Genomic DNA, 42185 nt, shown 5'->3' with positions numbered 1-42185 from the left:
ATAATAGCAAAGAAAAGCAAACAATCACTCAGCAGTAGTCTTAGGATAATTGGCCCATATCTCTCCCTTATGCGCTTTAGCGCTTAGGGAGAGAAGCTAACGCACAAGAGCTTCTAAACGCTAACGCGTAAAGAAGCTCTATATAGCCAATTAATGCTAGGACTGTTGTTGCTTTAGCAACTTACAGCCCCAGTATGCAACGCACCGGAAGAGCCGTGGCTCTGAAGGCGATCCACTACAGCTGAGTGATTGTTTGCTTTTCGAAGCTTTTATTATAATTATTGCAACTTATCTGATAGCCTCTGATACTAGTAATAAACAATAACCGGTGTTCCAATATCCACCTGATCATAGATAACAGATACCGCATCGTAAGGGGTATTAATGCACCCCAAGGATCCTGCGTAAGCCCAAACGTCACCACCGAAAGCACCCTGCCATGAAGCATCATGGATGCCTTGCGCTTGATCATCAAAACGAATCCAATAGGATACAGGGGTTGAATAGCTTACATTATAGAACTGATTGAAGCCTGTTAGGTTAGTGTTAGTCAACATCTCATTAACCGCATTGGCACCTGGCACTGTCTCAGCCCCTGGCTGTCCGGATACGATATCAGTGGAAACAATAACCTCTCCATCTACATAAAGCCACATCATTTGGTGGGTTAAGTCAATTTCAACGTAAGTATCACCAATTTCATTAGCCGTTCCATTTACATTGCCTGTAGAATAAATGGCAGGCTCATGATTTTCAATACTTTTAGCTGATTCTAAGGCAGAAGCAACCACTTCGGTCTCTTCTTCAACGTCTATACCCCAACCTAGAATTCCCGGTTGGACATCGACTGTTCCTTGTAAAGTTGAATCGAACTTGCGAACTTTATCAAAGGTTGAATATTGCTCATTCACTTCCTGTAAATAAGTGGCAACTCCTTCCCGATCGATAACAAGCTGATTAGCATCATCAAAATGAATCCATTCCTGAATACGGTCGGCTGGGATTGTCACCGAATCGCCACTAAGATTCATCGTAATTTTGGTGTTTTTTGTTTGATCGACCTGATCCATCACTTCTTTAATAGCATCGGAATTTTCATTGATAGTGGGTTGTTGGTATGAAGTTTCAAGGGGCAGACTGGTTTCATTATCCTGAATTGCCTGAATAAGATGATTATTTAAGACTTCATAATCAATCTTGCTACCTTCTTGACCTTTCTCAACATAATAACCAACTTGGTCACTATATTCCACACTTGCATCCACAGGATCTTGGCGGTCGCTGTTATCAACTCCTTGCTTTTGCAAGAGTGAGGCTAGTTTATCTTCACTGAGATCAATTTCTTGAGCCAACACTCGTTCATATTGACTGGGCTGGAAGAAACTGACAAACCACTTTGAGGGATCTTGACGATTATAAGCAGTCTGTAAACCATCTTTGGTATCAAAAGTTGCCCCAAGATCTTTAATATTAATGGAAGCAATCGGTTGATTGTTTTCAGTGATTGTAATCTCTTGATTATTTATAGTGTCTTCAAGTTTCTTTTGAGCTTCTTGAAGACTCAACTGACTGATATTAATCGGTCCATATTGACTATTGGCCTGAAATTTACCTGCATAATAAGCATAGCCACCAAAATAAATAATAGCTAATAAAAGAATAAACAAGCCAATAATTCTTACTGCTTTCTTCAATCGTTTCGCCTTCCTTTACTTTAATAATGATCTTTTCTAGGATACCATAACACAAATAAATTGCTAGTCTTTGGAAGCGAATTTTACTTTATAATCCCATTAAAAAACACAGGCTCTTTCGAACCTGTGCTTGTAATAAATTAACGTTTGGCTAGTGCTTCCATTAATAATTTATTAACCACTTGAGGATTGGCTTGCCCCTTGGTTTGCTTCATTATTTGTCCAACAAAGAATCCAACGGCTCTATCTTTACCATTCTTAAAGTCTTCTATCGATTCAGGATTATTATCAAGAACTTCATCAATCATAGGCTGTAATTTAGCAGGATCAGATATTTGAGCCATGCCTTCTTTTTCTACTACTTCATTAGCGTCGCCACCCTTAGTGACTAGGATTTGGAAGAGCTTCTTGGCAATCTTAGAAGAAATGGTTCCATCTGAGATGAGTTGGATCATTTGAGCCAAATTACTTGGTGTGAGTTGGGTATCAGCCAGTTCTATTTGCTCCTTGTTTAAGTAAGCAGATAATTCACCCATCAACCAGTTAGATGCTTGCTTAGGATCCGCTCCTTCAGCAACCGTCTCATCAAAGAAATCAGACATTTCTCTGGTTTGTGTTAGAACCATAGCATCATAGTCTGGTAAATCAAATTCCTGGGTATATCGTTCACGTCTGGCTGTTGGCATTTCTGGTAATCGCTCAGCAACTTGATCAATCCACTCTTGCGATACAGTCATTGGTGGTACATCTGGATCTGGGAAGTAGCGATAATCGGCAGCACCTTCCTTGGAACGCATAGCAAAGGTTTGATTCTTGATATCGTCATAGCGACGTGTTTCTTGGCTAACCTTGCCTCCAGAGCGCAAGATATTGGCTTGACGAACTTCTTCATACTCCAGACCCTTGCGCACAAAGTTGAAACTATTCAAGTTCTTCAACTCAGCTTTAGTTCCAAATTCCTCTTGACCGTAAGGTCTTAATGATACGTTAGCATCACAACGAAGCGAACCTTCTTCCATTCGAACGTCTGATACACCAGTATATAGAATCGTTTCTCTTAATTTTTCTAAGAAGGCATAAGCTTCAGCAGGGGAACGTAAATCTGCTTCAGTTACAATTTCAATCAATGGCGTTCCTTGACGGTTCAAGTCAACATAAGAGAAGCCGTCAGTTCCGTGAGTATTCTTACCAGCATCCTCTTCCAAATGAACACGATTAATTCGTATACGACGTATTTCTCCTTCTACTTCGATATCTAGGTAACCATTTCGACCTACCGGTTGGAAGTTTTGGGTAATTTGGTAGGCTGATGGATTATCAGGATAGAAGTAAAACTTACGATCAAAGCTCATCTCACGTGCAATCTCACAGTTCAAAGCTAAGGATGCGAGCATCCCATACTCCATAGCCCCTTTGTTAGCAACAGGTAGCGCACCTGGATAAGCCCAATCTTTCTCATTCGTATTAGCATTGGGTGAAGCGCCAAAGTGAGCTGGCGAACTAGAGAAGATCTTGGAATCCGTCTTTAATTCCACGTGAACTTCTAATCCAATAACGGTTTCAAAATTCATAATTGCTTTCCTCCTATAATTCTGGTGCTTGATAGGCGTCACTATGAGCATGTTCATATGCTGCAGCTGCTTGATAGATAACGGCTTCGCCACGAGCTGGTCCCATAATTTGTAGACCAATTGGCATGTCTTCACTGTTAAATCCTGCAGGTATAGAGATTGCTGGTAATCCGGCAATATTAGCTGGAACCGTCAATAAGTCAGCCACATACATTTCCACCGGATCTTGCTTGGATCCAAACTCAAAAGCAACAGATGTCGTCGTTGGGCCAATAATTAAATCATAGTCAGCAAAAACTTGTGAGAAATCTTCTTTAGTTAAGGTTCTAACCTTAGCCGCTTGTAAGTAGATATCTTCATAGACTTCTTCACCTAGGCAATAAGTACCGATCATAATCCGTCTCTTCACTTCATCACCAAGGCCTTCTGACCGGCTCATCACATAAATATCGTCTAAGTCACGTGCATTTGGCGAACGGTAACCATAACGAATACCGTCGAACCGTTGTAGGTTAGAAGCTCCTTCAGCTGACGAAACAGCATAATAGACAGAAATTCCTAAGCGAATATGTTCTAGAGACACCTCTTCAACGATCGCTCCTTGTAAACGGAAGAACTCAACTGCCTCATCAACAGCTGCCTTGATCTCAGGATCAATCTTGTCAGATTGGAATTCTACAGGATAGGCTATCTTAAGCCCTTCTAGAGATTGGCCAATCTTAGCTGAGAAATTAGTATCTAGATCTGGGAGAGTGGTCATATCGGCTGGATCAGTACCAGCTATAGCTTCCAATAACAAGGCATTATCTTCAACAGTGGTTGTAATAGGCCCCACTTGATCCAAACTTGATCCAAAAGCAATCGCTCCAAAGCGAGAGACCGTTCCATAAGTAGGCTTCATTCCTACAACCCCATTATAAGCAGCTGGATTACGAACACTACCTCCTGTATCCGTTCCCAAGGCTCCGGGAACCTGACGGCTAGCAACCACTGCGCCAGAACCACCGGAAGAACCACCAGGCACCCGGTCTAGGTTCCAAGGATTATGAGTTTCATGGAAGTAGGAAGTTTCACTGGACCCACCCATGGCAAATTCATCCATATTGACTTTACCAATGATGACAGCACCAGCTTCTTTCAGCTTTCTGATAACGGTCGCATCATAAGTTGGAATAAAGTTTTCTAGCATCTTACTAGCTGCTGTAGTCTTTAAACCATCTGTTAAGATATTATCCTTTATTGCAATAGGGATACCGTTTAATAGCGGGGCATCCTCGCCGTACCCTCTTTGATCTGCCGCTTCGGCTTCTTTAAGCGCTTCTTCCTTATTCAAAGTTAAGAAACCTTTTATTTTACTATCTCTTTCTTCGATTAATTGATAGACATGATCAGTCAATTGAACAGCTGTAAATTCGCCGGCTTTGAGTCCTTGCTTCATTGCTGTAATAGTAGTTGGAAATTGAGTCATCTTAAGCCTCCTCTGTTTCTAAGATTACTGGAACACGGATGTAACCTTCATCACTATCGGGTGCATTAGCTAATAAGCGATCACGTTTACCGCTATCAACCGCTTTATCTTCGCGGTAAACGTCATGATTAGCATTACCATAAAATGTGGGTTGAACACCTTCAGTATCAACTTCCTTTAAATTCTGGATCAATTCGATGGTTGCATTGATATCTTCGTACATCATATCTAAATCATCATCAGAAAAATCAAATTTTGCTACTTGCGCAATTTGCTTTAATTCCTCTTTTGTAATCAAGTTAATTCCTTCTTTCTGTCTGTCGTTCGTCCAAGCTAGCTTGGCTACGGTCTATCTTAAATTTTATACTAAGTCCCTTTATTTGCAAAGCTATTCTATTTAAGTGACTTAATAGAATATGTGACTAGCAAATTCCGTCTCTCCTGGCTTACGTCCAATAAAAGCTTCGATACCATTGGTTGAGACGATATTTATTTCGATATCAATTCCTTCAGGCAGATGGCGTTTAGCAGCATCTGTAACATATTGAGCTAGAGCTGTAATCTCCGTATATTGATAAAACTGGCTAACGATTTCGATTCTTAGGGTCTCTAGGGTATCATTAATGTAGAGAGCTTCACCTGAAATACCATTGAGATTAGGGAAGAAGTCGCGTACCTGGTCGCTAAATTGATCAAAATAAATAAATTGATCATTACTTTGACCGGCTTCGACGATCGGTAATGCTACCCGATATTCATTACGTTCCGTCCAATCAGTAACGGAATTACCCTCTCGAGAAATACCATCGACTAAATAAGTTCCACCAACAACTTCGTTATTAGGGGCAACCCGATATAAACCTACAACAATAGGAATGGAACGTAGTTCAGCTGTATTTCTTAGTCTACCGACAATTATATTAGCATACTGCTTACCGCGTTCTCGCATCTCACCTACTGAAATCTCCTGTTGGTGAACCGTTCCTTCACTATCCGTATATTCATAAACACTATTCATCGCTAAGCCAATGACAATCCCACTTAATGCATAACCATCTTCAGTTTCTACCATAATGTCTTTTTCCATAATTTGGGATAAGTAGATTGGAGTCGCATCATTGTTAACAATAACCTGGTTATTGGATTCTTGATTTTCCTGCTCTGGATTTTCTGGATTATCAGCTGGATCCGTTGATTCACTACTTGATGCTTCTGCTTCTTGTTGAGCTTGTTCTTCCTTAGATAAGGCAGGATTCAATCCTTCTGGATTCGTTTCTGATTCTCTAGCTGTCCAGGAGGTCAAAGCTTCAGAATCAATTAATTGGCCTTCTTGTAAGTAATATTGGTCCGTTGGGAATACCTCCCGGCTAATGCGCAGTAATCCCGCCTCAAAAGCCTGACTATTTCCAGCTGAACTAAGGGTAGAATCCACGCTAGCAGAAGCACCCAGTTGATACTGACCGTCTACAATAACCGCCCGGTAAAAGTCGTCACTTAATTGATGACCGGTCGTTTGAACGGAAGCTTGATCTGGACCTAACTCCCCATTGTTAGCATTGTCTTGGTTAACGTTATTTAAGCACCCTGTCAATAATAGAAAAGGCAGGAGACTTACCCCTAATTTAAAACCTTTATTCATCATTTTCTCCCTCATTAATCATCTCTATAAAATCCTCTTCGCTGATAATAGTAATCCCTAAATTTTCAGCCTTCGTTAGTTTACTGCCAGCGGCTTCCCCAGCTAATAAATAGTCAGTTTTTTTGGATACGCTACCGGTTACTTTGGCTCCCATGGATTCTAAAATTTCCTTAGCCTGAGAGCGCGTATAATGGCTGAGTGTACCTGTTAATACGAACGTTTTGTCCAATAAGAAGGATGTGGCCTCAGAAGAAATCACGGATTCACTGACTTGTTCCATATTCACTTCTGCCTGTTTTAAGCGTTGAATAAGATCTAAATTGGCCTCGACTTCAAAAAAGTCCACAACTGATTGACTAATCATCGGCCCAATTCCCTCAATGGTTTCAATTTCTTCAGGCGTTGCCTTTATAATCTTGTCCAAATGGCCGAAATGATCAGCCATTAATTCAGCAGCGGATACACCGACATGTCGAATTCCCAAACCAAAAAGTAAGCGTGACAACGAATTGTCTTTAGAATATTGAATAGCATCAATATATTTATTGGCGGATTTTTCCTTAACATGGTCTAATGTTAGAAAATCTTCGACCGTCAAATAATACAAGTCAGCTGGATCCTTGATCAAGTTCTCAGAAAGTAACTTGGCAAGCACTTTCTCACCGATTCCCATAATATTCATGGCATTTCTTGAACAGAAATGACTTAGGCCGGCTAATTGTTGGGCCGGGCAGGTCGCATTCACACATCTCAGGGCCACTTCTCCTTCAATGCGAGTCAGTTCACTCTGGCATTCCGGGCAAGTCGTCGGCAGATCTAAAGGTTCGCTGGAGGCAGGCCGTTGATCTAGGTCGACGCTGACAATTTCAGGAATGATATCTCCCGCCTTTTGTAGGTAAACATGATCGCCAATACGTACATCCAAGGCTTGAATAATATCAATGTTATGCAAACTAGCGCGTTGGACCGTTGTACCAGCCAACTGCACTGGCTCCATCACTGCTGTAGGAGTGACAACTCCCGTTCTTCCAACAGTCCATTCAACTTGAATTAATCGCGTTTGGGCAATTTCTGCTTTAAATTTGTAAGCAATGGCCCAACGAGGAGCCTTAACGGTGTAACCTAATTTTTCTTGTTGATCAATCTGGTTGACCTTGATAACTACTCCATCAATATCATAAGATAAATGATTTCGCTTTTGATCAATCTCATCGATAAAGGCCATCACTTCGTCCAAATTATGGCATAGACGGTTCAAAGAGTTAACCCGCAAACCCAAGTCTTGTAACTGTCTAAATAAGTCGGCCTGACTTACTGGTTGAAAATCATCTTGAACCACAGCTCCATATAAGAATAAATTCAAGTGACGTTTGGCTGCTTGACGGGGGTCAATTTGTCTTAAACTACCGGCCGCAGCATTCCTTGGGTTAGCAAAGGGAGCCTTCCCCTGTGCCTCTCGATCTTCATTTAGAGCTTGAAAGCTAGCCTTAGGCATATAAGCTTCACCACGAACCTCTAAGCTAAGCGGTGAGCGTAACTTCAAGGGTAGAGCTTGGATGGTCTTCAAGTTGCTAGTTATATCTTCACCAACCCGCCCGTCCCCACGGGTTGCTCCCTGGATAAAATAACCATCCTGGTAGCTTAAAGAAATGGCCAAGCCATCGATCTTACATTCACACATAAATGACACAGGCTCGTCAAGTTGTGACTCCACTCGCTTAATAAAGTCAGCCACTTCAGCTTGATTAAAAGCATTGGCTAAACTATACATTTGAGTTTGATGAGTGACCTTAGTAAAACCATCTAATAGAGTGTCACCAATTCGTTGAGTAGGAGAATCAGGCCGAATCCATTCCGGGTGTTCCTGTTCCATGACTTCTAGCTGTCTATATAACCGATCATACTCTTGATCCGTTACTTCTGGCTGATCTAAGACGTAATAAGAATAAGCATATTGATTTAATTGATCTTTCAGTTTCTCAATATCTTCAAAAGTCATTAATGCTTGACACCCCTCTTTAATCTATCTCAGTCATTATAGCATGATTTTTCTTCTCTAGCATTGCTTTCCATCATTCTCTTTAAAGTTTACGAATAGGAGCAAAGCTAGCTAGTAATTCTTTGATGCCTTGATCTGGAAAGGCGATTGATAAGGTCTGGTTGTCTCCCTCTCCAGAAACTTGAACGATCGTCCCTTCACCCCAGGCCTTGTGGTCTACTTTATCACCTACAGTCCACGATTCAGCGTTGGCCGTTTTATTCTTAGACAAAGTGATTGTGGATGCGTTCGGCCGTTGCCCTTGGAGATTGACTCGTTTGCCCGACTGTCGCTTATAGGGATTTTTGGAACCAATCTTAATCGCTGATTGAAAAGCCGGTCGCATCCCCTGGATGAGCTTAGAATCAATTTCATCAATAAAGCGGCTTGGTAAATTACGCTGGTAGCGACCATAGAGCAGACGATTGTTACTAGCTGATAAGAAGAGCTCTTCCTCCGCTCGAGTCATACCAACATAGGCCAAGCGTCGCTCTTCTTCTAACTCTTCTTCTTGTTCCATGGCACGACTCAATGGAAACAATCCTTCCTCCATACCGACTATAAATACATAAGGGAATTCTAATCCTTTAGCAGCATGCATCGTCATCAGTGTGACTTGAGCTCTTTCCTGATCTTCCTCTTGGTCGGTCACCAAAGATAAATCTGTTAAAAACACGGTTAAAGGACGCAGAGCTTGACTTTCCTGACTTTCCTCATTGTCTTGGGCTTGAAAATCAGGGTCTGTCTCAACTTGCTCATGATCCTCTTGGTCGAATTGCTTGGTAACAGAAGCAAATTCTTCCAAGTTCTCAATTCTGTTAGCCGATTCTAAGCTGGCTTCTTCTCTTAGCGCTTGAATATAGTTTGTCTGCTCCCAGATAGCTTCTGTTAGATCTGTCACCGGCAAGAATTCAGCTTGCTGACGCAAGCGATTCATTAACTGACCAAAATCTTCTAATTTATTTCGAGCGGCACCGGTAATATTGGAGTGGGCTAGCTCTTCAACGGCTTCAGAATAGGATAGACCTAAACTATTGGCAAATTCAACCAACTTATTAACAGTCGCTTGACCAATTCCCCGCTTAGGAACATTGATGATTCGGTTAAAAGAGATATTATCCGTAGGATTATCAATCAAACGTAAATAGGCTAAGGTATCCTGAATTTCCTTACGCGAGTAGAACTTGAGACCGCCGACGACGCGGTAAGGAACATTAGCTTTGAGTAATTGCTCTTCCAAACTTCGAGACTGCGCTTGCGTCCGGTATAAAATAGCAAAATCATTATAGGATTTGTTTCGATCTTCTTTTATTTCAAGGATTTTCTGAATGACAAAGCGCGCCTCTTCTTGATCTGTTTCAGCTTGGTAATAAGTGATTAATTCTCCGTCACCCTTATCTGACCAAAGTTCCTTTGCCTTACGGTTGGTATTATTTCTAATCACACTATTAGCTGCCTTCAAGATCGTCTGAGTCGAGCGATAATTTTGTTCTAATAAAATTGTTTTGGCGTTTGGATAGTCATTTTCAAAGTTTAAAATATTTTCCATGTTGGCTCCTCGCCATCCATAGATACTTTGATCAGCATCCCCCACAACACAAATATTTTCATGGAGACCCGCCAAAATCTTAACCAATTGGTATTGAATTTCATTGGTATCTTGATATTCATCAACATGAATGTATTGAAATTTATTTTGATAGAATCGCCGAACCTCATCATTCTCTTCCAATAACTGAACGGTCAAGAGCAACAAGTCATTAAAATCCATAGCGTTACTGGCTACTAACTTAGCCTGATAAGTTCGGTAGATTTTCTCTTGAATATCCCCAATAAAGCTAGCTTCTTGCGAACTATAATTTTCGGCTGTTATCCCCTCATTTTTGGCGGAATCAATCATTCCTAACATCGCCTTGTAATTAAACTGATTACTATCTAAATTCAAGTCTTTGAGAACTTGCTTCATCAAGGTTTGTTGTTCACTTTGATCAATGATCGAGAAGTTGGAGTCATAACCAACGGCACTTGCCTCCCGTCTCAATATTCGAGCGCACATGGAATGGAAGGTTGCCACCCAAATACTATCAGCCTCCGAAGCCACTAGTGCCTGGACCCGTTCTTTCATTTCATTGGCTGCCTTGTTAGTAAAGGTTATGGCTAGTATATTCCAGGGATTGACGCCACACTCCTGCACCAAATAGGCAATTCGGTGTGTTAACACCCGGGTCTTACCACTACCTGCTCCAGCAGCAATTAAAACGGGGCCCTGGGTTGTTAAGACTGCCTCTTTTTGTTTATCGTTTAACTGATCAATTTGTTTAAGTAACTGAGACATCGGATGACCTCCTATATTGAATTAAACATACTGTTTCATTATATCAATGGCTATTCTAGATGTAAATTTTTTCTCTTTACCTTCTTTTTATTACGCCATTCTCCTTACAAAAAACCACAGTAAGTTATAACTTACTGTGGTTCTCTTGAATTTCTCAATACCTGTTATAAATCACCAAACATTACTTGGCTAGAAGATTAGTGATTTCAACTTGTCGCTCACACGATTCAATGCTATCCCCTGTCACAATCACTTGGCCAGTCAAATGGAGTTCACTGGCTCCTGTTGAATTAAATAAGGCGAAGCCCCAATCTGTCCGAAGCATCAACTGGGTCATCACTGCCTCTAGATCCAAAATCGATAAGGGGTAAGCAATCGCTGCCTTGGTTGAAATCCTTAGCTCCGGAAGTGGAAGTCCCATAATTGCTCGCACGCTAGCTTCGAAATGCGAAAGCGAAGTAGAGCCAATGGTAAACATTGCTTCCTGAGAAAGGCCCGTACTCACTCCGGCTACATAGACAACCGAAGCCGAAGTAATTAAAAAATTAACCGTAATAGCCCCAGAAAGGCCGACTAAATCAGCAATTGATTCACTGATTCGAATCATCTCTCCTTCAACTACGGGATGGATATTAGCCGGATACCGAACCTGAACAATATCATCATCCAAGGCCAACTTTTCAAACACTGGATAGGTTAACCGCTCCCCACGCTCATTGCGAACTATCGTAACCGAAGCCACCTTCTCACTGGGAATCCAAGCTTCCAACAAACAGGCTCCTCGTTCCAACTTTGCTTCAGCATCAGGAAAGTCTTCTGGTCCATAAATCATCAGATGATCTTGGGCATCGCTAACATGGCGCTGGGTGGTCTTCAAGATAGCAGGAAAACCGATTATTTCCACAGCCTCTTCCAGGTCTCTACGATTTGTAATCAAAGAGAAAGGAGCCACCAAGAATTTATTACGATCCAAGAATGCTTTCTCAATCAAGCGGTCTGTCGTCATGGCCATTAAATTCTCAGATAAAGCTAGGTCCGTGAGGGACTCCAGTAGCTGTAGATCTAAGTTATTTAATAAGCCCACTTCTGCAGTCACAACATCTATTCTTCCACCAAAAAACTTAAGCGCTTGTTCATCATACTGGTCAACCACTGTCTGCCAACTAGCAAACTGGCGCACAGGATTATCAGGATGGGTCACCAAACTGGCCACTCGGTAGCCTAATTTGCCAGCTGATTGAGCAAGCAAAGCAGAAGCAACCGAAGAGCCAATTATACCCAGCGTTTCACCAGGATAGTGTCTCTGAGACATTTGCTCACTCCTCTTCTATGATACTTGTGAATGCGTCTATTCTATCATAATTTATAAATGCTGGCGACAAAATTTATTTAACCGGCTGATCATATTGATCCAAGGACCAAGCTTCAATCATTTCAACAATCTTATTAGCGTAGGTAGGATCGGTTGCATAACCAGCTTCCTGCAAGCCGGAAGCCTGCTCTTGATAGGTCTTTCCATCCTTAACTAATTGGTAGTAATTAGGGTCCCAACTGGTTCCATAATGAATCAACTCAGCATGTTGAGCCATTGAAGCCTGCCAACTTGGATAGACTTTGAAGTAATCCGTTATTTCAATCCATTCTCCATCGACAAATTCCATGGTATTAAAGGCCACCTTATCTGGGTCATCAGCATCAGTCTTAACGCCATACAAATTATAATAATCACTCGCTAATTCACTTCTTCCAAAGTCTGATTCAAGTGCCGCCTGAGCCAGCGAAATACTCGCTAAGACACCGTATTGTCTTTGAAGACTTTGAGCTGTAGGAGCTAATTCTTCAATAAAACCTTGCTTGGCCTCTAGTTCGACACGGTCTTGATAAGCCTCTTGACCGTACTGCCAAAATTTGAATACTAGAAAAGATAGTAGAGCAATAAATATCAGCAAAAACAAGGAGACAAGCCCAAGCCTCTGCAAGAAACGGGGTTTAAACTTTTGCCACCATTTAACCCATTTATTTTTCTTTTTTGACTTCTTTTTCTTAACCATTTGCCCCCCACTGTCTTAAAAAATTCTTCTCAGTCCTATGATAAGCTTTATCAGTTTTTAGTCAAGCAGGAGACAAGCTATCAATAGTCATTGTTATTATGTTGTAACTTTCCTGTCTCATCATCAAACCACTGGAGCAGGCGTACTTGGTCATGACCAATCTCTTGTTGAATAACTCCTGGCAAGCGAAATTCGATCACATCACTGTATCCCCAGAAGTTATAATCAGCTACTAGGCGAAGAACAACGTGGTTAGATTTCCGAAGGCTATCTTCTTCATTAGCATCGGTTTTAACCCACTCAACGTAAGCAACTCCATTATTCATCCATTTACGAGCAATTTGATATTTTAAATAAGCATACTCAGAGATAGGATTAGCCATAATATTTGAAATAAATTCAGCATTACGAACAACCTTTTGCACCAACATCCACTCATAGTCCGTAAACAAAGTAGAGAGTTTTTGAATATTTTCAAATTTTAATCCTTGTTCTCCCTTTTTCCAACGGTCCCAACTCTGAGCGGAAATCCCTAAGGTTTCAGAATAGAACGCTTTCTCACTGATATAACGTTCGTTAATAGCATGTAAAATAAGTTCTCTAAATGCTTCATTCATTTTAATCACCCTTTATGTGTATTTTAATTACATTTTACACCTTATGGGTTAATTATACAAGTCGAACCTCTATGCTTAGCACAGCGATAGATACTAAAAGACAGACCCTCACAATCATTCATTGATGAAAGAGTCTGTCTAATAATGTCATATCTGATAATTAGTAATACTTGTAGGTGTTTGATGGTTGATCAAAGAACCAAGTAGCTGGACGCTCTTGACCCGTATTAGGATCGACAATTGGCCCAACATTCGGTAAGTAAACCTGACCCTCTTGGCCTTGAACATCTTGCATCGAATAACCATTATTTCCAGGAGTTCCAGCCTGACCGTATTGCCCTTGCTGCCCTTGGTAACCAGCTTCTGGAGCTTGAGGTTGCTCATAACTTGGAGTTGGAGCGGGTGCAGGTGCCGGTTCGGGAGCAACTGGTTGTTCAACGGGAGCTTCCACTTGAGAAGAGGAGGCTTCCTGACTTTCCTGACTAGATGATTCCACGGTTACCTCTGGGGCTTGACCTGTTATTTGATAACTTAGAATTTCATGCAGGGATTCTGCTATTGACGGCACAATGGCTTCAGGATCTGGGTAGTTGCTAGCTAGGATAACAATAATATAATCTTGGTCTGCTGTTGAAATGATACCAGAGTAGTATTGATGACTAGCATTAGAATCCGAAGTAGCGACTTCAGCTCTTGATTCTACGGCTTCAACTGCTTGATTTGGATACTTGGCCGTCTCTGGGGTTTGACCGGCTAATTCCTTAAATCTTTGATCAAGCTCTGGTGACACTAATTGATCACTAGCTAGCTGAGTCAGTAGGTAGGCCAAATCTTGCGCACTAGTTGTCGCTCCTTCAACTTCTCCTGTCTCATTAAGACTAAGAGGCTCAGTAATTCTAGTAGCAAAATATTTCGATTCGTTTAACCATAGGTTAAATTGATTTGGACCCCCAACAGTTTGAATTAAATGATTCAATGCAGATGGGTCTTGTTGAGTAATCGCTTGCTCAATTAAATATTGAACAGTTACTTCCTCGCCCTCGGTCATTGAAGCAAGTTCTCCTTCATCCCCCGTGGCTTTAAGTCCGTCAGTAACTGATATAGGCGATTCCAGCGTCAACTCATCGGCTTCAACTGCTTCTAAGACCCGAGTCACGACAAACCAAGAAATAAGATTATCACTGGCAACCGATTGATCATTGTAAACAATTGGTGATGTTGAACCTGCCCGAGTCACGACAGCAGACAGGTCAGCCTGTTCATCTATTTTGCTGTTCAACGATTCATTAACTTGCTTGACCAATTCCTCATCTAGAGAACTTGCTGGCAATTTATAGCTGACTTGATGGCTAAATTGGCTATCTTTATCCTTAATAGAAAGGACTTGTTCCTGTTCTTTTGCACTTACAAGATCAGCAGCCGGATTATTATAAGTCAAGATTAGCTTATTGTTCTCTTTAACCAATGAATAATCTTGGCCAAACGAAGACTGAGTACCTTCAGTTTCAAGGTCAAACTGGAAGGTCTCACGGTCAACTTCATCTAAGTCCTTATTAAAGGTTAATTCAACCGTGATTCTTGGGAAATCATCTAAGTTAACTTGTTGATCCGTCACTTGAAGAGACGTGGAATCAGCTTCCTCACTTGATACATCAGATGAGTCTTCAGATAAAACTGAACTATTTCCTTCTTGTTCACTGTCAGAAGGAACAAGTGACTGATCAGAAGCTGGAGCTTGAGTTTCTTGATTGTTAGATTGGAATGACCCCGTTAAATTCTTAATGAGTCGTGGCCCATAGAAGAATGCTAGAAAAACTAAAATGATCGCTAACACTAACTTAATAATCCCCCATAAAATAGAGGCAAAACTTGAACGTTTTTTAGGGCGATCTTGATAAATTCGCTCAGACTGCACTTCCGGTCTAGGTGATGACGATACCGGCGGGGTCTCTATCGGATCAATTTTGAATTCTTTAACATCTTCTTGATCAAATTTATACCCACAATGGGCACATTGATTCTTACTTCTGACATGACGACCGCAATTTGGACACTTCATACTTATCCAGCCTCCTCGAATTTAAAAATTATCATATAAATAGGTTAAATCTTTTATCAAAATGGATGAGTCTTTAAGACATTGTAGCACATTATAAACTTCTTTGACAGTCTCTATGCGTTTTGGCAGTCATCATTCTACGGCCTTTAAGGCTTCGACCATGTCTACATTTTTTAGTTTAAAATGCATCAAGATCATAACAATTAACGAAAAAATAAGTGTAATGACAAAAGATAGCCCATAACTTGCAAGATCTACTCTTGGATAAAAGAGCAGATCATTAATCTGCATAGTTTTCATAATGTAGTGATTTAACCCTGTTCCAACAATCAGACCCAGGCAAGCACCTAAAATAGTCAGCACAAGAATCTCATTATAAATATATAAACTGACCTCCCAATCATAGAAGCCAAGAACCTTAATTGTGGATAGTTCGCGTATCCGCTCAGCAATATTAATATTAGTCAGATTATATAAGACGATAAAAGCTAAGCCAGCTGCTGAAATAATTAAAACTAGGGTAATCAATTCCAAACTGGACATCGCTTGATTAGCTGTTTGACTAGCTGTGGATGTATTAGCAAGTAAATAAACTGACTCTATATCAGTAATCGACGCTTCAAGCTCACTCGTATTCTGATCATCTTCATAATTTATGTAATATGCGTTAAGCTCAGGATCCTCCCCAAAATAATCTCGGTATTGGTCTGCTGTTAAGTAGATATAGTGCCCAAGATAATTTTCAATGATCCGATTCAAATCGATCGCATATGTTTTATTGTCTGATGCCTCTAATTCTCTTGTCCCTGCTTGTTGCAAATCCAGATGCTCGGCCAAGCGTTCGGTTACAACAGGCCCTTCTTGAGCTAAGTTTATTTCTTCATGATCTCCGCGCTGATGGATAGATTGTACCCATTTAAAATCATCCTTATCAGTCATCGGCACTACCAACTGAACTGTTTGTTGCGGATCTGTTTGCGTAAGATAAGGGATGCTTGCTACTGGCACTGCACGCTTGACACCATCCATGGCCTCTAATTGCTCTCTTAGATCCGCTCCTTCTTCAACATAAGCCACACTGTCATACAATTGAATATCATTAAATTGTTTAGGGACAATATCACTAATCGTATCACTGATACCAAATCCTGTAACGATCAGCATCGTACATCCGGCAACACCAATAAGGGTCATCAAGTTGCGAGCCTTATATCTTAATAAATTACGAATTGTCATCTTAGCTTTAAAGCCAATCCGACGCCAAATAAAGTCAATTTGTTCAATCAATGTCTTCTTACCCGAACGAGGTGGCTCAGGTCTAAGTAATTGAGCCGGGGCCACTTGCAGGGTTTGAAGCGGATGACTAATAGCTGGTATTAGAGCGGTCGATAAGGCAACAAGGGCCGTAATCACATTCCATAGTGGTAAGTTGACAATTTGAGCTTGGTCAAAGTAATAAAGGTTGTTATAGGCATTAATAATGACACCTGGGAAGATCAGATAACCAGTCACTAATCCTAAACCAATCCCTAAACATGCTGATAAGCCAGCATACAAGATAAACTTACTTAATATGGTGGAGTCTGGATAGCCTAATTGTCTCATGGTTCCCATATAATTTCGCTGTTCACTGACCATTCGGTAAATGGTTGAATAAGTTACCAAAATGGCAATAGCAAAAAATAAAACAGGAAAAATATTACTGATAACAACTAGCTGGTCCGCATTCTCTTGAACACTCTTATAAGAAGCATTATCCTGACTCAGGTTAATTTGAAAATCAACCGACTCCAAATCGGTTAATTGTTGTTCAGCCTGGTCTAAATCTGATTCTGCTTGACTTAAATCCTCTAAATGGCTGGCCTTTTCTTCATTAAATTGCTGGGACTGTTCCTTGATACGAATCTCATTAACCATCAACTGATGATAAGATTGATGCAATTGCTGGCTAGCAGCGTGTAATTCTTGACCACTCCCCATCACTAGGCTAGGATCCATGCCCGCTTCTAAGTATTGATTTCTTATTGATTTTGACTGTTGGACCCTAGCTTCTAATTCTTCCAAGCCTTCTTGATAAGAACGGTAGCCTTCGCGTAACTGATCAGAAGCTTGATTTAATTGCGATTCTGCTGATTCAAGGTTGTCATAACCCGACTCAACTTCTGATCGTCCAGTGCGGATTTGCTCTTGTAAATCTGTCTTCAGATCCGCTCTTTTGTCCTGGTTACGATCGTCCAATAGACCTTCAAGCTTTGATTCTATTTGCTCAAGCTGTTGATTATAAGAATCACTATAGAATAACTCATGATCAGCACTCCGGTCCCAGAAATAGGCTTCTGATACATCCATTTCCTTAGCCACTGATTCATCAACAATGGCAAAGACGGTTGCCCCACTTAACCCGCGATCACTTCGTTCAAAATACAGGGGACTCGTTGCAAAGCCAACAACCTCGAATTTCCTTTGGCCACTGGGCCAATCGGCTTTATCACCGGTCTGATCTTGAGAGAGGTCTAGAACAATCTCGTCTCCTAATTCAATCGGGTCATCCAACAAGTGATTGACGCTATCAATGTACTTATAATCTAAGACAATTTCGCTACTATTTTGCGGCAAGTGTCCTTCCCTCACATCAAAGAAGTTATTTTCAGCTTTTAAGTTCCTAGGCAAGGCATATACTTGGGCTAGTTCCTGACTGGGGTTCACTCTCGCTTGAAAGTTTCGCATGAAGAGCCAATCCAATCCTTCAGCCGATTGCAATAAATCTTGATCAGCCGCATCCAAGCCTGCTGGGTGACTAACGACACCATCAGGCAAATGATAGGTTTGGTAATAATGACGAGCTGTTTGGATCATGGAGGGACCGGCAGCCCGAATCCCAATAAAGAAGGCTACTCCTAAGGCAATAATCAATAAAATTGATATAAATCTTGGAAATGACCGTTTAATCTCACGTAAATTATCCTTTAAAACGACTGATTTCATTGCCCTTCCTTTCTACCATTCAATTTGCCAGACGTCTTTTGGCTGATCATTTAAATACATGTCCTCTACTTTACCGTTGCGAATATGAATGACACGGTCAGCCATCTGAGCGATCGTCCGATTATGGGTGATAACAATAACTGTGGTATCTAACTGATTACACGCTTCTTGAAGTAAGTGAAGAATCTGTTTACCCGTTTCATCATCCAAGGCACCTGTCGGTTCATCAGCCAACAACAGTTTGGGTTGACTAGCTAAAGCTCTAGCAATAGAGACTCTCTGCTGTTCCCCTCCTGATAGCTGAGCGGGGAAATTATCTGCCCGTTCTTTTAGACCACATAAGTCTAGGACATCCATCGCCTTTTGCCCACTTTTAGATATTTGAATGGCCAGTTCTACATTCTCCTTAGCAGTTAGATTAGGAACTAAATTGTAATTTTGAAAGACAAAACCAATATTATTACGACGAAAAGTGGTTAACTCCTTCTCAGAAAAATCCGCAATATCCACACCCCCTACAATGACTTGACCAGAGGTCGCATGATCCATTCCCCCAAGAATGTTCAATGTCGTAGACTTCCCAGCACCTGATGGGCCTAATATAACGGCAAACTCCCCAGCTTCTACTTGAAAATTAACCCCGTCATTAGCTCTCACACTCGTTTCACCAGTGTGATACTCCTTGACCACATCTTTAAAATCAATATAAGCCACACTTACACTTCCTTTTCATGACGATAATAAATCAATACTTTTAAATATTCGCTCGTTTCATCTTGACTGGTCGGAAAATCTCCAGGTAGACCAAAAGAGTGAACCAAACTTGCTTGAAAAGCCTCAGCTATTTGATTCATATCCTTTTGAAACTTAGCTTTTGAATAGCCGCTATGGTTGGTTGATAGGACAGTGTAACCCCCCGCTTTGGTCATAGCAAATAAGTTTTTAGCTAGTGACTGATAGTCGTTGGCCGCCGAAAAGGTGTATTTCTTGGTACGAGCAAAACTAGGCGGATCACAAACTACCCAGTCAAATTGTAATTGGTGTCTTTTAGCATATTTTATATAGTCAAATACGTCCATGACCCGAATCTCTTGATCCTGACTCTCGACCAGACCATTAACTTCAAAGTTTTCTCTGGTTCGTTCCAAACTTCGGTTAGCAACATCTACACTAACCGTTTCTTTCACTTGCCCTACTAGAGCTGCTACAGAAAAAGCACCTGTATAACTAAATAAATTTAATAACCGGCCTGAAGCTTGTTGGTTGATAAATTGTCGGACCTCTCTTTGGTCTAGAAAGATCCCAGTCATCCATTCTTGCCCCAGATAAACAAGATAATTGATACCATTCTCTTTAATCATTAGCGGTTGTGGGGCATCTTGACCCCATACCAATCGAATGGCCAAGTCCTGCTTCTTCAAGAAGCGACAGGTCTCATAAATACCTGCTATCGAATCCAATAATTCAAGAAGAATTTCTAAGATACTCTTCTGCCATTTATAAATACCAGCAGAATACCAATTGATTTGTAGGTAACCAGCATAATAGTCAACCGTTAAGCCCCCCAGCTGATCCCCTTCTCCATTAATGAGCCGGAAGGCGGTAGTATCCGGGTTGTCAAAGAAATCTGACCTCTGTTGCAGACTATTAGCAATCGCTTGCTGCAAAAAGCTATGATCCCAATGAACGGACGGATCCTGTGTAAAAACCCAAGCTAAACCCTTATTTTGACGACCAACCAATGCCCGGGCCATAAATTTACCCTGAGCGTTAACTAGGTCAATCTCTTGTCCCTCTTCTAATGAGGTAATTTGTTTGGGCTGGACTAAATCTTTCTCAGTTAATAGTCGCTCGCCCACATTTAAACGGTGTCCCGCTTGATTACGAATTTGAATTTTCATTGTCTAATACTTCCAATCTGATAATCTATCTTTACTCCATTTATAGTAACACCTACAGGCATTTAGTGCCAAAGATTCCAATTAAATAACCAGCAAGTTTTAAACTTACTGGTTAAACTATTTCTAGTGATTGATTAATTCTGTCAATAGGTAATCAAATTCCCTATTAGTCAACACTTGCTGATCCGCAATTTCAGGGATGGTCTGTTGGCTAGGTGTAACTGATAACTCCAAGCAGTACTTGGCAGAATCAATCGAAGCCGTGCCCCGGTTAAATATATTTAAATGGATAAATTCTGCAATGCCTTCCAAGTCTGCTTGATAGGTTTTGAGTGCAGAGTCAAAGACCAAATCAACTTTAGTTAACTTACGGGTCACATCTTGCGAATTGAATTCAAAGTTAACATCATAAGCAAAACTCGTGGCATCTGCTTCCACCGACCCACCTGAATCAAGATCCTGGTCTTCCTCGACCGGACGCAGTTGTTCAACAAAATTTGAATCCAAACGCTGACCGGCCTTAACCCCTAACTGGAGGTGACCTGCATCCTCCTTAACTTGAAAACGATGACTAGTCTTTACTTCCCATGGATAAGCTGGATGATCCGCCGGTTGAATACTCAACTCTACATCCAAATTCATCAATAGCCCTAATGCTTGTTTAAACATGTCTCCAGGGATATCGATACGTTCTGCTAGAATATGAGTTTCTGGTCCAAGTGTCTTGAGAAAATTATCCGTCAAATGCTGAACACTTGATTCTTGGGGGAACAGTGGCAGGCTAGCCAATAACCTAGACGAGAGTTTCACTTTATCAAGTTCCCATGGATCGACCAAGGTCATCGTCTGTCGATAGTCATTTATTTGATTTCTAAGCGCATCATTAAAAATAGCTTGATCAAAAAATCCCGTGGACCAGAGAAAATCTACTTGATTAAAATAAACTAAATCAAAGTAACGGTAAGTTAAAAAGCGGATCCGATGTTTATGGCTAACTGGCGGAAGTTCATTTTGCTTACTAGGCTCAGGTTCCTGATAACTATAGAATTCTAGATCAAAATCTGCATCCCCCCGCAAATTATCAACCAAAATATCTCCTTGAACTACCACCTGTTTGGAATCCAGATTACTTAATCGTATTTGAATGTTTGCCTTGTTTAAACGACTAATCTGGTCCATCAGACGAATCACTTGCTCACCGTCACCCTCACCGGCCGAAACGCTAGGAGTATCCTCACTTGCTAAGACGGGCTCACTAATCGACACTAGCATCCCTAAACAGATAAAGGAAAAGATGAAATAATACAAGAATTTCTTCACTATGTCCTCCTTTTTTACTTATCTTAGCATCTTCCCTTGGATAGAACAATCTAGAGTTTTCTCTGGTTTAAGGTAAGAAGAGATGACCATTTGTGAGAGCCATAATTGCCTTGATTGCATGCATCCGATTCTCTCCTTGTTGAAATTGTCGGGCTTGATCGGATAAGAAGACATCATCCGTCACTTCCATTTCAGCTAGTTGATATTTGCTTTGAATTTCTTTTCCCATTACTGTTTGATTATCATGGAAGGCCGGTAGACAATGCATAAAGATATAGTCGCTTCCAATCATGTCTACCATTTCTTGGTTGACTTGATAAGGAAGCAAGGACTGAATACGTTCTTCGAACTTATCTTCTTCACCCATGGAGGCCCAAACATCTGTGTAAATGACATTAGCTGTTTGAACTGCCTCTTTAATTTGATCAGTCAACTTGATTTTTGCTCCCGTTTCCTTGGCGATGGATTGAGCGAGTCTTACAACTTGTGGATCAGATGCCAAGTCCTTAGGTGATAGAATGGTCACATTCACGCCAAGCTGACTGCCTGCCACCAAGGTTGTATGAGCGACATTATTTCGCCCATCCCCTACAAAGACAAGATTCAATCCCTTTAAGGATCCGAAAACTTCTTTTATGGTCATGTAATCAGCAATAGCCTGAGTGGGATGCCACTCATCAGTCATCCCATTCCAAATTGGAACCCCAGCATATTGGATAAAGCCTTCCACAACAGCCTGATCGGATACCCGTAATTGAATCCCATCAAACATCGATCCGAGAATTTTTGCCGTATCAGCTACCGATTCTTTCTTACCAAACTGGATATCATTTGCACCCATATACTCAACTTGAGCGCCTAAATCGTTAGCAGCAACGGTGAAGGCGGCTCTTGTACGAGTTGAACTCTTATCAAAAAGCAAGGCAATATTTTGTCCCATTAAGTAAGGATGAGGGATCCGCTTGGCCTTTAATTTCTTTAAATGAATGGCAAAATCGATTAAATACTCTAATTCTTGGCTGGTAAAATCATGGGTTAAATTAAAATGCTTCAAATCTTTAAACATCATGGACTCCTTTTATTGTTCTTCGTTTGTTTCTTCCGCTAATTGGCTAAACTCCTCGATCCATTGGTCTAATTGACCGCTTTCTTTTAATTCATTGATCGCTTCATTGATAGCTTTCAGTAATTCAGGTTGCCCCTTTTGGATAGCTACAGCAAAACCGCCTTCTTCTTCAATTTGGACTCCTTCAACCAGGGCGAGTTGGCCCTCATTTGACGCCATAAACTCATCAATCACAATATCGTTCATCAAGACCGCGTCTACGCGCCCCGATTTAAGAGATTCGATTAAGGCACCATTTTGGTTAATAACTACCATTTCAACTTCAGGCAATTCTTGTCTAACATAGGTTTCCTGACTTGACCCCTTGAGGACTCCTACTTTTTTACCATGAAAATCTTCAAGTGCCTGGTAATTTTTCGCTTGCTCTGAAGAGACCAAAAACTCAGCATAAGACTGATAGTAAAGTTCAGAAAAATCAAATTGCTTGGCCCGTTCTTCTGTCCGAGTAAGCCCGGCAATTACCATGTCCACTTTACCTGCTTTTAAGCTCGGAATCAAGGCATCAAAGACGCGTACATCTTCAACTAGTTGAACTTTTAATTTATCAGCAATATACTTGCCTAGTTCTACGTCAATCCCCACAAGAGACTCCTTGCCATCTTCAATCACAATCCATTCAAAGGGGGGGTACTGATTTTCAGTTCCCATTATGATCTCACCCGCCTCTTGAATACCAGCTAATTCCTTGGCTTGAACAAGGGGATGAAAACCCAATCCACACACAATTCCTGATAAAACAACTAACTTCTTGTACTTTTCCATCTTCTATTCCTCCTATCATAGACAAAACCCGCCCCTATGCCATAGGCATAGAGACGGGTTCATTGACTCGCGGTACCACTCTAATTAGTAAGCATACACTTACTCACTCTTCTTGTTATCGCCAAGTTACGCAATTAGCTAATTCAAATTCACCAATTGATCTCCAGAGGCGATTCAGTAACAGCTCTAAGTAGGCTTCCACTCTACCCTACCTCGCTAATAGTTGAGTTACTTACTAGCTCCTTCTTCGAAGATTTATCGAATTGCTTGTAGTTTACAGGTCGAAATATTAAAGGTCAATGATAAAATTCATCTTTTTATCATTTTTATTCCTGGTATCTATTTAATATTTAATTATACTTGACACTTTATCGAGCTTCAGATAAAATATGCCTAATCAAATATTAGATTTCAATGAAAAAGCTAGTAGGTAAAGATACTTAAAGCGAGCTAGGAATGGTGGAAGCCTGGCAGTCCCTCTGATCTGAATCGCACTTTGGAGAAATAAGTGATCTCTCACTTACGTGAAGACGTTAATCTTTCAAGCGGATAGGGTGACCCTATCAAGCAGAGTGGTACCGCGTGTTTTTAACTCGTCTCTTGCATCAAGCAAGAGACTTTTTTTATTGAAAATTTTACTGAAGAAAGAGGATGACTATGAACAAGAAAAAAATTGTACTCGCCTATTCCGGTGGACTGGACACTTCGATTACTATTCCCTGGTTAAAAGAAAATTATGATGCTGAAATCATTGCTGTTTGCATCGACTTAGGTATTGATGAAGATTGGCAAGCCATTGAAGCCAAGGCATTAAAATCTGGTGCCAGTAAATTCTATAATCCTCACGTAAAGGAAGAATTCGCTAGTGAATTTATCTTCCCAGCCGTTCAAGGAAACTTAAAATACCAAGGGACCTACTTATTAGGAACTGCCCTCGCTCGTCCACTCATTGCCAAATACTTGGTAGACATTGCTCATCTGGAAGGGGCCGAGGCGATTTGTCACGGGTGTACTGGTAAAGGGAATGATCAAGTCCGTTTCGAGATGGGAATTGCAGCTTTTGATGCAACTATGACGATTATTGCTCCTTGGCGTATTTGGGATATTAAGTCTCGCGAGCAAGCAATTGATTATGCCCATTCAAAAGGTGTACCAGTGACTTCTACCAAAGAAAAGATATATTCAGAAGATGAAAACCTCATGCACATCTCCCACGAAGGAGGAGATATTGAAAGTCCGGCCAATGAAGTTTCATATAGTCAGATTTTGCATAACGTCAATTCACCCCAAGAAGCACCTGATCAGGCTGAATATGTGACTATCGACTTCAAGGAGGGGCGCGCAACGGCAGTCAATGGTCAAGAAATGTCCCCTGCTGAAATCATTGAGTGCTTAAATAAAATTGGTGGTACCCACGCAATCGGAATCCTAGATTGGATTGAAGATCGAATTATCGGTATGAAGTCTCGGGGAATCTATGAAACACCCGGTGTCACACTATTGATGGAAGCCCACCAACGATTAGAAAGTCTTACTCTAACAAAAGAAACCATTAAAATTAAGCAAGACCTCTCTTCTCAATGGGCAGAGCTAGTCTATAATGGTCAATGGTATTCGATGGCTAATAATGCTATTCGTGCTTTCGTTGATAAGACTCAAGAGACTGTAACCGGTCAAGTTAAGCTTAAGCTCTACAAGGGGAACATGACTCCAGCTGGTTTGACTAGTCCTTATGCACTCTTTGATGAGGATGTCTCAGGCTTTGGGGAAGATGATCTATTTGATCACCACGATGCCGAAGGCTTTATCAATGTCACTACCCTACCAACAAAAATACAAAAGAAAAAAGGACTGATTTAATGGCAGACTTATGGGGCGGACGGTTTCAATCTGAAACTGCCGAGTTAATGAAACAATTTAATGAATCCTTTAGTCTAGATAAAAGACTCTGGTATGAAGATATTACCGCGTCAATTGCCCATGTCACGATGTTGGGTGATCAGGAGATCTTGACTCAAGCAGAAAGTCAAGACCTTCAAAGAGAACTCACTCAACTAAGAGAAGAGATTCAGGCCAATCCAGACCTACTACAAGGAGATTATGAGGATATCCATAGTTTTGTAGAAGCCCAAATGATCAAGCGCTTGGGTGATACCGGCAAGAAAATGCATACCGCTAGAAGTCGAAATGACCAAGTAACCGTTGACATGAAGCTCTACGTGAAGCGTAGCTTAAAGGAGCTAGAAGCTGCGATCAAGACGCTGATTCAGGCCTTTATTGACAAAGGACAGACCCTTAATTGTTTAAGTCCTGCATACACACACTTACAAAGGGCTCAAATTGTTCCCTTCTCGTATATTTTAGAAGCCTATGTCGCGATGTTCGAACGTGATGTTCAAAAAGTCAATGATACCATTCAACTCTTAGACGAATCTCCCTTAGGCGCAGGAGCCTTAGCAGGAACTACCTTTTCAATCAATCGCCAACAAACCGCAGATTTACTTGGCTTTGCTAGGGTGCAAGAAAATACGCTTGACGCTGTGTCGAATCGAGACTTTATCTTGGATAGCCTGCAATGTTTTAGCTCCTTGATGGTTCATATGAGTCGGTTTGCTGAAGATTTTATTATTTACTCTAGTCAGGAATTCGGCTTTGTTGAGTCTTCCGATTCTTATGCTACCGGATCCAGCATGATGCCTCAGAAGAAGAACCCGGATGCCCTCGAACTCATCCGTGGCAAATCTGGAAAGATTATCGGCCTAATGAACGCCATGTATACTATTATGAAAGGACTTCCTCTATCCTATAATAAGGACATGCAAGAAGACAAAGCTATTTATTTTGAAGCCTATGATACAAGCTTGGCTTGTATTCAAATATTAACCGGCTTCATACAAGAATTAGTGGTCAATGAAGATCGATTAAATGAAACGGTCCACGAGGGCTATTTGAACGCCACGGAACTGGCCGATTACTTGGTTAAGAAAGGACTGCCTTTCCGCCAAGCCCATGGAATTGTCGGAGCAGCCGTTGTCTATGGCATTGATAATCACAAGCAATTACACGAGCTGACTTTAGAAGAACTACAAGCATTCTCTACGATTATCGACGAAGATGTTTACCAATATCTGGAGCCAGCAGAAATCATGAAGCAAGGGATTAAGACACAAATGAAGCCAGATAAATTCTAACTGATGGACTCTTCAAAACAGTTAAATAGCTGATTTCATCAAGCTTCGTTGTAATCTATTTAAGATCAATAAAACGATCATTTCACTGGAATATTCGGGTCTAAACCCAATATCCAGGCGAAATGATCGTTTTTAATTACTCGATAATATTAAAAGACTAAGCTTTTTTCTTTTTTTGTGCAGCTAAATCCAGGGCTTCTTGGTAGTATTTACGATACTTCATGCCCACGCCCTCTATGCTTCGAGCCTGCGCCTCCACTCGACCGCAGGCACCGGTATAAGCCAAATCATCATCTAAATACATTTGGATCAACTTCTGAAATCCGTCATTATCCCGAGCCTTGTAAGTGATGTGCTGATCTTGATAAACGTCAAAAATGGGAATATCTCGAATAATCGTCTGCGTTCCACTTGCTAGAGCTTCCAACAAGACAATTCCTTCAGTTTCCTCATAAGTTAAGAATAGAAAAATATCAGCCACTTGATAAGCCACTCTTAAGACATCCCGATCCACATAACCGGCAAACAATAAGTTATCAGGCTTAGAATGAATCGCCCGCTTAACCTCACTAGTCTGAATATTAGAATTGGTATGACCAAACCAAATAAACTGACATTCAGGCATCCATCTAGCTAAATCAATAAAATCCAATATTCCCTTACGTTTAATTAACATCCCAACCCCGATAATTAAAGGGCGACCAGGTTCTAATTGATAATCTTGACGGAAGGCATCGACTTCCACCCGATTAGCCTGCCAGTAGCTCATATCAATACCATTTGAGATAACTTCAATCGGAGGCTTTAAATGGTAATTCTCCAACAAATTCTTGGAATATTCAGTAGGTGTCAATATCAAATCTGCTTGCTGGTAACAAGTCACAAGCCATTTTTTGAAATACTTAGAGAGTTGATTGGATAAGATAAAGGAATCACGAAAATCTTCTTCCGTCGAATGAGCATGATAAATAATAGCCTTCCCTTGATGCTTGGCCTTAAGCACATGGTAAAGTGATTGAGGGAAGACAGTATTGATATGTAAGATATCATAGTCATCCCCATCCAAGACATATTTAATGCCAGCCGCTTCTAGGGCCTTCATCTGGTGAATTCGCGCACTTCCTATACCACTTTGCTCAATTAGTTGAGCAAAATCATTTTGAATGCGTACTGTAAAAGTCAACCCTATCCCCCCATCCACTTAAACAAATAAGTCATCAACCAACTAGTTCCTATCGTATAGACAAACAAGGTCCATGGTTTAGACAAAATAATGGTCCAAAAGAAAAATTTGAATTGTACATTAGATAAACCAGCTATATAACATAACAAGTCATCAGGGGCCACCGGAAAAACCATTGCAGAAGCAAATGCCCACTTAAAATTATCCTTATATAGCCAAGCAAGCCCCTTAGCAAACTGCCGATCTCCGACAATAGAGCGAACCACCGTCGTTCCGTATTTTCTGGCAAGAAGAAAGTTGACCAGAGATCCTAAGCAAATAGAAGAATAATTTAGAAAGAAGCCCAAACGAGCCCCAAATAATATGGCTCCAACCGGGATCGTTAAAGCACCCGGGATTATAGGGAGCACTACTTGGACGAAACTAATCATGAAGAAGACGAGGGGGGCTGCCATACCTAAACTGCTCATATATGACTCGAGTTTTTCTTGAGAGGTAAAAATACCCATCCGATAAAAATGAATACAGGCCCAGATAGTTACCACAATACCAACCAGCGTGAGAATGTTGACTAGTCTAGATAGCGTATTTTTCATAGCTATTCCCTCATTTCTTTTGAGAAGCTTCAATAGTTGTTCTTATTATAGCAGTTATTTGACTAACTACCATTAATAAAAGATAAAGATTTCAGCCAATTACTTGGAAATGGTTTGAGATATTTAATTTTTACGGTAAAAGAAAAAAAACAGCAACTCTTCACAGAGTTGCTGTCATCATTAGAAATTATTCTTGACTGGCGTTGCGTCCAGCAATCCGACCGAAAGTAAAGATATCCGCAAGTGCATTACCACCTAATCGGTTACCTCCATGAATACCTCCGGATACTTCTCCAGCTGCGTATAGCCCCGGAATAACTTGTCCCTCAGTATTAATCACTCGAGCTTGAGTATCAATCTTCAAACCACCCATCGTATGATGGACCGCAGGTTGACGTGGAGTTGCATAGAATGGGGCTACCTCAACTTTTAAGTTGAAGGCTCCCTTATGGAATTCAGGGTCTACACCTGCATCCACATAAGAATTGTACTTATTCACTGTATCCACTAGAACTTCCGGATCCATATCAACTTGTTGAGCTAATTCTTCAAGGGTGTCCGCTCTAAATAACGTTCCCGCTTCCACTTGTTGATCAATCGATTCTTGAGTGGTATTCATTGCTGTCTCTTTGATCTTATCATCAGCAATTAGGTAGAATAAGGTTCCATTAGCAATCGCTGCTTGGGAAATCTCATCACGGGTCCCAAATTCGTTGACAAACCGGCGACCTTCTTTATTAACCATCACAAAGTTCTCTGGTGGAACTTGTAGCCCTGTAAATAACGCGCCGGTCTTAGGATCACAAGTTGGTAACAGTTGGATCATCCCCATGTCTACCAATTCAGCATCCACTTGTTGACCCAAACGAATACCGTCTCCAGTAATAGCAGGTGAGTTAGAGGTAGCAATGTCATCAGCGATTTCTTCCCAATAAGTATTAAACTCCTGTAACATCTTGGTATTAGAACCGAAACCTCCAGAAGCTAAGACGACGGCGTTCGCTTTGACAGTCACTAAACGACCCCGATTATCTCTACCCTGTACTCCGATCACACGACCTTCTTCAACAAGTAGTTTTTCAACGGGTGTATCAGTAATAATTTGACCCCCCTTATCTTTGATATAGGCTTCAAGTGCTTGGATATAAGCATAGCCTTCATTTGCTAGTGGCTTATGTCCCCGGCGCCACATCGCACCTACTGGCATCTCCGGTTGACGCCAATCAAATTCAACCCCAATATCTTCTAACCAGTGAACAGATTCTAAGACATTATCTGTTAAGGTCTTAACTAAATCATAAGCACCGTAAACATAAGTTCCTTGAAGATCTGTTCGGCGTCCTCCTAAGTAAGTCTGAATACGGTGAAGGAGGGTGGAATCGAATAGATAAGGTTCAGGTTTGTCTTGTTCTTGGTCAAGGTAAGCTTGAATTTGTTTTCTCAATTCTTTGAAGTCATCTAGGTACTCCGCATCAATTTCTACTTCAGGCGTAGCGATGATTTCCTCTAGACTATGGTCTTCACCAGGAAGAGCAGGGATTGTTTTTTGCCAATCTGGATCCGCTGCATTCATCGGCCCCCCAGTTCTGACTGTGTTACCGCCAATTGCTGGGAATTTCTCGACAACAATAACTTCCTTACCTTCTTGAAGAACGGAAGCTGCAGCAGATAATCCTGCCCCTCCTCCTCCAACAACTACGACGTCAGTTTGGTATTCAACTTCTTCAGCTGGCGCTTGGTCTGCTAATTTAGGTCTCTTCTTCAAAATTTCTGGATCAGCTCCAGCTAACTTAACAGCATTTGCCACACCGTCGATTAATCCATTAAAGGTGACGGAAGCTCCAGCTACCGTATCAACATTTAATGTTTGTCCTTGAATGATTTCTTCAGGAACTCGCGTAAAGACAACATCAGCTATACCAGCTGATTCACCTTGAGTGTCAATATCAATGGATTCAATCCGATTATTAGAGAAGGTAACAGACATCGGTAGGTCTCCATTATGACCGACAGCATTAACTTGGTAAGTACCAGGCTCGTATTCGATTTCCTCAGGAATATTAAGTAAATTAGCCACTTGAGTGAACCGCATAAATTTCTTTAAGCAAGATTCTAAGAAGTCGATGGTTCCTTGGGCGATCAACTGATCATTCTCATCAAATGCTTCGTGAACGCGTCCCAATAAGAATTCACTACCTGGCATCACGGTGGCATTAACGCCCGGCGCATCTAAAATTTGACGAAGGTGCAACTGTGACCGAGAAGATCCCTGAACATCGTATGAAGCTCCAACAATCATCACAGGCTTGCCATCGAATGGATGAAGATTAAAGGATAACCACTCTAAGACACTCTTCAAAGCAGATGGTACCGAATGATTATGTTCAGGAGTGGCAATAATAACCCCATCTGCTTGAATAATCTTCTCATTTAATTTTTGAATGACTGGGTGGTCTGACTGGTCTTCCGTTTCGTTGAACATCGGTGCACCCTTGATCTCAAGGACTTCGATATCGACAAGATCTGCAAAGTGCTGACTCATATAATTTAGTAATTTACGGTTGTAGGAGAATTCTGCATTAGTTCCAACAATTCCGACTAGTTTCATCGTGTCATCCCTTTCTATTGCTTGTAGTTATAATCTGCTTGCTGTGCCTTACGACCAGCGTGGGCCTGTACGACCTGATTGGTAATTTCTACGAAGGTCATAAACTCAGCAAAGTCTTCTTCTAGTTCCTGGACCTTATCTTCATAGATTAGCTGACCTTCTTCATCGAAAGCTTGCCCCGATCTGCCCAATAAGAATTCAGTTCCTGGCATAATACGAGCCTTCAGTTCTGGCGCATCTAAGATTTGCCGTAAATGGGCCTGAGCTCTTGAAGAACCAAGGCTACCCAATGAGGCTCCAACAATCATAACAGGCTTGTCAACGAAAGGCTGAACACTATAAGACAGCCACTCTAAAACACTCTTCAAAGCTGCTGGAATCGCATGGTCATATTCCGGTGTAGCAATGATTACACCGTCGGCTGCTTGAATCTTTTCTGCTAAGTCTAAGGCTGCCTGGGGAGCTTGTTTATCAGCGGGTTCATCGAAAGCATCTATGTTATCAATTTCACACACTTCAATGTCTGCACGATCTGCAAAATGCTTGGCCATAAAATGTAACAAGATCCGGTTAGTAGATCGCTTGGAATTGGTTCCAACAATAGCTATTAACTTCATAGTCATAACTCCTTTAAATTTATACTTTCATCAATGATAAGTTTATTATATTTGAAAACGCTTCGATTGTGAAATATTTGTTTTTCTATAAGTTAATAAGTAATTTGTTATAATGAATGAGGAGGTGTCCTATGTTTTCCATCGATATTAATAAGCAACTGCAATACATCGAAGTCTTGCTTAAACACAGTAACTTTACCCGGGCAGCTAAAGAACTCTTCATCTCACAACCCTACCTCAGCCAATCCATTCAAAAAATCGAAGAAGAGATTGGTGCCACCTTAGTTGAACGACAAAGCCAACCTTATCAATTAACCGACGCGGGAAAAATCTATTATGATTACTTAAATAAGTTAGAACTAGACCACCACCACTTACTACAGACCATTCACCAACAAGACCACCAACAAGAGCATTTAACGATTGGAATACTAACAGCCTTAGGTAACTATCTATTACCGCTTATTCTGCCCGCATTTATGACTGAATTTCCCCAAATCCAAATTCAACTAATTGAAGACATTCCCAGTCGTAACGAAGAAAGGGCACTGCAAGGAGATATTGATTTTTTCATTGGGCAAAATCCGGAAACCGTCAATTCTAAGCTAACGACCATTACGAGCAAGGAGGAGACATATTATGCGATCATTCCCAGCTCCTCTCCCTACTATCAAGCAAACCAAAAATATTTGGATGAACATAGCCTGACTCTCAAGCAAATCTTAAGCCAACCCCTCGTCTTAACCGCTCCCGGATCGGCTATTCGTCGACAAATGGACCGCTTATTTATGACCTACCATATCCAAGCACAAATTCGCTTAGAAACTCGCTCCATTCATACAGCCATCCAATTAGCTAAAGCAGGCTTGGGTATCACACTTGCGCCCGAGTCGATTTTAAATGATGATTTTAGCTCGTACCACTATAACTTATTAGCTATCAAAGCAGACCATGCCCAGTTAAATTACTTTCTAGCCTATAATGCCAAGAAGACGCTCAACTCTTTGGAAAGTAACTTTATCAAACATTTCCAATCTGCATTTAACTAAGTTAAGGCCTGATAAGAATAAAACCACCTGCCTAATTGATGAAGAATCATCTAGACAGGTGGTTTAACTTTGTTTGATTTATCATTTAACCTTTAATCTCAAAGGTATATTTATGTCCTTGGGTCAAGCTATGATAGAAGCCTTCCCCCTTATACATTTGAAAAACTTGCATAGTGTTGTGCATGCCATCATCGGGATAAACTTGATGCACATAAGGATTATTAGCTAATAATTCGGCTAACATATCCTTTGACACGGGGCGAACTTCCCCTTCCAAGCGAATCACTTGAATTAGATACTCTTCTTCTTTCATAGCGGTGATCGCTACTTGTGGATTGGCCATCAATTGCTGATAAAACTTCGTCGTCGGACTGGTCATAAAGAAAACGCCTTGCTCATTAGCCACACCGACATGAGCGTGACGGGCATGCGGTTTGCCTTCCTGATCGACAGTGGCAAAGACCGCAACTTTCATCTCGTTTTGAAGAATTTCCATGATTATTTCAACATTCATTCCTGTTTCCTCCTTTAATAATAAAATTTAAAAATGATCTCTTTGATCTCTTAAATGCTTAAAAGTTTCCCAATCACTGGCTTGTAAGAATAGGTTTACTTTTAATTCTTGGCCAATGGTTGAAGGCAGACTAGCTTGCCCTTGCTCCAAACGCTTGTTGACTTCTTCTAGTAGACTTTGAGCCTCACGTAAGTCCGGCTCTATAGATAGGGTAAACTTAAGATTGGTTTGACTATATTCATGGCCTGCATAGACTTTAACTTCGGGAGCTAAGTTCTTTAACTTCATCAATCCACTATAAGCTGCCTGATAATCACCGGTAAATACTCGGCCACATCCCGCTAAAAATAGGGCATCTCCACAGAATAAATGATCATCTGCTAGATAAGAAACATGCTCAGCTGTATGCCCCGCGGTCTTGATCACTTGGAAAGTCTGATCCCAAATTTGAAAGCTATCCCCTTCAGAAACAACTTGGCTAGCTAAATTTTCCACTTCAATAGGGCCGTATACCGGACAATCACGGTAGCAAGACAAGAGCTGCTTGACGCCACCAATATGATCATCATGCTTGTGAGTTAAGAGAATCGCCTTTAAATCCAATTGCTCTGCTTCTAAATAGTCTAGAACGGGTTGGGCTTGTCCCGGATCAACAATTACTGCCTCCTGGCCTGACTCAAGCACCCAGATATAATTATCATCAAAAGCCTTAATCCAGTTAATTTTCATCCTATAACCTCCTTGTAAATCTTGCACCATTAATCGCTTCAATTATAGCATGAAAATATCTAATAAGTAGACAGAAGTGACTGGGCTTATTTATCCCTCGGGTTCGATCTTGATTTCAAGGAAACGATCATTATATTCGATTAATTTCTCTTGACCTAAATTCCGATAAACTTCCAAATGGGCTAAGGTTTCTTGATCCGGATAGAATTGAGGATCAGAGATAATTTCTGGATCCATCAACTTCATCGCCGCCTCACTCGGCGTAGCATAGCCAATATACTCTGCGTTACGAGCTGCAATATCAGGTCGCATCAAGAAGTTAATCAAGGCATGAGCTCCTTTGGGGTTTTTAGAATTTTTGGGAATGGCTAAATTATCTAACCACAAATTAGAACCGGACGCGGGAACATGATAAATAAGATTGGGATTGTTTTCCATGGCCATGGCTGCTTCACCAGAGAAGGTAATTCCGATGGGCGCTTCTCTATTGGATAAAAACATTTTCATTTCATCAGCTACAATCGCTAATACATTCGGCATTAAGGCTTTCATCTTATCTGTCGCTAAATTAATATGATTGGAATCTTCGTCATTCAAGGAGTAGCCAAGACTTTGCAAGCCTATACCTATCACCTCGCGAGCGCCATCAATAAGAAGGATTTGTCCGCGATAATTTGGATTCCACAAATCTTCCCATTCATTAATAGACCCTTCAGCAATTCGACTGGTATCATAGACAATTCCCAAGGTCCCCCAGAAATAAGGAACTGAATATTGGTTTTCAGAATCAAAAGCTAGATTCAAGAAGCGGGGATTCATAGTATCCAGATTCGTTAGTTGGCTCTTATCTAGGGGCAATAGTAAGTCAGACTCCTTCATCACTTCAACCATATATTCACTAGGGCCAATAACATCATAAGCAGTGCCACCTTGTTGAACCTTAGTCAACATGGCTTCGTTTGAATCAAAAGTTTCATAAATAACTTCATAACCCGTCTCTTCTTCAAATTGCTTAATCAAGTCCGGATCTATATAATCGCCCCAATTATAAAAGTTAATGAGATGGTTATTACCGCCCTGACCACTGCTATTCAAGGAATACCTTAAGACAAATAAGATAACAATAACAAGTACAATGACAGAGAAAAATCGTTTCATCGCTGACCTCCTCGCATCCCCTTGCGACGAGCTTCACTTCTTTGAAGATAGTAGTAACCTAAAGCTAAGCTCAACGACACTAGAAACATCAAGGTAGATAAGGCATTAATCTCCAGACTAATTCCTCGTCTCACCCGGGAATAGACCTCCACTGAAATAGTCGAAAAGCCATTACCTGTGACAAAGAAGGTCACTGCAAAATCATCTAAAGAATAAGTAAAAGCCATAAAAAAGGCCGAAATAATTCCTTGGCCAATACTAGGCAAAACCACCTTAGATAGAATTTGCCAATCACTCGCCCCTAAATCTTGGGCGGCCGTTACCAGGTTAGGATTCATTTCATAGAGCCTTGGCAACACCATCAAAACAACAATCGGTATTGAAAAAGCCACATGAGCAGATAGGACCGTCCAAAATCCTAATTGAAGCGGGAGTAGGCTCGAAAATAAGATCAAGAAGATCGCCCCAATCATGACATCCGGTGTAACCATCAAAATATTATTAAGATTCAGTAATGTTGATTGCTGACGGCTTCCCCTCATTTGATGGATGGTCAAGGCACCCATCGTTCCTATAACTGTCGCTAACAAAGCAGATAGAAGAGCGACTAGAAAGGTATTAATGATAAAGGTCAGTAAACGTTTGTCACTAATCACACTTACATAATGATCGAGCGTAAAGCCCGTAAATTCACTCATATCTCCCCCCGCATTAAAGGAAAAGATAATCAAATACATAATCGGCAGGTAGAGAATGACAAACATGACGAATAGATAAAGTTTGGAAAGCTTAGAAGTTTGATTAAGCATCTGCACTGCCTCCCTTCTCTCGCGTCAAATACATCACCAATATCATCACTGCCATCAGGATAACCCCAATAGTCGCACCCATTCCCCAATTCTGAGTAACAAGAAAGTGTTGCTCAACTGCCGTTCCCAGGGTAATGACCCGGTTACCTCCGATTAGACGAGTCAGCATGAATAAAGATAGTGAAGGAATAAAGACGGTCTGGACCCCACTACGGATCCCTTCACGACTCATCGGCAGGATAACCCTAAGCAAAGTCTGTAGGCGACTAGCTCCCAAATCTGAGCTTGCCTCTTCCATCGAAGAAGGAATCTCAGTAATGGAATTATAAATAGGCAAGACCATAAATGGTAACTCTAAATAAACTGCCACCAAAATAAAAGCAAAATTGGTAAATAATAGTTGAGGCTGCCCCCACCCAAGGTGGGCTAACAAGCTGATAATGGGGCCATTTTGCGCTAATAAGCCTATAAACACATAAATCTTCAACAATAAATTCATCCAAGTCGGAAGAATAACCATAAATAAAAATAAGTAATCCCGGTGATTGGAGCGAGCCAAGACATAGGCTAGCGGATAAGCCAAAATAAAACTAAACAATGTAATTAAAGCCGCTACCACAAATGAGGAAATAGTCATAATTAGATAGTCTATCGATGTAAAATACTGTAAATAATTAGCTAGAGTCAATTGGCCCTCAATATCAAAAAAGGACTGATAAATTAACAAAAATAAAGGCGCAATAACGAAAATCACTAGCCAGAGATAATAGGGAATACCCATATACTTTGAAAATCTCATCAGCTCCCTCCTTACACTTCATATTGCTCAAGGCGGGCATCGAAATCTTCTTCTGATTCATTGAAGCGCATAACATGAATGTCATTTGGCTGAATCGATAGATTAATAATTTGTCCATCTTTGATAGCTTTGGTTGTATGAATCATCCATTCATTACCTTCATAGTCTTTAGCGATGATTTCGTTGAAGACCCCTCTAAACACTTGCTGAGCAACTTCGGCTTCAATCTGACCTAAACCCGGTTCAACTAATTGGATATCCTCAGGCCTAATCACTACCTCAACCGCTTCACCAGCAGGAATCCCAGCATCCTCACAATCAAATTCATAACCGACAAAGGATACACGGTAATCAGCAATCATAGTAGCTGGAATAATATTACTTTCACCGATAAAGTCAGCTACGTAATGGTTGATTGGCTCATCATAAATATCCTTAGGGGTTCCTGACTGAACAATCTCCCCTTGATCCATCACAAAAATCCAATCGGACATTGCTAAAGCTTCTTCTTGATCATGGGTAACAAAGACAAAAGTAATGCCTAATCGTTGCTGGAGCGCTCTTAATTCATACTGCATCTGAGTCCGTAACTTTAAATCCAAAGCGGAAAGTGGTTCGTCCAATAGCAATACTTCAGGCTCATTGGCTAGAGCCCGAGCGATGGCTACCCGTTGTCTTTGACCACCAGATAGAGCACTGATCTCACGGTGAGCATAGTCTGAAAGTTGAACTAGCTGCAGCATTTCCTTAACCTTGGCATCTATTTGCTCTTTGGCAACGCCCTTAACTTGGAGGCCAAAGGCTACATTCTCGTAGACATTCATATGAGGGAATAAGGCATAATCCTGAAAAACTGTATTGACCTTGCGCTGATTTGGCGGAATTTGACTAACGTCCTTACCAGCCAGAATAACTTGACCTGAATCAGCTTGAGTAAAACCTGCAATAATCCGCAAAAGGGTTGTTTTACCACACCCAGAAGGCCCCAACAAGGTATAGAATTGACCTTTTTCAAGTTCCATGTCAATTGTTTTTAAGACGCTTGTCTGTTGAAAAGATTTTGAGACATTTTTTAAGCTAACAATGTATTGATTCATATCCATCTCCTGATTCTGTTTTCTTATGATTTCATCTCCTTAATGACGAATAATCTCGCCAGTTAATTATAATTCATCTAATTACAAAGAGAAAGCGATTGAAAATAAAAAATCAGCGAAATCATCGAAATCGCTGATTGTCTTCTTTTCTAAATTAGCGCCATAAATCTTTGAGACGCGCTTTCTTAACATCTTCAATAGTCTGAGTGCCAGCTAATTGCATGACACGCTTTAAGTCTCGTTCAAAATATTCAAAGACAGACTGAACACCTTGCCAACCACCAAGAGCTAGTGAGAATAAGACCGGACGGCCTAAGGCCACAATATCGGCGCCAGAGGCCAGAGCTTTGAAGATATGCTCTCCACGACGAATACCAGAGTCGAAGACGATCGGAACTTGACCGGCCACTGCTTGAGCAATCTCTTCCAAAACTTCAAAAGATCCTGGCGCTCCATCTAATTGGCGGCCTCCATGGTTGGATACCCAAATGCCATCTGCCCCTGCTCCAATCGCTGCCAGAGCATCTTCAGGAGATTGGACCCCCTTCAAAAAGACAGGAAGACCAGAATACTCTTTGATGAAACGAATATCATCCAAGTTAATTTTTTGCTTGGATTGACTATAAATATTATTTAAAGACATATTCGCTCCCGTTCCTGTCAGATAACGCGAAACAATCGGCATTCCAAATGGATAGACAAATTCATTTTTATCATCGCGGTCCCGATTACCAGATATAGTAGCATCAGCCGTCAAGATAATGGCTGAGGCCCCGTCGGCTTTTGCTTCATCTAAGATATTACGGTTAAAGTCATCATCTTTTGACATATATATTTGAAACCAGCGCGGTGTATCTTGAAGTCCCGCTGAAATCTCTTCAAAGCTTGCTCCTGAATAAGCGGAGATCGACATCAAGGAGCCACCAAATTCATGGATACCTCGAGCTGTCCCTGCCTCTTTGGATTCATGAGCTAAGCCATGAGCGGCGATAGGCGCCATAATAAACGGAACCTTTAGATGATGGTCAAATATCTTAGTATCTGTTTCTGGGAACTCCACATCTGCTGCCATCCGTGGAAGAATCCCTTTAAAATTAAAGCTTTCCACATTCCGTCTTAAAGTAAATTCATCCCCTGAACCACCGGCCATATAGTTGAAGCCGCCGTGTGGAACAATTTCACTGGCCATATCTTCCAGTTCAATGGTATTGATTATTCTAAGCGGCTTTACCTCGCTAGGTGCTAAATATTTATCTTGTGTCATCACTATACCCTCCATCTATTTGATACAGAAATTCTAGCACATTGGCAACAGCTTGTCAGCTTTTTTGTTTGCGCTTCCAATATTATCCCGATAATCTTTAAAGCGTTTTAATTTTTGGGTGGAACAGAATAAATATCTGTTACCATAGCGAGGATTATTCATTAAATCGAAAATAAAAAAACACCAGTAATAACTGGTGCTGGATCATCAAGATAAAGGTTTATGATTTACAAAAGTAATCGCTATGGCTACGGCTAATAAGACCATGGCCATTAAGACAATCGGTTGAGAACCACCGTTGGCTAATAGCATACCGCCTACTGTCGATCCAATCATAATGGATAAGTTGAAGGCAGCTGATTGTAAGGAAGTAGCAACCGCTGCACCTTCACTGACTTGTCGCGTAACTGCTGTCTGGAAGAGGGTAACCAAGGCTCCAAATCCAATTCCCCATAAGATAAAAGCTAAGTGGTGGATCAAGGTAAGATCAGTAAAGTAATAACAAGCCATAGCTAAGAGAGTTGAAGCCAACATCCCTAGGCAAACTTGCTGAAGATGCTCATCAATAAAACGACCAGCAATAATAACGGATAAGATGGAACCAATACCAAAGAAAATTTGCGCTAAGGCAATACCTGGATAGTTGAGATCAGTAACTAAGTTAGTGATATATGTATAAACCCCATAGTTAGCTACGACCGCTAATAAGGTTAGGATAATTACCAGAACCACTCCCCGGTTAGCTAGCATAGTCAATGGCGAATTAGACTTACTTCTCTTTTCACCAGATACATGTGGTAAATAAAGATAGCAAAGAACGGAGATAAACAAAATAAAAATTCCCATTACGATAAATTCAACTTTATATCCGTAGCTAGTTCCAATCCAAGTCATGAGCGGAAGACCAATTGACATCCCAACTGTAGTTCCTGACATGATTACCGCAACTGCCTTACCATGCTCTTCTTCTGGCACCAGACTCATTCCGTAAGCAGAAATCATTGGCCATAAAGCTCCCGCACAAATACCTCCTAGAATACGAGCGGCTACAGCTAGCCAGTACGATGTAACCAGTCCTACTGATAGGTTTGCCAGGGCAAAGCCAGCTAGGAGAATCATTAATAATTTGCGTCGATCCCACTCTACAGTAGCTGAAATAATCGGAATCCCACAAAGAGCTGAAGCAATTGCATACTGACCTACAAATCCCCCGGCTTGCGCTTCACTAATATTGAACCCTTCTGCCATTAATTGTAAAACACCCGATGGCATTAATTCACTCAAGATTGCCATAAAGGTAATACTAGCCATCAAAATAAAGAGTGGCCACATGAAACCTGTGGATTCATTTTTACTCATTTTTATCCTTCTTTCTACTTTATACTTGCCCTTTATTATAAGATATTGACTCTCGATTATCTGTTAGGTTTATAACTTGTTTCACCTCAGGAATAGTTATAGAATGGGGATATAAACTTATAGGAGGTTAATCATATGAGCAAAAAATTTGTGAATGCTGTTGTCTATAAACATGAGGATGCTTCTGAAATTCTCGTAGAAGACGGTAAATTTGCTAAAATTGGTAATAATTTAGGTGACGCCGATGAAGTCATCGATTTAGGTGGACGGTTAGTCATTCCCCCTTATGTAGATTCTCACCTACACTTAGACTATTACTTTACAGGCCAAGACGACAAGGTAAAAAATGAATCCGGAACCTTGTTTGAAGCGATTGACCTATGGAACGACTACAAAAAAGGTACTACAAAAGAAGAAATGAAAGAGCGCATCCGTCAAGCAGTTAAGGATGTGGCTTCATACGGGACTCAATATATCCGTGCTCAAACAGACTGTACCGATCCTAACTTAACAGGTATCAAGGCTGCTCTTGAAGTGCGTGACGAATTAAAAGACAACATTACTATTCAAGTGGTTGCCTTCCCACAGAACGGTATGTATTCTTACAAAGAAGAAGGAAAAACTGGCCGTGATCTAGTAGAGGAAGCCCTTCAATTAGGAGCTGACTGTGTCGGAGGAATCCCGCACAATGAATGGTCGCGTGATGATGGTAATGAATCTATCCGTGAAATCGTACGGTTAGCTATCAAGTATGACAAGCTAATTGATGTTCACTGTGATGAAACCGATGATGACCAAGCACGTTTCTTGGAATTATTGAATGCTGAAGCTATGAAGCAAGGTTATGGTAAATTAACAACCGCTTCTCACACTTGTTCATTTGGCTCTGTCAATGATGCCTATGCCTTCCGTATGATGGGCTTATTCCGTCAATCTGGTATCAACTTCGTCTCTTGTCCAACAGAAAACTTATTCCTTCAAGGCCGTCAAGACACCTATCCAAAACGTCGAGGTCTCACACGTGTCAAAGAATTCGTGGATAACGATATCAACGTAGCCTTTGGTCAAGACTCAATTGTCGACTTATGGTATCCAGCTGGTTCTGGTAATATGATGAATATCCTTGATAACGGTATCCATACTACTCAGTTGATGCGTGAAGAAGACTTTGATCGTAACTTCGACCTTGTTACTTATAATGGAGCTAAGCTCATGCAATTAGAGGATGTCTATGGATTAGATGAAGGCAAACCTGCCAACTTTATCGTATTAGACGGTGAGTCTCCATATGATGCCCAACGTCGTCGGGTTGAATGTATGGCTTCTGTTCGTAACGGTGAATTTCTATTCCAAAAAGAACCACGCACTTACTCTACTGAATTAGACATTGACCGTAAAACTAAATAAACGTATAAATATTATCCTAGCTGGTATCGATTACTTAGCTAGGATTTTTGATTTGCTTGTGACAAATTTGAATTATAGTGATATACTGCCCTTTATACCATAGACAGTTCATTAACACCATCCTGTCTCTAAACAAAACTAGGGAAAAGAGGCTGTAAGATAAGTCAATCTAAAACCCACCAAGAGTGTTGATATATCAACATTCTTGGTGGGCTTTATGGTATAATTAAGTTAGTAAA

The 42185-nt window shown here is 40.9% G+C and carries 33 protein-coding genes and 2 other annotated features; of the genes, 4 read left to right on the top strand and 29 right to left on the bottom strand.

Annotated features, from left to right (window positions below; genetic code table 11):
* Positions 1-308: 308 nt before the first annotated feature.
* The 17 genes from T408_RS0104990 to T408_RS10915 all read right to left on the bottom strand — a co-directional run bounded on the left by T408_RS0104990 (position 309) and on the right by T408_RS10915 (position 23566).
* The gene (locus T408_RS0104990; RefSeq protein WP_028118978.1) at positions 309-1694 is read right to left on the bottom strand and encodes a L,D-transpeptidase family protein; all 1386 of its coding nucleotides are present in this window, start codon (positions 1692-1694) and stop codon (positions 309-311) included.
* Positions 1695-1834: 140 nt separating this feature from the next.
* Entirely contained in the window at positions 1835-3265 is a 1431-nt protein-coding gene (gene gatB / locus T408_RS0104985; protein ID WP_028118977.1) for an Asp-tRNA(Asn)/Glu-tRNA(Gln) amidotransferase subunit GatB, read from the bottom strand.
* A 13-nt stretch (positions 3266-3278) separates the two neighbouring features.
* On the bottom strand, positions 3279-4733 hold the full coding sequence (gene gatA / locus T408_RS0104980; RefSeq protein WP_028118976.1) for an Asp-tRNA(Asn)/Glu-tRNA(Gln) amidotransferase subunit GatA: 1455 nt from the start codon (positions 4731-4733) through the stop codon (positions 3279-3281).
* 1 nt (position 4734) lies between these two features.
* Positions 4735-5031 carry an Asp-tRNA(Asn)/Glu-tRNA(Gln) amidotransferase subunit GatC gene (gene gatC, locus T408_RS0104975; protein WP_028118975.1) on the bottom strand — a complete coding sequence of 99 codons (297 nt, stop codon included), beginning with the start codon at positions 5029-5031 and terminating at the stop codon, positions 4735-4737.
* 108 nt (positions 5032-5139) lie between these two features.
* Positions 5140-6375 (bottom strand): CamS family sex pheromone protein, encoded by a 1236-nt coding sequence (locus tag T408_RS0104970; protein ID WP_028118974.1) that lies wholly within the window; start codon positions 6373-6375, stop codon positions 5140-5142.
* Positions 6365-8371 (bottom strand): NAD-dependent DNA ligase LigA, encoded by a 2007-nt coding sequence (gene ligA / locus T408_RS0104965; protein ID WP_028118973.1) that lies wholly within the window; start codon positions 8369-8371, stop codon positions 6365-6367. Before ligA ends, T408_RS0104970 begins: the two co-directional genes overlap by 11 nt.
* Before the next feature lie 82 nt (positions 8372-8453).
* Positions 8454-10745 (bottom strand): DNA helicase PcrA, encoded by a 2292-nt coding sequence (pcrA, locus tag T408_RS0104960; protein WP_028118972.1) that lies wholly within the window; start codon positions 10743-10745, stop codon positions 8454-8456.
* A 181-nt stretch (positions 10746-10926) separates the two neighbouring features.
* Positions 10927-12057 (bottom strand): ATP-grasp domain-containing protein, encoded by a 1131-nt coding sequence (locus tag T408_RS0104955; protein WP_028118971.1) that lies wholly within the window; start codon positions 12055-12057, stop codon positions 10927-10929.
* 73 nt (positions 12058-12130) lie between these two features.
* Positions 12131-12796 (bottom strand): glycoside hydrolase family 73 protein, encoded by a 666-nt coding sequence (locus T408_RS0104950; RefSeq protein WP_028118970.1) that lies wholly within the window; start codon positions 12794-12796, stop codon positions 12131-12133.
* 80 nt (positions 12797-12876) lie between these two features.
* Positions 12877-13413, bottom strand: coding sequence for a hypothetical protein (locus T408_RS0104945; RefSeq protein WP_028118969.1), 537 nt, complete (start codon positions 13411-13413; stop codon positions 12877-12879).
* 160 nt (positions 13414-13573) lie between these two features.
* Complete coding sequence (locus tag T408_RS0104940; protein ID WP_028118968.1) at positions 13574-15472, bottom strand: serine hydrolase; 1899 nt, start codon at positions 15470-15472, stop codon at positions 13574-13576.
* A gap of 132 nt (positions 15473-15604) precedes the next feature.
* Positions 15605-18457: an FtsX-like permease family protein gene (locus T408_RS0104935; protein ID WP_028118967.1), complete on the bottom strand. Its 2853-nt coding sequence runs from the start codon at positions 18455-18457 to the stop codon at positions 15605-15607.
* A 12-nt stretch (positions 18458-18469) separates the two neighbouring features.
* Positions 18470-19171, bottom strand: a complete 702-nt coding sequence (locus tag T408_RS0104930; protein ID WP_028118966.1) for an ABC transporter ATP-binding protein — start codon at positions 19169-19171, stop codon at positions 18470-18472.
* A gap of 2 nt (positions 19172-19173) precedes the next feature.
* Positions 19174-20358 (bottom strand): class I SAM-dependent rRNA methyltransferase, encoded by a 1185-nt coding sequence (locus tag T408_RS0104925; protein ID WP_028118965.1) that lies wholly within the window; start codon positions 20356-20358, stop codon positions 19174-19176.
* A 123-nt stretch (positions 20359-20481) separates the two neighbouring features.
* Positions 20482-21678, bottom strand: a complete 1197-nt coding sequence (locus tag T408_RS0104920; protein ID WP_028118964.1) for a hypothetical protein — start codon at positions 21676-21678, stop codon at positions 20482-20484.
* Positions 21679-21745: 67 nt separating this feature from the next.
* A complete protein-coding gene (gene argF / locus T408_RS0104915) occupies positions 21746-22744 on the bottom strand; it encodes an ornithine carbamoyltransferase (protein ID WP_028118963.1) in 999 nt (332 codons plus the stop codon).
* Between the two features lie 12 nt (positions 22745-22756).
* The gene (locus tag T408_RS10915; protein WP_051444797.1) at positions 22757-23566 is read right to left on the bottom strand and encodes an ABC transporter substrate-binding protein; all 810 of its coding nucleotides are present in this window, start codon (positions 23564-23566) and stop codon (positions 22757-22759) included.
* 46 nt (positions 23567-23612) lie between these two features.
* Positions 23613-23823: a binding site (T-box leader), on the bottom strand.
* A 148-nt stretch (positions 23824-23971) separates the two neighbouring features.
* Positions 23972-24170, top strand: a binding site (T-box leader).
* 53 nt (positions 24171-24223) lie between these two features.
* Between T408_RS10915 and T408_RS0104905 the strand changes: the two genes are divergently transcribed.
* Positions 24224-25426: an argininosuccinate synthase gene (locus T408_RS0104905; RefSeq protein WP_028118962.1), complete on the top strand. Its 1203-nt coding sequence runs from the start codon at positions 24224-24226 to the stop codon at positions 25424-25426.
* Positions 25426-26757, top strand: coding sequence for an argininosuccinate lyase (gene argH / locus T408_RS0104900; protein ID WP_028118961.1), 1332 nt, complete (start codon positions 25426-25428; stop codon positions 26755-26757). Before T408_RS0104905 ends, argH begins: the two co-directional genes overlap by 1 nt.
* 157 nt (positions 26758-26914) lie before the next feature.
* Here argH and T408_RS0104895 read toward each other — a convergent pair whose 3' ends face one another.
* The 4 genes from T408_RS0104895 to T408_RS0104880 form a co-directional block, all read right to left on the bottom strand.
* Positions 26915-27940, bottom strand: coding sequence for a glycosyltransferase family 4 protein (locus T408_RS0104895; RefSeq protein ID WP_035420147.1), 1026 nt, complete (start codon positions 27938-27940; stop codon positions 26915-26917).
* 2 nt (positions 27941-27942) lie between these two features.
* Positions 27943-28536, bottom strand: coding sequence for a TVP38/TMEM64 family protein (locus T408_RS0104890; protein WP_028118959.1), 594 nt, complete (start codon positions 28534-28536; stop codon positions 27943-27945).
* A 187-nt stretch (positions 28537-28723) separates the two neighbouring features.
* Positions 28724-31144 (bottom strand): flavocytochrome c, encoded by a 2421-nt coding sequence (locus T408_RS0104885; RefSeq protein WP_028118958.1) that lies wholly within the window; start codon positions 31142-31144, stop codon positions 28724-28726.
* A 14-nt stretch (positions 31145-31158) separates the two neighbouring features.
* Positions 31159-31761 (bottom strand): NADPH-dependent FMN reductase, encoded by a 603-nt coding sequence (locus tag T408_RS0104880; RefSeq protein ID WP_028118957.1) that lies wholly within the window; start codon positions 31759-31761, stop codon positions 31159-31161.
* A 131-nt stretch (positions 31762-31892) separates the two neighbouring features.
* On the opposite strand from T408_RS0104880, the gene T408_RS0104875 reads away from it, so the two are divergent.
* Positions 31893-32810, top strand: a complete 918-nt coding sequence (locus T408_RS0104875) for a LysR family transcriptional regulator (RefSeq protein WP_028118956.1) — start codon at positions 31893-31895, stop codon at positions 32808-32810.
* A gap of 85 nt (positions 32811-32895) precedes the next feature.
* Here the strand turns inward: T408_RS0104875 and T408_RS0104870 are convergent, their stop codons facing one another.
* From T408_RS0104870 to T408_RS0104835, 8 genes are all read right to left on the bottom strand, one after another.
* The gene (locus tag T408_RS0104870) at positions 32896-33324 is read right to left on the bottom strand and encodes a pyridoxamine 5'-phosphate oxidase family protein (protein ID WP_028118955.1); all 429 of its coding nucleotides are present in this window, start codon (positions 33322-33324) and stop codon (positions 32896-32898) included.
* 27 nt (positions 33325-33351) lie between these two features.
* Positions 33352-34053 carry a hydroxyacylglutathione hydrolase gene (gloB, locus tag T408_RS0104865; protein ID WP_028118954.1) on the bottom strand — a complete coding sequence of 234 codons (702 nt, stop codon included), beginning with the start codon at positions 34051-34053 and terminating at the stop codon, positions 33352-33354.
* Between the two features lie 90 nt (positions 34054-34143).
* Positions 34144-35211: an ABC transporter substrate-binding protein gene (locus tag T408_RS0104860; RefSeq protein WP_028118953.1), complete on the bottom strand. Its 1068-nt coding sequence runs from the start codon at positions 35209-35211 to the stop codon at positions 34144-34146.
* Positions 35208-36020: an ABC transporter permease gene (locus tag T408_RS0104855; RefSeq protein ID WP_028118952.1), complete on the bottom strand. Its 813-nt coding sequence runs from the start codon at positions 36018-36020 to the stop codon at positions 35208-35210. Before T408_RS0104855 ends, T408_RS0104860 begins: the two co-directional genes overlap by 4 nt.
* Entirely contained in the window at positions 36013-36822 is an 810-nt protein-coding gene (locus tag T408_RS0104850; protein WP_407635819.1) for an ABC transporter permease, read from the bottom strand. The genes T408_RS0104855 and T408_RS0104850 overlap by 8 nt, the downstream gene beginning before the upstream one ends.
* 8 nt (positions 36823-36830) lie before the next feature.
* Positions 36831-37916, bottom strand: a complete 1086-nt coding sequence (locus T408_RS0104845) for an ABC transporter ATP-binding protein (protein ID WP_028118950.1) — start codon at positions 37914-37916, stop codon at positions 36831-36833.
* 154 nt (positions 37917-38070) lie between these two features.
* On the bottom strand, positions 38071-39180 hold the full coding sequence (locus T408_RS0104840) for a lactate oxidase (protein ID WP_028118949.1): 1110 nt from the start codon (positions 39178-39180) through the stop codon (positions 38071-38073).
* A 207-nt stretch (positions 39181-39387) separates the two neighbouring features.
* Positions 39388-40539: an MFS transporter gene (locus T408_RS0104835; RefSeq protein ID WP_035420144.1), complete on the bottom strand. Its 1152-nt coding sequence runs from the start codon at positions 40537-40539 to the stop codon at positions 39388-39390.
* Positions 40540-40674: 135 nt separating this feature from the next.
* Between T408_RS0104835 and T408_RS0104830 the strand changes: the two genes are divergently transcribed.
* The gene (locus T408_RS0104830; protein WP_028118947.1) at positions 40675-41946 is read left to right on the top strand and encodes an amidohydrolase family protein; all 1272 of its coding nucleotides are present in this window, start codon (positions 40675-40677) and stop codon (positions 41944-41946) included.
* Positions 41947-42185: the final 239 nt, after the last annotated feature.

This window comes from Hutsoniella sourekii ATCC 700629 (genome assembly GCF_000518205.1).
In the GTDB taxonomy this organism is placed as follows: domain Bacteria; phylum Bacillota; class Bacilli; order Lactobacillales; family Aerococcaceae; genus Hutsoniella; species Hutsoniella sourekii.
The sequence above is the reverse complement of the archived record's forward strand: the minus strand, read 5'-3'. Positions and strand labels throughout refer to the sequence as shown.

What these genes read in the sequence shown, in the direction of transcription:
- T408_RS0104945 (WP_028118969.1), bottom strand. Translation starts at nt 13,413, where the DNA reads ATGAATGAAGCATTTAGAGAACTTATTTTACATGCTATTAACGAACGT.
- T408_RS0104880 (WP_028118957.1), bottom strand. Translation starts at nt 31,761, where the DNA reads ATGAAGTTAATAGCTATTGTTGGAACCAATTCCAAGCGATCTACTAAC.
- T408_RS0104860 (WP_028118953.1), bottom strand. Translation starts at nt 35,211, where the DNA reads ATGAAACGATTTTTCTCTGTCATTGTACTTGTTATTGTTATCTTATTT.
- argF (WP_028118963.1), bottom strand. Translation starts at nt 22,744, where the DNA reads ATGTTTAAAGATTTGAAGCATTTTAATTTAACCCATGATTTTACCAGC.
- ligA (WP_028118973.1), bottom strand. Translation starts at nt 8,371, where the DNA reads ATGACTTTTGAAGATATTGAGAAACTGAAAGATCAATTAAATCAATAT.
- T408_RS0104935 (WP_028118967.1), bottom strand. Translation starts at nt 18,457, where the DNA reads ATGAAATCAGTCGTTTTAAAGGATAATTTACGTGAGATTAAACGGTCA.
- T408_RS0104970 (WP_028118974.1), bottom strand. Translation starts at nt 6,375, where the DNA reads ATGATGAATAAAGGTTTTAAATTAGGGGTAAGTCTCCTGCCTTTTCTA.
- T408_RS0104890 (WP_028118959.1), bottom strand. Translation starts at nt 28,536, where the DNA reads ATGAAAAATACGCTATCTAGACTAGTCAACATTCTCACGCTGGTTGGT.
- gatA (WP_028118976.1), bottom strand. Translation starts at nt 4,733, where the DNA reads ATGACTCAATTTCCAACTACTATTACAGCAATGAAGCAAGGACTCAAA.
- gatB (WP_028118977.1), bottom strand. Translation starts at nt 3,265, where the DNA reads ATGAATTTTGAAACCGTTATTGGATTAGAAGTTCACGTGGAATTAAAG.
- pcrA (WP_028118972.1), bottom strand. Translation starts at nt 10,745, where the DNA reads ATGTCTCAGTTACTTAAACAAATTGATCAGTTAAACGATAAACAAAAA.
- T408_RS0104885 (WP_028118958.1), bottom strand. Translation starts at nt 31,144, where the DNA reads ATGAAACTAGTCGGAATTGTTGGAACTAATGCAGAATTCTCCTACAAC.
- T408_RS0104940 (WP_028118968.1), bottom strand. Translation starts at nt 15,472, where the DNA reads ATGAAGTGTCCAAATTGCGGTCGTCATGTCAGAAGTAAGAATCAATGT.
- T408_RS0104835 (WP_035420144.1), bottom strand. Translation starts at nt 40,539, where the DNA reads ATGAGTAAAAATGAATCCACAGGTTTCATGTGGCCACTCTTTATTTTG.
- T408_RS0104845 (WP_028118950.1), bottom strand. Translation starts at nt 37,916, where the DNA reads ATGAATCAATACATTGTTAGCTTAAAAAATGTCTCAAAATCTTTTCAA.
- T408_RS0104925 (WP_028118965.1), bottom strand. Translation starts at nt 20,358, where the DNA reads ATGAAAATTCAAATTCGTAATCAAGCGGGACACCGTTTAAATGTGGGC.
- T408_RS0104840 (WP_028118949.1), bottom strand. Translation starts at nt 39,180, where the DNA reads ATGACACAAGATAAATATTTAGCACCTAGCGAGGTAAAGCCGCTTAGA.
- T408_RS0104905 (WP_028118962.1), top strand. Translation starts at nt 24,224, where the DNA reads ATGAACAAGAAAAAAATTGTACTCGCCTATTCCGGTGGACTGGACACT.
- argH (WP_028118961.1), top strand. Translation starts at nt 25,426, where the DNA reads ATGGCAGACTTATGGGGCGGACGGTTTCAATCTGAAACTGCCGAGTTA.
- gloB (WP_028118954.1), bottom strand. Translation starts at nt 34,053, where the DNA reads ATGAAAATTAACTGGATTAAGGCTTTTGATGATAATTATATCTGGGTG.
- T408_RS0104875 (WP_028118956.1), top strand. Translation starts at nt 31,893, where the DNA reads ATGTTTTCCATCGATATTAATAAGCAACTGCAATACATCGAAGTCTTG.
- T408_RS0104855 (WP_028118952.1), bottom strand. Translation starts at nt 36,020, where the DNA reads ATGCTTAATCAAACTTCTAAGCTTTCCAAACTTTATCTATTCGTCATG.
- T408_RS0104870 (WP_028118955.1), bottom strand. Translation starts at nt 33,324, where the DNA reads ATGAATGTTGAAATAATCATGGAAATTCTTCAAAACGAGATGAAAGTT.
- T408_RS0104955 (WP_028118971.1), bottom strand. Translation starts at nt 12,057, where the DNA reads ATGTCTCAGAGACACTATCCTGGTGAAACGCTGGGTATAATTGGCTCT.
- T408_RS10915 (WP_051444797.1), bottom strand. Translation starts at nt 23,566, where the DNA reads ATGGAAAAGTACAAGAAGTTAGTTGTTTTATCAGGAATTGTGTGTGGA.
- T408_RS0104830 (WP_028118947.1), top strand. Translation starts at nt 40,675, where the DNA reads ATGAGCAAAAAATTTGTGAATGCTGTTGTCTATAAACATGAGGATGCT.
- T408_RS0104950 (WP_028118970.1), bottom strand. Translation starts at nt 12,796, where the DNA reads ATGGTTAAGAAAAAGAAGTCAAAAAAGAAAAATAAATGGGTTAAATGG.